At 68.7% G+C, this 42,355-nt stretch carries 38 protein-coding genes (1 of these 38 running past the window's edge); 16 read left to right on the top strand and 22 right to left on the bottom strand.

The genetic code is table 11. The annotated features are described in order from the left end of the window. Positions 1-231 precede the first annotated feature (231 nt). Positions 232-840, top strand: a complete 609-nt coding sequence (locus G7A98_RS10350; protein WP_163649584.1) for a hypothetical protein — start codon at positions 232-234, stop codon at positions 838-840. A gap of 6 nt (positions 841-846) precedes the next feature. On the opposite strand, the gene G7A98_RS10345 is transcribed toward G7A98_RS10350, so the two are convergent. The 5 genes from G7A98_RS10345 to csiR form a co-directional block, all read right to left on the bottom strand. Next, positions 847-1,227 carry a RidA family protein gene (locus G7A98_RS10345; RefSeq protein ID WP_163649583.1) on the bottom strand — a complete coding sequence of 127 codons (381 nt, stop codon included), beginning with the start codon at positions 1,225-1,227 and terminating at the stop codon, positions 847-849. 25 nt (positions 1,228-1,252) lie between these two features. Beyond that, a complete protein-coding gene (locus G7A98_RS10340) occupies positions 1,253-2,107 on the bottom strand; it encodes a universal stress protein (RefSeq protein ID WP_163649582.1) in 855 nt (284 codons plus the stop codon). Between the two features lie 61 nt (positions 2,108-2,168). Then, complete coding sequence (locus G7A98_RS10335) at positions 2,169-3,659, bottom strand: SulP family inorganic anion transporter (protein WP_163649581.1); 1,491 nt, start codon at positions 3,657-3,659, stop codon at positions 2,169-2,171. A gap of 300 nt (positions 3,660-3,959) precedes the next feature. Beyond that, on the bottom strand, positions 3,960-4,889 hold the full coding sequence (locus G7A98_RS10330; protein ID WP_240464730.1) for a DMT family transporter: 930 nt from the start codon (positions 4,887-4,889) through the stop codon (positions 3,960-3,962). 74 nt (positions 4,890-4,963) lie between these two features. After that, positions 4,964-5,653 (bottom strand): DNA-binding transcriptional regulator CsiR, encoded by a 690-nt coding sequence (csiR, locus tag G7A98_RS10325; protein WP_163649580.1) that lies wholly within the window; start codon positions 5,651-5,653, stop codon positions 4,964-4,966. Positions 5,654-5,819: 166 nt separating this feature from the next. On the opposite strand from csiR, the gene glaH reads away from it, so the two are divergent. Then, on the top strand, positions 5,820-6,782 hold the full coding sequence (gene glaH / locus G7A98_RS10320; protein ID WP_163649579.1) for a glutarate dioxygenase GlaH: 963 nt from the start codon (positions 5,820-5,822) through the stop codon (positions 6,780-6,782). A gap of 273 nt (positions 6,783-7,055) precedes the next feature. Further along, positions 7,056-8,252, top strand: coding sequence for an L-2-hydroxyglutarate oxidase (gene lhgO, locus G7A98_RS10315; protein WP_163649578.1), 1,197 nt, complete (start codon positions 7,056-7,058; stop codon positions 8,250-8,252). 22 nt (positions 8,253-8,274) lie between these two features. On the opposite strand, the gene G7A98_RS10310 is transcribed toward lhgO, so the two are convergent. Next, positions 8,275-9,759: a PLP-dependent aminotransferase family protein gene (locus G7A98_RS10310; RefSeq protein ID WP_163649577.1), complete on the bottom strand. Its 1,485-nt coding sequence runs from the start codon at positions 9,757-9,759 to the stop codon at positions 8,275-8,277. A 184-nt stretch (positions 9,760-9,943) separates the two neighbouring features. Here G7A98_RS10310 and G7A98_RS10305 point away from each other — a divergent pair, with 184 nt between their 5' ends. From G7A98_RS10305 to gabT, 3 genes are all read left to right on the top strand, one after another. Continuing rightward, positions 9,944-11,368 carry an APC family permease gene (locus G7A98_RS10305; protein ID WP_163649596.1) on the top strand — a complete coding sequence of 475 codons (1,425 nt, stop codon included), beginning with the start codon at positions 9,944-9,946 and terminating at the stop codon, positions 11,366-11,368. Between the two features lie 13 nt (positions 11,369-11,381). Further along, entirely contained in the window at positions 11,382-12,830 is a 1,449-nt protein-coding gene (locus G7A98_RS10300; RefSeq protein ID WP_163649576.1) for an NAD-dependent succinate-semialdehyde dehydrogenase, read from the top strand. Positions 12,831-13,162: 332 nt separating this feature from the next. After that, positions 13,163-14,440, top strand: coding sequence for a 4-aminobutyrate--2-oxoglutarate transaminase (gene gabT, locus G7A98_RS10295; RefSeq protein ID WP_163649575.1), 1,278 nt, complete (start codon positions 13,163-13,165; stop codon positions 14,438-14,440). Positions 14,441-14,473: 33 nt separating this feature from the next. On the opposite strand, the gene G7A98_RS10290 is transcribed toward gabT, so the two are convergent. The 3 genes from G7A98_RS10290 to G7A98_RS10280 all read right to left on the bottom strand — a co-directional run bounded on the left by G7A98_RS10290 (position 14,474) and on the right by G7A98_RS10280 (position 18,687). Next, positions 14,474-15,292, bottom strand: coding sequence for a slipin family protein (locus G7A98_RS10290; protein WP_163649574.1), 819 nt, complete (start codon positions 15,290-15,292; stop codon positions 14,474-14,476). Continuing rightward, positions 15,289-16,773, bottom strand: a complete 1,485-nt coding sequence (locus tag G7A98_RS10285) for a nodulation protein NfeD (protein WP_240464729.1) — start codon at positions 16,771-16,773, stop codon at positions 15,289-15,291. The genes G7A98_RS10290 and G7A98_RS10285 overlap by 4 nt, the downstream gene beginning before the upstream one ends. Positions 16,774-16,860: 87 nt before the next feature. Continuing rightward, a complete protein-coding gene (locus G7A98_RS10280; RefSeq protein ID WP_163649573.1) occupies positions 16,861-18,687 on the bottom strand; it encodes a DUF748 domain-containing protein in 1,827 nt (608 codons plus the stop codon). A gap of 191 nt (positions 18,688-18,878) precedes the next feature. On the opposite strand from G7A98_RS10280, the gene G7A98_RS10275 reads away from it, so the two are divergent. The 3 genes from G7A98_RS10275 to G7A98_RS10265 are packed head-to-tail and all read left to right on the top strand — an operon-like array spanning position 18,879 to position 22,443. Beyond that, entirely contained in the window at positions 18,879-20,099 is a 1,221-nt protein-coding gene (locus G7A98_RS10275; protein ID WP_163649572.1) for an ABC transporter substrate-binding protein, read from the top strand. Beyond that, positions 20,096-21,781, top strand: coding sequence for an ABC transporter permease subunit (locus G7A98_RS10270; RefSeq protein WP_163649571.1), 1,686 nt, complete (start codon positions 20,096-20,098; stop codon positions 21,779-21,781). Before G7A98_RS10275 ends, G7A98_RS10270 begins: the two co-directional genes overlap by 4 nt. Next, a complete protein-coding gene (locus G7A98_RS10265; RefSeq protein ID WP_163649570.1) occupies positions 21,778-22,443 on the top strand; it encodes an ATP-binding cassette domain-containing protein in 666 nt (221 codons plus the stop codon). The genes G7A98_RS10270 and G7A98_RS10265 overlap by 4 nt, the downstream gene beginning before the upstream one ends. Here G7A98_RS10265 and G7A98_RS10260 read toward each other — a convergent pair whose 3' ends face one another. Beyond that, entirely contained in the window at positions 22,444-23,112 is a 669-nt protein-coding gene (locus G7A98_RS10260) for a haloacid dehalogenase type II (protein ID WP_163649569.1), read from the bottom strand. It abuts the gene before it with no gap. A gap of 144 nt (positions 23,113-23,256) precedes the next feature. Here G7A98_RS10260 and argC point away from each other — a divergent pair, with 144 nt between their 5' ends. Then, positions 23,257-24,207 carry an N-acetyl-gamma-glutamyl-phosphate reductase gene (gene argC, locus G7A98_RS10255; protein WP_163649568.1) on the top strand — a complete coding sequence of 317 codons (951 nt, stop codon included), beginning with the start codon at positions 23,257-23,259 and terminating at the stop codon, positions 24,205-24,207. 84 nt (positions 24,208-24,291) lie between these two features. Here the strand turns inward: argC and G7A98_RS10250 are convergent, their stop codons facing one another. From G7A98_RS10250 to doeA, 8 genes are all read right to left on the bottom strand, one after another. Next, positions 24,292-25,251, bottom strand: a complete 960-nt coding sequence (locus tag G7A98_RS10250; protein WP_163649567.1) for a cyclodeaminase — start codon at positions 25,249-25,251, stop codon at positions 24,292-24,294. Between the two features lie 66 nt (positions 25,252-25,317). Beyond that, positions 25,318-26,319 (bottom strand): hydroxyectoine utilization dehydratase EutB, encoded by a 1,002-nt coding sequence (eutB, locus tag G7A98_RS10245; protein ID WP_163649566.1) that lies wholly within the window; start codon positions 26,317-26,319, stop codon positions 25,318-25,320. 100 nt (positions 26,320-26,419) lie between these two features. Beyond that, entirely contained in the window at positions 26,420-27,832 is a 1,413-nt protein-coding gene (locus tag G7A98_RS10240; protein ID WP_163649565.1) for an aminotransferase, read from the bottom strand. Between the two features lie 223 nt (positions 27,833-28,055). Continuing rightward, complete coding sequence (locus G7A98_RS10235) at positions 28,056-29,525, bottom strand: NAD-dependent succinate-semialdehyde dehydrogenase (protein ID WP_163649564.1); 1,470 nt, start codon at positions 29,523-29,525, stop codon at positions 28,056-28,058. Positions 29,526-29,685: 160 nt separating this feature from the next. Further along, the gene (locus G7A98_RS10230) at positions 29,686-30,459 is read right to left on the bottom strand and encodes a formate dehydrogenase accessory sulfurtransferase FdhD (protein WP_240464728.1); all 774 of its coding nucleotides are present in this window, start codon (positions 30,457-30,459) and stop codon (positions 29,686-29,688) included. 66 nt (positions 30,460-30,525) lie between these two features. Beyond that, positions 30,526-30,996: an Lrp/AsnC family transcriptional regulator gene (locus G7A98_RS10225; RefSeq protein WP_163649562.1), complete on the bottom strand. Its 471-nt coding sequence runs from the start codon at positions 30,994-30,996 to the stop codon at positions 30,526-30,528. 61 nt (positions 30,997-31,057) lie between these two features. Further along, a complete protein-coding gene (gene doeB, locus G7A98_RS10220; RefSeq protein ID WP_163649561.1) occupies positions 31,058-32,089 on the bottom strand; it encodes a N(2)-acetyl-L-2,4-diaminobutanoate deacetylase DoeB in 1,032 nt (343 codons plus the stop codon). A 31-nt stretch (positions 32,090-32,120) separates the two neighbouring features. Continuing rightward, a complete protein-coding gene (gene doeA, locus G7A98_RS10215; protein ID WP_163649560.1) occupies positions 32,121-33,320 on the bottom strand; it encodes an ectoine hydrolase DoeA in 1,200 nt (399 codons plus the stop codon). A 209-nt stretch (positions 33,321-33,529) separates the two neighbouring features. On the opposite strand from doeA, the gene G7A98_RS10210 reads away from it, so the two are divergent. Together G7A98_RS10210 and G7A98_RS10205 are read left to right on the top strand one after the other, a co-directional pair. After that, on the top strand, positions 33,530-34,936 hold the full coding sequence (locus tag G7A98_RS10210) for a PLP-dependent aminotransferase family protein (protein WP_163649559.1): 1,407 nt from the start codon (positions 33,530-33,532) through the stop codon (positions 34,934-34,936). Positions 34,937-34,977: 41 nt separating this feature from the next. Then, entirely contained in the window at positions 34,978-35,907 is a 930-nt protein-coding gene (locus tag G7A98_RS10205; protein WP_163649558.1) for a glyoxylate/hydroxypyruvate reductase A, read from the top strand. A 7-nt stretch (positions 35,908-35,914) separates the two neighbouring features. On the opposite strand, the gene G7A98_RS10200 is transcribed toward G7A98_RS10205, so the two are convergent. From G7A98_RS10200 to G7A98_RS10190, 3 genes are all read right to left on the bottom strand, one after another. Continuing rightward, positions 35,915-36,196 (bottom strand): DUF503 domain-containing protein, encoded by a 282-nt coding sequence (locus G7A98_RS10200; protein WP_163649557.1) that lies wholly within the window; start codon positions 36,194-36,196, stop codon positions 35,915-35,917. Positions 36,197-36,236: 40 nt separating this feature from the next. Continuing rightward, entirely contained in the window at positions 36,237-37,277 is a 1,041-nt protein-coding gene (locus tag G7A98_RS10195; RefSeq protein WP_224421521.1) for a DUF2955 domain-containing protein, read from the bottom strand. A gap of 68 nt (positions 37,278-37,345) precedes the next feature. Continuing rightward, the gene (locus tag G7A98_RS10190; protein WP_163649555.1) at positions 37,346-38,407 is read right to left on the bottom strand and encodes an HlyD family secretion protein; all 1,062 of its coding nucleotides are present in this window, start codon (positions 38,405-38,407) and stop codon (positions 37,346-37,348) included. A gap of 317 nt (positions 38,408-38,724) precedes the next feature. Here G7A98_RS10190 and G7A98_RS10185 point away from each other — a divergent pair, with 317 nt between their 5' ends. Further along, positions 38,725-39,708, top strand: a complete 984-nt coding sequence (locus tag G7A98_RS10185) for an ABC transporter ATP-binding protein (protein WP_163649554.1) — start codon at positions 38,725-38,727, stop codon at positions 39,706-39,708. Then, entirely contained in the window at positions 39,708-40,469 is a 762-nt protein-coding gene (locus tag G7A98_RS10180; RefSeq protein ID WP_163649553.1) for an ABC transporter permease, read from the top strand. The genes G7A98_RS10185 and G7A98_RS10180 overlap by 1 nt, the downstream gene beginning before the upstream one ends. A 72-nt stretch (positions 40,470-40,541) precedes the next feature. Here the strand turns inward: G7A98_RS10180 and G7A98_RS10175 are convergent, their stop codons facing one another. Beyond that, the gene (locus G7A98_RS10175) at positions 40,542-41,102 is read right to left on the bottom strand and encodes a DJ-1/PfpI family protein (RefSeq protein WP_163649552.1); all 561 of its coding nucleotides are present in this window, start codon (positions 41,100-41,102) and stop codon (positions 40,542-40,544) included. 150 nt (positions 41,103-41,252) lie between these two features. On the opposite strand from G7A98_RS10175, the gene G7A98_RS10170 reads away from it, so the two are divergent. Then, entirely contained in the window at positions 41,253-41,951 is a 699-nt protein-coding gene (locus tag G7A98_RS10170; protein WP_163649551.1) for a hypothetical protein, read from the top strand. Between the two features lie 107 nt (positions 41,952-42,058). Beyond that, a protein-coding gene (locus G7A98_RS10165; protein WP_163649550.1) for a lysine exporter LysO family protein crosses the window boundary here: on the top strand, positions 42,059-42,355 show its 5' end (the start). The gene runs 630 nt beyond the window's last position; 297 of the gene's 927 nt are visible here — the first part of the coding sequence; the start codon lies at positions 42,059-42,061; the stop codon falls past the right edge of the window.

The raw sequence follows: 42,355 nt of genomic DNA, 5'->3' as shown, positions 1-42,355 counted from the left end.
ACTGATGAAGCATGAGACGGGATATCGCCCTCCAAGCCCCATCAAGGCTTGACGGGCAACATAGAATCTCCCACGGCCAGGCTCCGGATGAACCATCTGCCGAGAGCTCCCCGGCCCGCCAGGCACCGGGTGCGGCGGTAGCCCCGCGCCCTAAGTTTTTGCGCCCGTCGGCCGATAACACCGGGGAATACCGGATTTCTGCTCCGGCTCACGGATCGAGGGAGAGGTGGTGTGATCGCAGTCGTTGTCATCATCGTGCTGGCCACGCTGGCGCTCGCCGGCCTGGGCGTCATGGCCAGCGCTCCGCGCTGGCCCCTGCCGGCCGAGGCGCTGGCCGCCTATGGCGGCTATGCCCTGGCCCTGGTCGCGGCCATGGGGGTGCTGATCCTGCTGGTGATGCTGGCCCATCAGCAGCGCCTTCAACAGCGCGCCCTGACCCGGAGCCTGGAACTCCAGCAGGCCCAGCAGCGCGGCCTGGAAACCACGCAGCTCATGGAGCGCTTCGTGCATCAGGCGGAACTGCTGCTGGAGCGGGAAAGCCTCGACCCCAACAAGCGCAGCGTGCTGCGCTGCCTGTCCATCGATGCACTGCGCGGCAATACCGGCCGCGGCGATCCCAACTACCATCGCCTGGCGCGGCTGTTCGAGTGGCTGGCGCAGGAGGCCGAGGCGGCCGGTCAGGACCCGGTCCGGCAACGCCTGATGGAGCCCGTGCTGCGCCAGTATGCGGAAATCGCCGATCAGCTTTGCCACGTGGGCGAGGCCGACCCGACGCGGCTGGAGCCCTTCCTGCGCTTCCAGCCGCAGGCCCGGCCCGAGGCCGAGCGCATCGAGGCCTGATCGCCTTCAGTAGAGGCGGTTGCCGGTATCTCCCTGCCTGACCGCCGCCGTCACCGTGATCTCGACACGCAGCTCGTCGGCGGGCATCGGTGCGGTGATGCAGGTACGCGCCGGGGCGTGCCCGTCCGGGACCCAGGCATCCCAGACGGCGTTCATCGCCGCGGCGTCGGCGCCGTCCTTCAGGTAGATCGTCGCCGCGAGCAGGTGCTCGCGATCCGAGCCGATCTCGGAGAGCAGCGCATCGAGACGTGCCAGCATGCTTTCGGTCTGTTCGGTGACGTCGCCGTGGCGCGCCTCCGGGCCGGCCACCTGGCCGCACAGGTACGCCACGCCGTTGTGAATCACTGCCCGGCTCATGCGGGCCTTGGTGTCATGACGCTGGATCATCGCTCTTTCCTCGTGGGGGTTGGGGTCAACGCAGCAGGAGCAACGGCACCTCGGCGCTGCGCAGCATGGCCGTGGTGGTGCTGCCGACCAGCAGGTGTCGGATGCGCGAATGGCCGTAGGCGCCCATGACCAGCAGGTCGATGGCCTGTTCGCGCTGGTAGTCGCGCAGGGTGGCTTCCACGTCGCCGGCGCGGACCGCCTTGTGGGCCTTGATCCCGGCATCGTTGAGGGTGTCGATCGCCCAGTCGAGCTGGGCCTGGATGTCGGCGATATCCGCGCCGATCGTCACCACATGGCAGGTCAGGCCGGCGAACAGCGGGCTGGCGGCGATCATCTCGATGCCCTTGCGCGTGGTGCGGCTGCCGTCGAAGGCGATCATGACCCGCTGGGGCGCGCGGAAGCTCTCGGGCACCATCAGGATCGGCCGGTGCACGGCGCGCACCACCCGCTCCAGGTTGGAGCCCAGGTGCTCGGACGCCCGATGGGCGGACTCGCCGCGCTTGCCCATCACCAGCAGCCGCGTCTCGCCTTCCAGGTCATGCAGGGTCTCGACCAGCTCGCCGTTGCGCTGGCGGCTGTGGGGGTCTTCCACGCCATCCTCGACGGCCCGCTGGCAGGCCGCCTCCAGCATCACCCGACCCTGCTCCCGGGAGAGCTTGGCGCGGCGTTCGTCCAGCGAGGCCAGCTCCTCGAGCAGGTGCTCGCGGCTACCCAGGCCGATGTTGCCCGACAGGTTGCCGGCCTCGGGCGGCGCATGGTTGTCGATCACGTGCAGGAAGGTCAGCGGCGCCTCGAGGCGCAGGCTCGCCCAGGCGGCACAGTCGCATACCGCCGTGGCATAGCCGGAGCCGTCGATGCAGGCCATGACGTGTTCTTTCATCGGGCACTCACTCCCAGGTTGTCCATTGTTCGCTTCATCGTCGGCGCAGCGCGGCGTCGACTCAATGGCCGCTCATCAGTTTCTCGACCGCCTCGGGCTTGTCGTGCACCGCGAAGCGATCCACGAGCGTGGCGCTCGCCTCATTGAGACCCTCCACCTCGACTTCGGTGCCCTCGCGCCGGAAGCGAATCACCACCTTGTCGAGGGCATCCACCGCCGTGATGTCCCAGAAGTGTGCCCGCGACAGGTCGATGCGCACCCGCTCCAGCGACTCCTTGAAGTCGAAGGCGTCGGTGAAGCGATCCGCCGAGGTGAAGAATACCTGACCGATCACCCGATACTCGCGGGCCTGGCCATCGTCGCTGGCCTGGCTGTCGATGTAGAGCACCCGGCCGACCTTGTTGGCGAAGAACAGCGAGGCCAGCAGCACGCCGACGAACACGCCGATCGCCAGATTGTGGGTCGCCACCACCACCACTACCGTGGCCAGCATGACGATGTTGGTGCTCATGGGATGCTTGCGCAGGTCGCGCAGCGACTCCCAGCTGAAGGTACCGATCGAGACCATGATCATCACCGCCACCAGCGCGGCCATGGGAATCTGCGACACCCAGGGGCCGAGGAACACCACCAGGATCAGCAGGAACACCCCGGCGACCAGCGTCGACAGCCGCCCGCGCCCGCCGGACTTCACGTTGATCACCGACTGGCCGATCATCGCGCAGCCCGCCATGCCGCCGAGCAGCCCGGTGGCGATGTTGGCGATGCCCTGGCCACGACACTCGCGGTTCTTGTCGCTGCCGGTATCGGTGAGCTCGTCGACGATGGTCGATGTCATCAGCGACTCGAGCAGCCCCACCACGGCCAGGCCCAGCGAATAGGGCAGGACGATCAGCAGCGTCTCCAGGTTGAGCGGCACATCCGGCCACAGGAATACCGGCAGGCTGTCGGGCAGCTCGCCCATGTCGCCCACGGTACGGATATCCATGCCGGTGAGCATGTAGACGATCGTCAGGGTGACGATGCACACCAGCGGCGAAGGCACCGACTTGCCGATCTTCGGCAGCAGCGGAAACAGATAGATGATCGCCAGCCCCGCCGCCGTCATGGCATAGACGTGCCAGGTGACGTTGGTCAGCTCGGGCAGCTGGGCCATGAAGATCAGGATCGCCAGCGCATTGACGAAGCCGGTGACCACCGAGCGCGAGACGAAACGCATCAGCTCGCCGAGCCGCAGGTAGCCGGCGATGATCTGGAACACCCCGGTGAGCAGGGTCGCGACCAGCAGGTACTGCAGGCCGTGCTCCTTGACCAGGCTGACCATCAGCAGGGCCATGGCCCCGGTGGCGGCCGAGATCATGCCCGGGCGGCCGCCGGCGAAGGCGATCACCACGGCCATCGAGAAGGAGGCATAGAGCCCCACCTTGGGATCGACGCCGGCGATGATCGAGAAGGCGATGGCCTCGGGGATCAGCGCCATGGCGACCACCAGGCCGGCGAGAATGTCGTTCTTGGGGTTGAAGAACCAGGTCTGTCTCAGGGATCGGATCATGCGGGTGTCCAGGTATCGTCAGGGGCGACGTACCCTCGCCGCGCTCTCCGGGAACCTTCCGGGGCGACGGTACGTGCGGTGTTCGGTCTTCGAAAACGGGAGCCGTTCGGGCGAACGGACATGCGACGCTCACCGGCGGTCGACTCGCCGGGCGTCGCCGGGGCGCGTGTCGGGCACGCAAGGCGGGGCCGGTACTAGGGCGGACTGGCGATGATCGCGCGCGACCTCATGGCGAGTTCATCCTTTCGTCGAAGCGGTGCATGGCGAAGCGGCGCATTCTAGCAGGCCGGGAGCGTGATATCACCCCGAACCGGCCTGCACCGACCGCGCCCGGCAGCGTTCCAGATGCCGCTCCAGCAGCGCCTTGCCGAGCAGCGTGCCCAGCACCAGCGCCCCGCCGGCAAAGGCCAGCCTGGACGGGCGCTCGCCGAGTATCCACCACACCCACAGGGTGCCGACGACGGTTTCCAGCAGCATCAGCAGGCTGACCTCGGCGGCCGGCAGGTAGAGCGGGCCACGCTGGATCAGCGTGAAGCCCAGCGGCAGCAGCACCAGGCAGAGCAGCGCCAGATAGCCCGCCCGGGCCGGCGCGGGCAGCATCGGCGCCACCCCCTGCACCACCCCGGCCATGCCGGCGGCCACCGCCACCAGCACGCCCGACAGCACCAGTATGGGGCTCATGTCGATCCCGGGCCGCGTCCGGCACAGGGTGAAGTTGGCGGCCATGCACAGTGCCGACATCAAGGCGCAGGCATTGCCCTGCCATGCCCCCGGCCCGGCATCGTCCAGGACGATCAGCGAGGTACCGGTCAGGCACAGCCCGATCGCCAGCCAGGTGCGCCGCGGCTGCCGCTCATGGAGAAAAAGCCGTGACAGCAGCGCGGCGATCAGCGGCGTCCCGGCGAGAATCATCAGCACGTTGCCGCCGCGGGTGTAGTGATTGCCGAGCACGAAACCGATGTTCGACGCGCCGAACAGCAGCGCCACCCCGAGCCCCGTCAGGCCGCAACGCCGAAAGGCCGGGACGATCGCCCCGCGCAGACGCAGCGCCAGCACCGCCAGAAAGCCCAGCGCGGTCAGCAGCCCGCGCCACAACAGTGCCTGGCTGTCGGGCATGCCGATCAGCTTTACCAGCAGGGCATCGGGGGAAATGATCAACGGCCCCGCGGCGGTCATCAGCAGGCCTTGCTGGCGCAGGGACAATGACGCGAGTGGCGAGGTGTTCGGCAAGACATCGCTCCGAGATGTTGTCCGGTCGGACCGACAGGCTGGCCGACTGGCCGAGCGCCGGCAAGCCGGTACGCCTACACGAGGCCGCGTGCGACAAGGGCCTCGCGAATGATGGGCACCGGCGTCATCAGGTGCTCGCGCATGCGTTCGCAGGCCCGCTCGCTGTCGCGGGCCAGGATGGCGTCGACCAGGGCGGCGTGTTCGCGGCGCTTGGCTTCCAGCGCCGCCTCGGAAAAGACCGTCTCGCACAGCCACAGGTGCCGATAGCGCTCCGCCTGGTCGAACAGCGACTCGCGCACACGCAGCAGGAGCGGCGACTGGCAGCCGGCGACGATGGCGTAGTGAAACGCCTTGTGGCGGGCGTCCCAGACATCCAGCATCTCGTCGGCATTATGCACTTCCACCACCTTCGCCAGGGTATGCAGCTTGGCGAGGATGTCGGCCTCCCACTCGTCCCCGCCCCTGGCGATCGCCAGCTCGAGCATCAGCCCCTCGAGATGGGCCCGCGCATCGTAGATGTCGTTGAGTTCCTGCTCGGACATGCCGGCGACCCGATAGCCGCGCTGGCTGACCGCCGTCACCAGATGCTCGCCGACCAGTTGCGACAGCGCTTCGCGCACCGGCCCCACGCCCAGGTCATAGCGCGCCTTGAGCCGGCTCATCAGCAGCTTTTCACCGGGGGCGTAGACGCCGCGGATGATGTCGCGCTTGAGCTGGCGGTAGGCACTGATGGCCAGGTTGGGACGCGGGGCGGGCTGGGTCATGAAGCATTCCTTGCGGCAGAGGGACCCATCATACCCAACTCCGGCGGGACCGGAAAAACGATGAAATTTCTCCAAAAACTTATAATTTTGACATATGAATAAAATGTAGATATTTTTCCTCTCGTTGACCCACGATGCACGCCCTTGAACACCCAGGAGGTTCGCCATGACAGCCCTGCCATCACTCGCCGAGATCGATACCCATGGATTCCGGCTCGCCCCGCTGCCCCAGTCCCCCCGCCTGCTTCGGCTGACCCTCGAGGCACAGACGGTGACGGCCTTTCTCGATGCGGTCGACGACCTGCCCGTCCAGGCACTCGAGTACAAGTCCATGCTGCGCTTTCGCGTCGCCAGGGTGCTCGATGACCTGTGCCGCAACACGCTGCAGCCGCTGCTGGTGGATACGCTGGTGGACCGCGCTCACGGGGCACTGCTGATCGATGCCGAGGGGGTGAATCAGGTCGAGCAGGTCGACGCGATGATCAAGCTGTCGACCGCCGTGGCGCACTGCTTCGGGCGCTCCAACTTCGACGCCATGAGCGGCCAGTACTATGCGCGTTTCGTGGTGAGGAATGTCGACGAGTCGGACAGCTACCTGCGCCAGCCGCACCGCGTGATGGAACTGCACAACGACGGCACCTTCGTCGAGCAGGACACCGACTACGTGCTGATGATGAAGATCGACGAGCGGAACATGGAGGGCGGCAACTCGCTGCTGCTGCACCTGGATGACTGGGAGGATCTGGAGCGCTTCTACCACCATCCGCTGGCGCGCCGCGAGATGCGCTGGTCGGCGCCGCCCAGCAAGAAGGTCGCCCGCGACATCCATCACAGCGTGTTCGACGTCGATGCCGAGGGACGACCGGTGATGGCCTACATCGACCAGTTCGTGCAGCCCCGGGACTTCGAGGAGGGCAACTGGCTCACCGACCTCTCGGAATCCCTGGAGAGCAGCGACGCGCGCCTGTCACTGCCCGTCCCGGTCGGCAGCTTCCTGCTGATCAACAACCATTTCTGGCTGCACGGCCGCGACCGTTTCACTGCACATCCGGAGCTGCGCCGGGAACTGATGCGCCAGCGGGGCTACTTCACCCACAAGAAGACGCTGGCCACCTCACGGACCGAGTGAGCCATCCGCCAGGCCACCCCACCCCCCACAATAGAGCAATCGTCGTTGGCTCCGGCAAGGGGCGCCGGGGACAGGTCATAGAGGGGGTCCGACGCCATGGCCGGAAAGTGTTCCCTTCCCTTCCGGCATTTCCGCCATCCATGGCGGTCAGATGGCGTCGGTAGCGCCCAGGGACGGGTTCACAGCACCCCCTTGAAGACCTGTCGACGGATCCGCCCCTGGCGACAACACCTAACGGCGATACCCCTGACTCCCTCAACCTGCGAGATTCCGGTGTACGATTTCATCATCATCGGCGGCGGCATTCTGGGCATGTCGACCGCCATGCAGCTCATCGAAGCCTACCCCGACCGGCGCATGCTGGTCCTCGAGAAGGAAGGCGGGCCGGCGCATCACCAGACCGGCCACAACAGCGGCGTCATCCATGCCGGCGTCTACTACGCGCCGGGCAGCCTCAAGGCGCGCTTCTGCCTGGCCGGCAACCGCGCCACCAAGGCCTTCTGCGATACCCACGACGTCGCCTACGAAACCTGCGGCAAGCTGCTGGTCGCCACCAACGACGTGGAAATGACCCGCATGCAGTCGATCTGGGAGCGTACCGGCGCCAACGGACTGGAGCGCGAGTGGCTGAGCGCCGAGGCACTGCGCGAGAGAGAACCCGATATCACCGGTGTCGGCGGCATCTTCGTGCCCTCGAGCGGCATCGTCGACTACGCCGAGGTTACCGCCCGGATGGCCGACGTCTTTCGCCGCGCCGGCGGCGAGATCCGCTACGACGCGGAAGTGACCGCCCTGGAGGAACGCCGCGACGAGGTGGTGGTGACCAGCTCGCAGGGCACCTTCACCACCCGCCATCTGGTCTCCTGCTCCGGCCTGATGGCCGACCGCACGGTGCGCATGCTGGGCCTGACGCCCGCCTTCACCATCTGCCCCTTCCGCGGCGAGTACTACCTTCTGCCCCCGCAGCACAACACCATCGTCAATCACCTCATCTACCCCATCCCCGATCCCGGGATGCCGTTTCTCGGCGTGCACCTGACCCGCATGATCGACGGCACGGTGACCGTGGGCCCCAACGCCGTGCTGGCCTTCAAGCGCGAGGGCTATCGCAAGCGCGACATCTCGCTGCGCGACCTGCTCGCCATGGGCACCAACCCCGGCATTCGCCGGGTGCTGCGCAGCCACTGGCGCGCCGGGCTCCACGAGATGAAGAACTCGCTGTTCAAGGGCGGCTATCTTGAGGAGGTACGCAAGTACTGCCCGAGCCTGACGGCCGACGACCTGACACCCTACCCGGCCGGCGTCCGTGCCCAGGCGGTGTCCCGCGACGGGGAGCTGATCGACGACTTCCTGTTCGTCAACACGGCCCGCACCGTCAACGTCTGCAACGCCCCCTCTCCCGCCGCGACCTCGGCCATCCCGATCGGCGCGCACATCGTCGAGAAGGTCAGGGCCCAGGTGGACGCCTGAGCGTCGCCAGCCGTGCAGGCGATCATCGCGGTGCCGCGTGCCGGGCACCGCGACGGCGCGACGCCTTCAGATGACGCTTCAGGGCACGGCGCAGCCGATCGGCCTCGTGGCGCAACCCGTCGCCGGAGACCATGCCGATGCCCATCACCAGCCCGCGGCGAGGGTCGTCCCGCCCGCAGGCCAGGCTCAACGGGCGCACCACCAGCTGCGCCTCGAGCAGCCGCTGGGTCAGCGCCACATCATCGATCTCGGGATCGAGCTCGAGACACAGGCTGATGGTGCCGCTGGGCGCGGATAGCCGCCTGACGCCGGGCAGGTCGTAGAGCCGGTCGTGGAGGACCTGCTGACGGGCGAGGTAGTCCCGACGAATGCGCCGGTTCCAGGCATCCAGGTCCCCGTCGTCGATGAACTGCGCCAGCACCGCCTGGTCCATCATCCGCCCCTCGCGGAAGACCTCGCTGCGCAGCCGGTTGAGCGGGTCCGCCAGCCCGCGCGGCACCACCAGGTAGCCCAGCCGCAGCCCGGGAAACAGCAGCTTGGAAAACGTGCCCACCAGCACGCCGGCGCTGCCCTGCGGATCGAAGAGCAGGTCACTGCCGCCGTCGTCGGCGAACTCGTAATCGTCCTCGATGACGAACGACGCCCCCACCTCGCGACACAGCGCCCGCTTGTCCGCGGTCCGCGTCGGCACGCCCAGCGGGTAGTGATGGCTGCCGGTGAAATAGGCCAGGTGCACCGGCTGCGAGGCGGTGCGCGGCACATACCCCGACTCGGGATGCCAGGCCAGGGTCTCGACCTCGAGCCCCGCCGCCATGAAGACGTTGCGCGCCCCCCAGTAGCAGGGGGAGTCGAGCAGTACCCGCTGGCCGGCATCGGCCAGCGCCAGCGTGCACAGCTCGATGCCGTGATGCGCGCCTTCGGTGATGATGATCTGGTCGGTGTCGCAGCGGATGCCGCGCCAGCGCTGCAGGAAGTCGCGAATCGCGCGCTTGAGCGGGCCGTACCCGCCGGTGGAATAGGACAGCAGCAGGGTGTTCTGCGGCACGGTGACGCTGGCGTAGAGCGAGCGCCACTTGCGCATCGGAAAGTGCGCGATATCGGGAATGCCGGGCATGAAGGCACCGCTCTGGATCGAGCTGGCTCCGGGGCTGGCCAGCACCGCCCTCGCCCGCGCCGACAGTGCCGCCTCGCCGGAACGCGACAGCGCGGCCTCGGCGAGCGGGGCCACCGGCGCCTGACAGGGCCGGCACACCCAGGTCCCGCTGCCCTGCCCGGTCACCAGCAGGCCCTCGTCGATGAGCCGCTGCAGGGCCTTGACCAGAGTGCCGCGCGCCAGCCCCAGTCGGGCGCAGATGCGCCGCTGGGAGGGCAGGCGCACCCCGCCGGGCCAGTGCGAATGAATCACGCCGCGCAGGGCCTGCTCGACACGCACCTGCTTGCCGAGACTCTCGGGCTGTCGCTGATAGGCGGCCCACAACGCGCTCAGCCGGGCATCTTGCGTTGCCATCGTGTCTTTTTCCTCCCTGCCAGGCGCCCATTCTCGGCGCGGACCGGCAATTGGTCCAGTCGAACGCCGAATTGGTCTATTCAATGCCGACCGGCACGCTGCTAGCGTGCCTTCAGGACCGGGCCTGCAAGGTAAGTCGGTCCTCACCATGACAACATCAAGAAACCTGGATTGGACAACAATGATGCAAGACACTTCCCATCAGACGGACAAGCTCGTCCGCGTGCTGGCCCGAGGCGACGTGCTCGCCCTGGCCTTCGGCGCCATGATCGGCTGGGGCTGGATCGTGCTCACCGGTACCGCCATCCTGGACGCCGGCAGTCTCGGTGCGATTCTCGCCTTCATCGTCGGCGGCATCGCCGTGCTGCTGGTCGGCCTGACCTACGCCGAGCTGGCCGCCGCCATGCCCAAGGTCGGCGGTGAGCACGTCTACAGCTATCGCGCACTCGGCCATTTCGCCTCCTTCATCTGCACCTGGAGCATCGTGCTCGGCTACGTCGGCGTCGTCTCCTTCGAGGCGGTGGCCCTGCCGACGGTGGTCGAGCAGCTGCTGCCCGGCTATGCCGTCGGTCACCTGTGGACCGTCGCCGGCTGGGACGTCAAGGCCAGCTGGGTGGCGGTCGGCGTGATCGGCTCGCTGGTCATGATGGTCATCAACTACCTCGGCATCTCGACGGCGGCGCTGATCCAGAAGCTGGTCACCGGCCTGATCCTGGTGGTCGGCGTGCTGTTCATCACCGGCGCGCTGTTCACCGGCGACGGCATCAACATGACCCCGCTGTTCAACCACGGCGCCGACGGCGGCCTGGCCGGCGGCATCATGGCGGTGATGGTGATGGTGCCCTTCCTGTTCGTCGGCTTCGACGTGATCCCCCAGGCCGCCGAGGAGATCAACCTGCCGTTCCGCGACATCGGCAAGGTACTGATCGTCTCGGTGATGATGGCGGTGGCCTGGTACGCGCTGATCATCCTCGGCACCAGCCTGATGCTCGGCCACGACACCCTGGTCGAGAGCACGCTGAGCGTGCCCGACGCCATGGCCGTCGTCATGGGCAGTCCGTGGGGCAGCAAGCTCATGGTGCTGGCGGGGATCGCGGGCATCATCACCAGCTGGAACGCCTTCTACATCGGCGGCTCCCGCGCCATCTACGCGCTGGCCCACTCGGGCATGCTGCCGGCCTTCCTGGCCAAGCTGCACCCCACCCACAAGACGCCCACCAACGCCATCCTGATGATCGGCCTGCTGTCGATGCTCGCCCCCTTGCTGGGCCGTCCGGCGATGGTCTGGCTGGTCGATGCCGGCGGCCTGGGCATCGTGATCGCCTACCTGTTCGTGGCGCTGTCCTTCATGGTTCTGCGGGTCCGCGAGCCGGACATGGAGCGTCCCTTCCGGGTCGGCAACGCCAAGCTGGTAGGCAGCCTGGCGGTGGCCTTCTCCTTCATCATGGCCTGCCTCTACCTGCCGGGCAGCCCCTCCGCCCTGACCGGCACCGAATGGCTGATCTTCGGTATCTGGATGGCGACCGGGCTGGCGATGTACGGCTACGCGCTGAACCGCTACGGGCGGGACTACAGCAACCAAGTCATGCAAGACGTCTACGTACGCTGAGGAAACACGCTCCATGATCGACCTGTTCACCCAAGGTCAGCCCGTCGATGCCTGCATCGGCGGCGAGTGGCGCCCCGGGCGGCGCCGCTTCCCGGTCACCGACCCTGCCAGCGGCGAGACGCTGGCGCAGGTCGCCGATCTCGACGCCGCCGATGCCCGCGATGCCGTGGCCGCCGCCCACCGGGCGCTGCCGGCCTGGCGCGCCACCCCGGTGAAGGAACGCAGCCGACTGCTGCGGACCTGGTTCGATGCCATCGTCGAGGCCGGCGAGACGCTCGCCGAGCTGATGACGCGCGAGCAGGGCAAGCCGCTCGCCGAATCCCGGGGCGAGGTGAGCTACGGCGCCTCGTTCGTCGAATTCTTCGCCGAACAGGCCAAGACGCTGAGCGGCGAGACGCTGCCCATGCAGAGCGCGGACAAGCGGATGCTGGTCACCCGCGAGCCGGTCGGCGTGGTCGCGGCCATCACGCCGTGGAACTTTCCGCTGGCGATGATCACCCGCAAGTGCGCGCCGGCGATCGCCGCCGGCTGCACGGTGGTGATCAAGCCCGCCGAGGCGACCCCGCTGACCGCGCTGGCGCTGGCCCGCCTGGCCGAGCAGGCCGGCCTCCCGGCCGGCGTGCTCAATGTGGTCACCAGCGAGCAGCCCGCGGCGATCGGCGAGGTGCTGACCACCGACCCGCGCGTGCGCAAGGTCTCGTTCACCGGCTCCACCCCAGTCGGCAAGACCCTGCTGGCCCAGTGCGCGAGCACGGTCAAGAAGACCGCCATGGAGCTGGGCGGCAACGCGCCGTTCATCGTCTTCGACGATGCCGACCTGGACGCCGCCGTGGAGGGCGCGATCGCCGCCAAGTTCCGCAACGCCGGCCAGACCTGCGTGTGCACCAATCGCTTCCTGGTGCAGTCGGGGGTCTACGACGCCTTCGTCGACAAGCTGACCGCCCGGGTGAAGACCCTCAAGGTCGGCGACGGCCGCGAGCCGGGCGTGCAGATCGGCCCGCTCATCAACGCCGCCGCGGTGGACAAGGTCCGGCGTCACGTCGGCGACGCGCTGGAAAAGGGCGCCCGCCTGCTGTGCGGAGGCGAGCCCCACCCCGCGGGCGCGCAGTTCTTCACGCCCACGGTGATCGCCGACGCCACCCGCGACATGGCCGTGGCCGAGGAAGAGACCTTCGGCCCGCTGGCCCCGGTGTTCCGCTTCGACAACGACGCGGAAGCCATCGCCCTGGCCAACGACACCCCCTTCGGCCTGGCCGCCTACTTCTACAGCCGCGACTACCGGCGCATCTTCCACACCCTGGAAGCCCTGGAGTACGGCATGGTGGGCGTCAACGAAGGGCTCATCTCCACCGAGCTGGCCCCCTTCGGTGGCATCAAGGAATCGGGGCTGGGCCGCGAGGGCTCGCATCACGGCCTCGAGGAGTTTACCGAGATGAAGTACGCCTGCCTCGGCGGCCTCTAGGCTTTGTCTGAAAACTGGCTGCGCTCGATCATGCTGCGTTAAAAATCAGCTCAAAATGCTCATTTACACTCCGTAAACTCCGCTTTTTCGCTGATTTTTGCCTTGCCTGATCGTCGCTCGCCGACTTTTCAGACAAACCCCGGGACAAAAGCGGGCTGCGCTTTTGTTTCCACCAACGATTCGCGATAGGCCTCGTGGGAGGGAATTCATTCCCGACGGCGCGCCACGGCAATCGACAGGGTGCGACGCTCTCGACCCCATTCGCTCTCGCTCAGGATCATCAACCACCCCTGGCCGCCGTTCACGGCGGCCAACCACTGGAGTCTGCCTGCATGACCAATGCCGAACTCAACGCCCTGAAGGACCAGTACGTCGCCAGCGGCGCCGCCTCGCCCACCACCGTCTTCGCCGATCGCGCCGAGAACGCCGAGATCTGGGACGCCGACGGCCGCCGCTGGATCGACTTCGCCGGCGGCATCGGCGTGCTCAACCTGGGCCATCGCCATCCCCGGGTGGTCGAGGCCGTCAAGGCCCAGCTCGACCGCGTGATGCACACCTGCGCCACGGTGATGCCCTATGCCCCCTACGTGCAGCTGGCCCAGCGGCTGTGCGAGCTGACCCCGACCCGCGACGCGGCGCGCAAGGCGCTGCTGGTCAACACCGGTGCCGAGGCGCTGGAGAACGCCGTCAAGATCGCCCGCGCCGCCACCGGCCGCAGCGGCGTGATCTGCTTCGACGGCAGCTTCCACGGGCGCACCTTCATGACACTGGCCATGACCGGCAAGGTCATGCCCTACAAGAACGACTTCGGCCCCATGCCGGGCGACGTCTATCGCGCGCCCTACCCCAACCCGCTGCACGGCATCAGCGACGACGAGGCCCTGGCCGGCCTGAAGAAGGTCTTCAAGACCGACATCGCCCCGCATCGCACCGCCGCGATCGTCATCGAACCGGTGCAGGGCGAGGGCGGCTTCTACATCGCCTCGACCTACTTCCTCGAGCAGCTGCGCGCCCTGTGCGACGAGCACGGCATCCTGCTGATCGTCGACGAGGTCCAGTCCGGCTTCGCGCGTACCGGCAAGCTGTTCGCCATCGAGCACAGCGGCGTCGCGCCGGACATCGTCACCATGGCCAAGAGCCTGGCCGACGGCATGCCGCTGTCGGCGGTGGTCGGCAACGCCGCGGTCATGGACGCCTCCGGCCCCAACTCGCTGGGCGGCACCTACAGCGGCAACCCGCTGGCCTGCGCCGCGGCGCTGGCGGTCATCGAGGCCATCGAGGAGGAGGACATCCTCGCCAGGAGCGAGCGCCTGGGCCGCGCCCTGGCCGAGCGCTTCGCGACCTGGGAGTCGCGCTTCGGCGCCGTCGCCCACGCCCGCCACCTGGGTGCCATGGCGGCCTTCGAGTTCGTCGACCCGGCAAGCGGCAAGCCGGACCCCGCACTCACCCAGGCGGTGTGCGCCAAGGCCCGCGAGAAGGGACTGATCCTGCTCTCCTGCGGCTTCTATGCCAACACCATTCGCATCCTGGTGCCGCTGACCGCCGAGGGCAGCCTGGTCGAGGAAGGCCTGGACATCGTCGAGTCGGCGATCGCCGAACTGGCCGGCTGACCGCGCCGTCGCCGCCGTCGTTCGACGCCACCCTCAACGGGTGGCGTCGTCGTTTCGGGGCGACCCCTCGCCCTCGGGACGCGACGGCGCGCCGGCCTGAGGAACCTGTCCCGCCATGGCGGAGAAGCCCTTGAGCAGGTCCATGGGCATGGGGAAGACCACGGTCGAGGTATTCTTGCCGCTCATGTCGCTCATCGTCTGCAGGTAGCGCAGCTGCAGCGCCATGGGGTTGGCCGCCATCACGTCGGCAGCCTCGAGCAGCTTGTGCGAGGCCTGGAGTTCGCCCTCGGCGTGGATCACCTTGGCACGCCGCTCGCGCTCGGCCTCGGCCTGGCGGGCGATGGCGCGGATCATGCTCTCGTCGAGGTCGACGTGCTTGATCTCGACATTGGCGACCTTGATGCCCCAGCCCTCGGTCTGGGTGTCGAGGATCTCCTGAATGTCGTCGTTGAGCCGATCGCGCTCGGAGAGCATCTCGTCGAGATCGTGCTTGCCGAGCACCGAACGCAGGGTGGTCTGCGCCAGCTGGCTGGTCGCCACCCCGTAGTGCTCCACCTGGATGATCGCCTTCTCCGGGTCGACCACGCGGAAATAGAGCACCGCGTTGACGCGCACGGTGACGTTGTCCTGCGAGATCACGTCCTGCTCGGGCACGTCGAGGGTCACCAGGCGCAGGTCGACCACCTGCATCTTCTGGATCACCGGGATGATGATGAACAGCCCCGGCCCCTTGACCGCCTGGAAACGCCCGAGGAAGAACACCACCCCGCGCTTGTACTCGGGCAGGATGCGGATCGAGGCGCCGATCAGCAGCACCAGCAGCACCAGCGGAACCAGATAGGACAGCATCATGTCGATTCTCCCGATACGGAGGGGGGCGGATCGGGCGTCGCCGCATCATCCGGCACGACCTCGACGGTGAGACCGTCGACCGCCACCACCCGCAGTGTCTGGCCGGCCCGGACCGGCGAGCGGCAACGCGCCCGCCAGCGCTCGCCGAACAGGCGAACATGGCCCGCCCCCGTGAAGTCGTGCAGCGCCACGGCCCGCGCGCCGACCAACTCGTCCTGGCCGGTTCTCGGGCGCCGCCGCCGCAGGCCCAGAAAGCGCAGCGCCACCCACAGCATGAATCCCGAGGCAACCAGCGCCACGCCGCCGATCAACGGCAGCGACACCGCCAGGTTGCGATCATCCATGAGAATCACCGAGCCGGCCACGAAGGCGACGATGCCGCCGATGCCCAGCACCCCGAAGCTGGGCATCAGCGCCTCGCCGACGATCAGCGCCAGCCCCAGCAGCACCAGACCCAGCCCGGCATAGTTGATCGGCAGCACATGGAAGGCGAACAGCGCCAGCAGCAGGCAGATCCCGCCGACCACCCCGGGCACCAGTGCGCCCGGGCTGAGCAGCTCGAAGACCAGCCCGTAGAAGCCGAGAATCATCAGGAAATAGGCGACGTTGGGGTCCGAGATCACGCTCAGCAGCTCGGTGCGCCAATCGGGATCGAAGGCGACCGTGGCAAGCCCGGCGGTGTCGAGCGTGCGCGTGCCGTCGGCCATCACCACCTGGCGGCCGTCGATCTTGTCGAGCAGCTCGGGCACGTCGCGGGCGACGACATCAATGACATCCTTGTCGAGCGCCTCACCGGCGGTGAGGTTGACCGCCTCGCGCACCGCCCGCTCGGCCCAGTCGGCGTTGCGCCCGTGGCGCTGGGCCAGGCTGCGGATGGTCGCCACCGCATCCTCGAGCACCTTGCGCTCCATGGCAGTGTCGCCGCGGCGTTTGGATCCGCTGTCGTCGGTGGGCGGAGTCTTTTCGCTACTCTTTCCATTCTGGCCCGACTCGCCGCCGTCCTTTTCCGGCGCCGTCTCCGGCGAGCCGCCCGGCAGCAGCCCGCCGCCGATCTGCACCGGCGTCGCCGACCCGAGATGGGTGGTCGGCGCCATCGCCGCGACGTGGCTGGCGTAGAGCAGATAGGTACCGGCGCTGGCGGCGCGCGCGCCGGCGGGCGCGACATACACCACCACCGGTACCGGGCTGGCGAGCATCGCCTGGATCATGTCGCGCATCGAGGCATCCAGGCCGCCGGGCGTATTCAGGCGCAGCACCACCAGCGCCATGTCCTGCGTCTGCGCACGCTCCAGGCCACGCCGGAAATAATCGCTGGTCGCCGGCCCGATACTGCCGTGCAAAGTCATCACCAGCGCCTGGCGTGAGGCCGGCTGCGCCGTGGGCGTGAGCATGGCCCAGCCCAGCAGCGTGCACGCCAGGAATACAAGCCAGACCAGGCGGTGGTGACGAGCGACATGGAAATGGTTCGGCATCGACGGCATGAGTGCCTCGCTCTGGATCGAACGGTGCTGTCTTCAAGCTAGTGTCATCGCGCGAAAGTTGCTAAGCCAATCACATTGGCAGCCGCGTCACTCCCGCGTCCGCGCCCGCTGATAGAGCGAGCCCGTCGGCGAGCCCGTCGATTCCGTCTCGTCGGCCGACGGTGCGGGCGACTCAGGCCGGTCGCTCTCGGCAGCGCTCGACCCGGAATCTGCACCGGCCGAGCTTTCCTTTCCGGCGTCGCCGGCCTCGTCGCCCTCACCACCGGCCACCGAGGACAGCGTCTCCAGCGGGGAGGTCACCAGGTTCTCGAGGGCTTCGCGGATCGCCTGCCCCACGACACTGCCGACATCCAGCTCGGGGTCATCGAGCCGGATGGTGACCGGCACCTCGAAGCGGATCACGCCGTCATCGCCCTGCAGCAGGCCCACCAGCAGCCGGGCAGGCAGATCGGGCGCCTGGCCGGGCACCGGCTCGCCCAGATCCAGCCGGTGCAGGGCCACGTGCGTCTCGGCGCGCAGCCGGCCGTCGCGGATCCGGTAGGCGGCATCCAGCGTGAGCCGGCCCTGCTCGATCCGATAGCCGCCGAAGCGGCGAATGTAGGGGGCCAGGGTGGTCAGCGCCAGCTGCTCGACATGCAGGGTCATGTCGCCCTGCAGGGGGCGTTTCAGGGGCTGGAAGGTGCCCTCGATACGCAGGGGCGATTCACCGTCGACACGCCCGTCGAGCGCCAGGGCGCCATCGCCTTCACCGGCGCCCAGCCCCGTCCAGTCGCCATGCAGCGCCGCCAGCTTCAGTGACACCGGACGGGACAGATGACGATCCTCCAGCGCCACCCGGCCGTCGCTGATGGCCAGCCGTGCCAGCGACCAGCGCAGTCCGCGCCTCTTTCCTTGCCCCTGGCCCGACCCGCCGCCGGGCGGCAGCCAGGCACCCAGATTGGTGGTCAGCGCCTCGTCGATGGTGACTTGCCACCAGGGGTGCGCCAGCCGGATGGCATCGATCGTCAGGCGCGAGGCCTCGCTGTCGAAGTGCACTCCCTCGACCGCGACGTGCGCGAAGCGCCCCAGCGGCGCCCCGTCGGGCGTGGTCGCCTGGATATCGGCCAGCGAGCCCTGCGCCGTCAGCGTGGTGCCGGACGACGACGCCGACCCGGCGCGCAGCCGGACGCGGCCACTCAGGGTGCCGTGCGGCACCTCGGCCCGGGTGAGATAGGCGACATACCGGCTCACCACCGCCACCGGCAGGGCCTCGACCCGAAACGCCAGATCGGCCTGCCAGGGCGCGAAGCCCAGTGTGCCCTCGGCGGTGAACGGCCGGCCCGCCCAGTCCGCCTTGACGTCGAGCTTCATCGGCTCGGCGTCGCGCGAGTCATAGCCGGTGGCGGTCAGCGACGCCGAGGCGAGCGACAGGGTCACCGGACGCGACGGCCGCCGGTTGACCCAGTCGAAGCGCCCCTGCTCGGCGGTGAGGCGATCGATGCGCAGCGGCGCCTTTTCACCGTCGCCCCCGGCGAACAGCTGCGCCAGGTTCCACTCGCCGCTCTCCCGCCAGATCAGGCGCAGCCGCGGGGCGATGAAATGCAGCCGCTCGACATGCCAGCCCGGGTGCCACAGCGACGACCAGGCGATCCGGGCATCGACCTCACGGCTGGCCAGCACCGGCGGCTGCCCGGCCTCGCCGGCGATGCGCAGCCCCTCGAGCTGCACCGTCGCCTGCCAGGGCGTGACCTCCACGTGCTTGACCGTCACCTCGCGGCCGGTCATGGCGGAGAGCGTGCCGGTCAGGCGCGACGCCACGTAACGCGGCAGGGCCCATTGCCAGCCGATCACCAGCACGCCCGCCACCAGCAACAGCCCTGCCAGCCACCCCCCCTTGCGGTGGCCGCTTCTTGCCGCCTTGCTCCGTATCGCCATCACGCCTCTGCCCTTCCGTGGCCCGTCCTGTCTTCAGGGTGGCAGCCGGGGCGACCCCCGACCACTGTCGCGCCGTCCCGACAACCCGGGCCCGCGGCTGGCCAGACTGCATCTTTCCGGGCAGGCTGAGCGTAAGAAAGGACAGACACCCAACCTTCCGCTCAGCCCTCGACGCTCAGGAGCCCCTCGCGATGCCCCGCTTGCTCCCGGCCGGCCTCCGGCCCCTTCTCTCGCTCGTCCTGCTGCTCGTCGCCGGCGTCGCCCAGGCCTTCGCCCTCGACGACTGGTCGTCGGTGGAAGCCGAGGCACGCGGCCAGACCGTGTACTTCAATGCCTGGGGCGGTGATCCGGACGTCAACGCCTATCTCGACTGGGTCGCCGGGACGATGGCCGCACGTCACGGGGTCGACGTCGTCCACGTCAAGCTGGCCGATACCGCCGAGGCGGTGTCGCGGGTACTCGCCGAGAAGGCCGCCGGCAACACGGAGGCCGGCGCCATCGACCTGATCTGGCTCAACGGCGAGAACTTCGCCGCCATGAAGACGAACGGGTTGCTCTACGGCCCCTTCGCCCCGCGGCTGCCGCACTACGCGCTGACCGACCCCGCCGACCATCCGGCGGTCCGCGAGGACTTCACCCTGCCCACCGAGGGCTACGAGTCGCCGTGGGGCAAGGCGCAGCTGACCTTCTATCATGACAGCGCCCGCGTCGCCTCGCCGCCGCGCAGCATTCCGGCCCTGCTCGACTGGGCTCGGGCGCATCCGGGGCGCTTCACCTACCCGCTGCCGCCCGACTTCCTGGGCTCGAGCTTTCTCAAGCAGGCGCTGCTGGCGCTGGTCGACGACCGCACGCCCCTCTACCACCCGGTCGCGGAGGCCGACTTCGACGCGGTCACCGCACCGCTGTGGGACTATCTCGATCGCCTGCATCCCTATCTCTGGCGCCGGGGGCGCACCTTTCCGGCCAGCGACGCCACCCTGCGCCGGCTGATGGGCGACGGCGAGCTGAGCCTGGCCGTCACCTTCACGCCCTCCGCCCCCGCGGTGGCCGTGGCCGCCCATCGCCTGCCGCCCACCACGCGCAGCTACGTGCTCGACGGCGGCACCCTGGGCAACGTCCACTTCGTCGCCATCCCCTTCAACGCCGCCCACAAGGCCGGCGCGCTGGTGCTGGCCAACTTCCTGCTCTCGCCGCAGGCCCAGGCCCGCAAGCAGTCGCTCGATGGCTGGGGTGACGCCACGGTGCTGTCCCCGGAAGCGCTGAGCCCGGCCCAGCGCGCGGCCCTGGCCGACGACACCGACAACCCCGCCCGTCTGCCGGCCGACGCCCTGGCCCGCACGCTCGCCGAGCCGCATCCCAGCTGGACGCCGCGGCTCGAGGCCGCCTGGCAGGCCCGCTACGGCGCCCGATGACCGGCCACGCCGCCTGGACCCGGCTGGCCCGCTGGCTGACCGTCGGCCTGATCGGCCTGCCGGTCGTCGCCGGGCTTATCGGCGTGATCGCGCCGGCCTTCGGCTGGCTGCCGGCCCTCGGCGGCACCTCGCTGTCCCTGGCCCCCTGGCAGGCGCTCGCCCGGGAGCCCGGGCTGGCCGGGATGATCCGCCTGAGCGCGGTCACCGGGCTGGCCAGCACCCTGCTGTCGCTGGCCGCCGTGGTGCTGTTGCTCGGCGCCTGCCTGCAGACCCGGGTCATGGGGATGGTTCGCCGGCTGCTCTCGCCGCTGCTCGCGATACCGCATGCCGCCGCCGCCATCGGCCTGGCCTTCCTGCTCGCCCCGTCGGGGCTGGCCAGCCGGATGATGTCTCCCTGGCTCAGCGGCTGGCAGTACCCGCCGGACTACCTGTTTCCCCACGACCCCGGCGGGCTGGCGCTGATCCTCGGCCTGACGATCAAGGAGGTGCCCTTCCTGCTGCTGATGAGCCTGGCCGCCCTGCCGCAATGCCAGGCCGATGCGCGCCTGCGCGTCGCCCGCGGGCTCGGCTACCGCCCCGCGGCGGCGTTCTTCAAGGCCGTGCTGCCGGGGCTCTACCCGCTGCTGCGCCTGCCGGTCTACGCGGTGATCGCCTTCGCCACCGCCACGGTGGATGTGGCGCTGATCCTCGGGCCCTCGACGCCGCCGCCGCTGTCGGTGATGGTGCTGCGCTGGTTCCACGACCCGGACCTGAGCCTGCGCTTCATGGCCTCCGCCGCGGCGCTGACCCAGCTCGGCGTGACCCTGGCGGCGCTGGCCCTCTGGCGACTGCTGGAAATGGCGGTGATCCGGCTGTGTCGTGGCTGGCCGGCCAACGGGCAACGTTCCGCCGCCGAAGGGCTCACGCGGGTGCTGGGTGCGGGGCTGCCGGGCCTGATGCTGGTACTGCTGGCGGGCAGCCTGATCGGCCTGGTGCTGTGGTCGCTGGCGGGGTACTGGCGCTTCCCGGCCGTCGTTCCACCCCTGACCCTGGACAACTGGCGCGATGCCGCCGGCGCCTGGGCACCGCTGACCCGGGCCATCCTCATCGGCGCGGCGGCCACGGCCGTGGCGCTGGTGCTGGTGCTGGGCACGCTGGAGGCCGAGGCGCAACGCGGCGGACGCTGGCAGACCGCGCTGATCTACCTGCCGCTGCTGGTGCCCCAGAGCGCCTTCCTGTTCGGACTGGTACAGCTGCAGGCCGCCCATGGCCCGCCTCCCGGCCTCGGCGCGGTAATTGCCGGGCACACGCTCTTCGTGCTGCCCTATGTCTATCTGGTGCTCGCGGAAAGCTACCGGCGGCTCGACCCGCGCTGGTCACAACTGGCACGGAGCCTGGGCGCCTCGCCGGGACGGGTATTCCGGCGGGTACGCCTGCCGCTGCTCGCCGTGCCGCTGATGAGCGCCGCCGCCGTGGGCTTCGCGGTCAGCATCGGCCAGTACCTGCCTACCCTGCTGCTCGGCGCCGGGCGGGTGGCGACCATCACCACCGAGGCGGTGAGCCTGGCCAGCGGCGGCGATCGCCGCCTGACCGCCGTGCATGCCCTGCTGCAACTGCTGCTGCCGGCCGTCGGCTTCGCCCTGGCGCTGGGCCTGCCGCGCCTGCTGTTCCGCCATCGCACCGGCCTGGTGAGCCACTCATGACCGATCTGCCCGATACCGTCCTCGCGCCCGCGCCGCTGCTTCTCGAACGGCTGACCATTGACCTGGCGGGGCGCACGCTGGTGGCGCTCGACACCACCATCGCCCCCGGCGAGATCCTGACCGTGATGGGGCCTTCCGGCAGCGGCAAGTCGACCCTGCTGGCGGCCATCGCCGGCTTCCTCCCGGCGGCCTTCCGGCTGAGCGGCCATGTGCGACTCGGCGAGACCCTGCTCGACGACCTGCCTGCCGAACAGCGCCGGGTCGGGCTGCTGTTTCAGGACCCGCTGCTGTTTCCGCATCTCTCGGTCGGCGGCAATCTCGCCTTCGGCATGGCCCCCGGCGGGCGCCGCCGCGAGCGCCGCGACCGGGTCGATGCGGCCCTTGCACAGGCCGGACTGGAAGGCTATGCCGACCGCGACCCGGCCACCCTCTCGGGCGGCCAGAAGGCGCGGGTCGCGCTGCTGCGGGTGCTGCTCTCCAAGCCCCGGGCGATGCTGCTCGACGAGCCCTTCTCGAGCCTCGATGTCGCGTTGCGCGACGATTTGCGTCGGCGGCTCGTCGCCGAGATCGCCCGGCGCGGCCTGCCGGCCCTGCTGGTGACCCATGACCCCGCCGACGCCGAGGCCGCCGGCGGACGCGTCGTCACCCTGGGCGAAACCTGATCAGCCCAGGCGCTCGGCGAGTTCGTCGAGGGACGACACCGTCAGATCCGGCTCGCCGCCCCAGGTGTCGAACGGTGCCTCGGCGCTGCGCCGCACCCAGGCCGCATGCAGGCCGGCGTGCTTGGCGCCGATCACGTCGAAGGGGTTGCACGACACCAGCCAGGTCTCGTGGGCCGGCACCTCGAGCCGGTTGTGCAGGAAGGCGTAGACCGCCGGGTCGGGCTTGAAGCGCTTGACCTCCTCGACGCTGACGATGTCGTCGAACTGCCCGAGCACCCCGGCCTGGTCGAGCAGCCCCTCGACCGCCCGGCGGCTGCCGTTGGAGAACGCCACCCGCTTGAGGTTGAGCTCGGCCATGCGCGACAGGGCCGGCGCCACGTCGTCGAAGGCCGGCAGCCGCCCGTAGACGCCCATCAGCCGCTCCTTGTCGGTCTCGCCGAGGCGCGTGCCCATCGCCCGATCGACGAATTCCAGGGCGTCCCGGGTGCATTGCGAGAAGTCGGCGAAGGCGCCCATCAGGCCCCGCCGGAAGGCATATTCGAGCTGCTTGTCGCGCCAGCGCCGCGAGAATTCCACGGCCCTGTCGCCCAGGTGCTGGTGCAGGGACTCCACCACGCCGTGGGTGTCGATCAGGGTACCGTATACATCGAATGCCAGAACTCGTTTCATGCCGTGCTTCCTGTCACTGCGTTCGTGTCGCTTCAGACTGGTCGCTTTGGCGACCACCGACAAGTGCCCGTTGGCATATGACAAGCATGGGTAAACGCCGCACAATGGACCTTCCTGATCGACGACTGGAATGAGAGACCCACGATGGCGTTCAACGTGTATGTGGATGGGCAGGAAGGGACCACCGGCCTGCGCCTGCTCGACTATCTCGAGGCGCGCGACGATATCGAGCTGCTGCGCATCGACAGTGATCGGCGCAAGGACACCGCCGAACGGGCCCGACTGCTCAACGCCGCCGACGTGGCCTTCCTGTGCCTGCCGGACGAGGCCTCGCGCCAGGCGGTCGAACTGCTCGACAATCCCGATACCTGCCTGATCGATGCCAGCACCGCCTTTCGTACCGCCGAAGGCTGGACCTACGGCCTGCCCGAGCTGGTTCCCGGCCAGCGCGAGGCCATCCGGCGCAGCAAGCGCATCGCCAACCCCGGCTGTCATGCCAGTGCCCTCATCCTGCTGGTGCGCCCGCTGATCGAGGCCGGCCTGCTGCCCGCCGACTACCCGCTGTCGGCCTTCTCGCTGACCGGCTACAGCGGCGGCGGCAAGAAGCTGATCGCCGAGTACGAGGCCGCCGAACCCGGCCGCCTGGCGGCGCCGCGCCCCTATGCCATGACCCTGGCCCACAAGCACCTGCCGGAGATGCACCTGCACGGCGGCCTCGCCCAGGCGCCGGTCTTCACGCCCGTGGTGGGCCCCTTCCTCAAGGGACTCTCGGTCACCGTGCCACTGCACGTCGACCGCCTGGCCGCGGGCGCCGACGGTGCTGCGATCCACGACGCCTATGCCCGCCACTACGCGGGCGAGCCCTTCGTCAACGTCATGCCGCTGGCCGATGAGGCCAGCCTCGACCACGGCTTCTTCGAGGTGCAGGGCGCCAACGACACCAACCGCGTCGACCTGTTCGTCTACGGCGGCGAGGAACGCCTGGCGCTGGTCGCGCGGCTGGACAACCTGGGCAAGGGCGCGGCGGGCGCCGCGGTGCAGTGCATGAACATCCACCTCGGCCTGGACGAGGATACCGGCCTGAGCGTCGGCTGACCGAACACCGCCACCGGACACGACGACGCCCACCTCGGCCCGGGGTGGGCGTCGTCGCAATCAACCGGCGCCGGTGACGCCGAGTCAGTCGGCCAGACGCTGCAGGGCGAAGGCGGCAATCGCGGTATCCTGCACCCCGGTGCCGGTCAGGTCGCAGACGGTGATGCTGGCGTCCGAGACCCGCAGGCGTTGGTTCTCGGCAATCACCTGACCCAGCTCGTAGACCTTGAACGGCGCGCTGGCGTCGGACTCCCCGGGCTTGACGAAGGCCTTGAGCTCGCCGTTGGTCCGGCTCTGCGCGCGGGTATCGCAGACGAAGGCGTCGGCGCGAATCATCACCTCCTCGTCGAGCTCGCGCTTTTCCGGGCTGTCGGAGCCCATCGCGGTGACATGCACCCCCTCGGGCAGGTCCTGGGCGGTGAGAATCGGCTCGCGGGCCGGCGTGGTGGTGACGATGATGTCGGCCTGCGCGCAGGCCTCCCTGACCGAGTCGTGGACGTTGACGCTCAGCCCCTGCGCGCGCATGCGCTCGGCATAGGCCTCGGCGGACTCGCGATGCCGCGCCCAGACATCGACGGTATCGATGTCGCGGACCAGCTGCAGCGCGCGTACCTGCAGCTCGGCCTGCTCGCCGGCACCGAGCACGGCAACCCGACGGCTGGCCTCGCGCGACAGGTGCTTGGCGGCAATCGCGCCGGCCAGCGCGGTGCGCACGGCGGTCAGATAGCCTTCATCGAAGAGCACCGCGTCCACCAGCCCGGTCTTGGCGGAAAACACCATCATCAGCCCGTTGAGGCTCGGCAGGCCGATCTTGGGATTGTCGAAGAAGCCGGGGCTGACCTTGATGGCGAAGCGCTCGGCACCACGGATGTGCGCCGTCTTGACGTCCACCTCGCCGTTGGCCTCCTCGATCGCCATCGACAGGATCGGCGGCTGCACCACCTCGCCGCGCCCCAGGGCGGCGAAGCCGGCCTCCACGGCCGCCAGGGCCTCCCGGTCGAGCCTGACCGCGGCCTCGATGTCATCGCGCTGATAGAGCTCCATGGCACTCCTCCTCCATTGATGGTTGGCACGCTGGCTTGAAGCCTGCCCCGTAAAAGGCCAGCATCGTCAGCGAGGTTTGGCAAGCGCACGGGCCCGGTCGAAGGTTTCCAGCGCCACGCCGTTGCCCGAGACGATCAGCGCCACGGTCTGGCCGCGCACGTCCAGGCCATGCTCGTCGAGGGCCGCCAGCCCCACCGCCGCGGCACCTTCCACCAGCATCTTCTCGTCGGCCAGCAGGTCCACCATGGCCCGGGCGATGGCGGCCTCGGCAACCTGGTAGTGATCGTCCATGACCTCACGAACCAGCGCGAAGGTGCAGCGATTGTCCAGGCCGATACCGCCGCCCAGCGAATCGCCGAGGCTCTCGACTTCCTCGACATCGACCGGATGCCCGGCCTTGAGGCTCTCCCACATCGCCGCCCCCTGACTGAGGCTGACACCGGTGACCCGGGTGGCCGGACGAATGCCCTTGATCGCGGCGCCGATACCGCCCAGCAGCCCGCCGCCGGACAGGCCGACGATCACCCGATCCAGGTCGGGCTGATCCTCGAGCAGCTCCAGGCCGATGGTGCCCTGGCCGCTGGCGATCAGCGGGTCGTCGAAGGGCGGGATCAGCGTCATGCCTTCCTCGTCGACCAGCCGTGCCACCTCGCCGAAGGCTTCATCCTGGCTCCGGCCGACACGCCTGACCTCGGCGCCCAGCGCCTCGATGGCCCGCACCTTGTTGTCGGGTACCAGGTTCGACAGGCAGATGATCGCCGGCACGCCCAGCTTTGATGCCGCCAGCGCCACGGCACGCCCGTGGTTGCCGGTGGAGGCGGTGGTCACACCGCGCGACAGCGCCTCGGCGCCGTCCCGCTCGAGCAGGGCGCGGATCATGTTGGTCGCCCCACGCAGCTTGAAGGCCCCGCTGGGCTGGCAGTTTTCCAGCTTGAGAAAGACCTCGGCATCGAAACGCCGCGACAGGGCCTGAGAGCGGATCAGCGGGGTGCGCGTCACCTGCCCGGCAATGCGTGCCCGGGCCTGATAGAGCGAGGCCAGGGTGACGCCATGCGTCGGCTGCGTCATCGTTGACTCCTTGTTGAACGGCATGTGCCAGACAGGACGACGCCGCAAGGGGCTTGCGGCGTCGTCATCAACATCAGCGTATCAGTCGTCGGGGGATCGATCAGGCCCCGTCGCCCAGATCGCCGGACTTGGTCAGCTCGTCGGCGACCTTGTCCACGGCACGCCTGGCGCGGGCGACGATCTCGTCGACATCGTCACGGGTGGCGACCAGCGGCGGCGCGAAGCCGAGGATGTCGCCCTGCGGCATGGCACGGGCGATCAGGTTCTCCTCCAGGGCGGCGGCGCTGATGCGCGCCCCGACCTTCAGGGCCGGATCGAAGTGGGCGCGCTTGGCGGCCGCGGGCGAAAACTCCAGTGCCGCGAGCATGCCGACGCCACGCACGTTGCCGACGATCGGGTGCTCGCCGAAGGCGTCCTGCATCTTCTGCTGCAGGTAGGCGCCGGTCTCGGCGGCATTCTGGGTCAGCCCTTCGCGCTCGATGATCTCCAGGTTGGCCAGGCCGGCGGCACAGCCCAGCGCATGGCCGGAGTAGGTCCAGCCGTGGCCGATCGGGCCGAACTCGCCGGTGCCGTGCTCGAGCACCTGCCAGACCTTGTCGCCGACGATCACGCCGGAGAGCGGCTGATAGGCACTGGTCAGGCCCTTGGCGATGGTGATCAGGTCCGGCTTGATGCCGTACTGATGGCTGCCGAAGTTGCTGCCGATGCGACCGAAGCCACAGACCACCTCGTCGGCGATCAGCAGCACGTCGTACTTGGACAGCACGGTCTGGATCTCGTCCCAGTAGCCTTCCGGCGGCGGAACGATGCCCCCGGTGCCCAGCACCGGCTCGCCGATGAAGGCGGCGACGGTATCCGGCCCCTCGGCCAGGATCAGCTCCTCAAGCTTGGCGGCGCAATGCTTGGAGAATTCGCGCTCGCTCATGCCTTCCAGTTCGGGGGCACGATGGTAGTAGTACGGCGCCTCGGTGTGCAGGATGCCGGTCATCGGCAGGTCGAACTGATCGTGGAATGCCTTGAGGCCGGTCAGCGAACCGGTGGCCAGGCCGGAGCCGTGGTAGCCGCGCATCCGCGAGATGACCTTCTTCTTCTGCGGGCGGCCCAGCACGTTGTTGTAGTAACGCACGATCTTCAGCTGGGTCTCGTTGGCATCGCTGCCGCCGAGGCCGTAGTAGACCTTGGACATGCCCGGGCCGGCCAGCTCGAGGATCTTCTCGGACAGCGCGATCTGAGGCTCGTTGGAGTGCCCCACGTAGGTGTGGTAGTAGGCCAGCTCCAGCGCCTGCTTGTAGATGGCCTCGGCCACTTCGGTGCGGCCGTAGCCGATGTTGACGCAGTAAAGGCCGGCAAAGCCGTCGATGAACTCGCGGCCGTCCTTGTCGACGATGTTGATGCCCTTGCCACCGGTGATCACGCGACCCGGCGCATTGCCGTGGGCGAAGTCACGCAGGTGCGTGGATGCGTGGAAGGTGACCTTGCGATCGCGGTCGATCAGATCCTGATGGGTGGTCATGGCACTCTCCTGTGAAAATCAAAGTAAACGTCTTGCGTCGTTAAAAACGCGAAATACTCAAGCGCTCGGTATGTCAGGCCGCCTTGTTTCTGCCAGCAAGGCAAAACCGAGCGAGCGACGGCCACGGCAGGCGAGCCGACGGCGCGACAGCGCAGTGGACATCTCGTCCATGAGCATGGCGCGTCGGCGGCTCAACACCGCCTGGCCGAGCGCAGCCGGTTTTTCAGCTCCCTGAGACGGAACCGAGCCCGCCGAGGCAGTAGTACTTCGTCTCGAGATACTCCTCGATCCCCGCGGTGCCGCCCTCGCGGCCCAGGCCCGACTGCTTGACCCCGCCGAAGGGGATGGGCGGCCCGGTCATCTTCACGGTGTTGATCGCCACCATGCCGTTCTTCAGCGCGCGCATGATCTTCCAGATGCGCCGGATGTCATGGGTGAAGATGTAGGCGGAAAGCCCGTACTTGGTGTCGTTGGCCATCTCGATGACCTCGTCATCGGTGCTGTAGCGGGTGATGCCCGCCACCGGCGCGAAGTTCTCCTCGCGCCAGACCTTCATGTCCGCCGTGACCTCGGTCAGCAGGACGGGCATGAAGAAGTTCTCGCCCGGCGCGGCCGACTGGTCGCCGTGGACCAGCGTGGCGCCCCGGGACAGCGCGTCGTCGACGATCGCCGCGGCCTTGTCCACCGCACGGCGATGAATCAGCGGCCCCAGGTCGACCTCGCCGTCCAGGCCGTTGCCGACGGTGAAGGCCTGCATGCGCTCGGCGAAGTGCGCCACGAATTCGTCGTGCACGGACTCGTGAACCAGGATGCGGTTGGCGGCCAGGCAGTCCTGTCCGGCGGTCTGGAACTTGGCCGCCACGGCGGCGTAGGCCGCTTCCTTGGGATCGACGTCCGGGCCGACGATGAACGGCGCATTGCCGCCCAGCTCCAGCGAGACGCGCTTGACGGTACCGGCGCTCTGTTCGAGCAGCAGGCGGCCGACCGGCGTGGAGCCGGTGAACGACAGCGCCTTGACCCGCTCCTCCTTGCAGAGGACCTCGGAGACCATCGGTGCATCGCCGAGCACCACGTTGAACACCCCGGCCGGGATGCCGGCGCGCTCGGCCAGCTCGGCCAGCGCCAGGGCGGAGAACGGCGTCTCGCCGGCCGGCTTGACGACCACCGTGCAGCCCGCCGCCATGGCCGCGGCGGCCTTGCGGGTGATCATCGCCAGCGGGAAGTTCCACGGCGTGATCAGCGCGGCCACGCCCACCGGCTCCTTGAGGGTACCCAGGGCAGCATTGGGGATATGGCTGGGGATGGTCTGGCCGAAGGTGCGCTTGCCCTCCTCGGCGAACCAGCGGATGAAGCTCGCTCCGTACTCCACCTCGCCGCGCGCATCGGGCAACGGCTTGCCCTGCTCGCGGGTCATGATGTAAGCGAGATCCTCGCGATGGGCCTGCAGCAGGTCGTACCAGGCCAGCAGCCGCTCGCAGCGCTCGTCGGCGCGCAGCGCCCGCCACTGCACGAAGGCGGCATCCGCGGCGTCCACGGCGGCGCGGATCTGCTCCGGCTCGAGCAGCGGAATGTGGCCCAGCGTCTCGTTGGTCGCCGGGTCGATCACGGCCTCTTCGCGACCCGCGTCGCCATGGGTCCACTTGCCATCGATATAGGCGTACTGACGAAACAGGCGGGGATCGTCGAGTTTCATCCTGCACCTCCGCAGAAACGGAAAAACGGGTTCCGGGTATTGCTACCCGCTTGCTGCCCAGAGTAAGGGAGGCGGCGCTCGACGTGTTTCTGTTAGCCAGGGGGGAAAGGCGGTATTTTTTTGGAGATGTGGGGAAGAGTTGAGGTTTTTTCTCGCCGGCTCAGGAAAGCCGGCCGCTGAACAGCTCCAGGCTCCGTCCCCGGTGGCAACACACCAGGTTGAGCTCACAGGCCCGCGCCACCTCGACCGCCAGGGCAGACGGCAGCGACAGCGTGGCCAGGGTGGGAATGTGCGCGCGCACGGTCTTCTGCACCAGCTCCAGGCTGCAGCGGCTGGACACCAGCACCGCCTCGGGCGGGGTGCCGTTCAGCAGGCTCTCGCCGATCACCCGATCGAGGGCGTTGTGGCGGCCGATATCCTGCCCCTGCGTCATGACCTCGCCCCGGGCATCCAGCCCCAGGGCGGTGTGCTGGCCCCGGCAATGCCGTGCCTCGAGCGCCGCCAGACCCTGGCGCAGGGCCTCGCCGGAGAGTACCGGGTGCGGCGGCAGACGGGTCAGCCCGGCCATCACCTCGGCCTCCTCGAGGGCACCGCAGGCACCGCAGCTGGAGACCGAGGCCTCGCGCGGGGCGCGCCGTGCCGCCTGTCGCGCCAGCCGCGCCGGGACCCCCAGGCGCACCCGCAGGCCATGGCGCAGCCGCGAGACCGTGATGTCCGCGACCTGATCGCGACGGGTGATCCAGCCGGCGGTAAAGGCGTGGCCGATCGCCAGCGGCTCGAGCGACTCGGGGGTGGCCAGCAGCGTGGCCACCGCCTCGTCGTTGAGCGCCAGGGTGATGGGCATTTCACGGGGGCCGTCGAGATCGCGCAACGGTCGATCGCGCCGGTCGGTGTACTCCTCGACCGGCGCCGGGGAGGCAGGCGGCATGTTCATGGGCATAGCGTAATCACCCCGGCGAGCGACGCCAAGTCGCCGCCGGTCGATCGCGGCGCCACGAACTCAGTCGGCATCGATGGTGAGGGGCGGCGCTTCATCCTTGACGGTCTTGGTGACGATATAGGTGAAGTAGCGCTCGATGCCCAGATCGGACATCAGCCAGTGGTCGATCAGGCGCTGGTAGGCGTCGACGGTGTCCGCCTCCACCTTGACCAGGTAGTCGACGCCGCCGCCCACCGCGACGCACTCGGTGACCAGCGGCTCCTCGCGCATGGCCTTCTCGAAGCGCTGGAAGCTCTCGGCATTGTGGGCCTTGAGCTCGATCTGCACCCACACCGGGGTGCGCCTGAGGAGCACGCGCGGGTTGATGCGTGCCGAGTAGCCCTCGATGACACCGGCCTTCTCGAGCCGGCGCACCCGCTCCCAGCAGGGGCTGACCGACAGATTGATCGCTTCGGCCAGGCGCGACTTGGTGATGCGGCCGTCCCTGGCCAGGATGTCGAGGATCTTGAGGTCGTATCGGTCGAGCTTCATGCCGGTCCACTGTCGGGCCGGCCGCCGCCATCGGCGGCCGGGACGCTTGCCTGGGCTGGGTTCAGCCGTCGAGAGAGTCCACCACCTCGGCGATCACCGCGATGGTGTCGCCCATGTTGACCTGCGCCGGGAAGCGCCGGGCCACCAGCAGGCCGTCGCGCTCGGCGCGATAGGTCACGGGCTCGGCGCCGGTACGGGTCATGTCGTAGACGCGGGCGATGACCTGTCCCGTCTCCACCCGGTCGCCCAGGCTCACGGTGAGCTCGAGCAGCCCGGTGTGCTCGCTCTGCACGTAGCAGGAGGCATCGGGCATGTCGACGTAGACCTGCGGCTCGGCAGGCGTTTCCAGCTCGCCGTCGACCAGGCCATAGTGGATCAGGAAGTTGCGCACGCCGCGCTCGGTGATCGCCATGCGCTCCGGCGTGGTGGTGCCGCCGCCGCCGAGCTCGGTGGCGACGAAGATCTTGCCCTGGCTTTCCACCGCCGTGTCGTACAGCTTGGCGGCATCCAGCTCGAACATCATCATCGCCGTGGGGGCACCGAAGGCCTTGGCACCGGCCAGCGCCTGGCGCTGCTGGTCCTTGTCCTCCAGATGGTGCGAGGCGGCGAACGGCACGATGTCCAGGGTTCGGCCGCCGGAGTGCAGATCCAGCGCCACATCGATCATCGGCACCAGATAGCGCGTGAAGTAGTCGGCGATCTGCTCGGTGACACTGCCGTCCGGGTTGCCGGGGAAGCTGCGGTTGAGGTTGCCGCCGTCCATCGGCGAGGTCCGGCGACCGGCCTGAGCCGCCGGCACGTTCATCATCGGCACGATGATCACCCGGCCGTGCACGTCCTCGGCCCTGAGCGTGCCGGCCAGCTTCATCAGCGCGGTGATGCCCTCGTACTCGTCGCCGTGATTGCCCCCGGTGAGCAGCGCCGTGGGGCCCTCGCCGTTGGCGACCACGGTGATCGGGATCATCACCGCGCCCCAGGCCGACTCGTCGTTGGAGATCGGCAGCTTGAGAAAACCATGCTGGACACCGTCGGCCTCGAAGTCGACGGTCGCGGAGATCGGACTCGGCCGCAGGTCGCGGGCTCGCTGGGTCATGATGCCACTCCTTGCTTGACGAACAGCGGACTTACTTGACGAACAGCTGGCGCGGGAAGTTGGCCAGCGGTTCGGCGCCGTTTTCGGTGATCAGGATGCTTTCGGTGATCTCGAGGCCCCAGTCGTCCATCCACATGCCGGGCATGAAGTGGAAGGTCATGCCCGGTTGGAGAATCGTCTCGTCGGAGGGACGCAGGCTCATGGTCCGCTCGCCCCAGTCCGGCGGATAGCTGATGCCGATCGGATAGCCGCAGCGCGCGCCGCCGCGGTCGAAGCCGTACTTGTCCATCGCGGCGCCCAGCGCCATGGCGATGTCGGCGCAGCGATTGCCCGGCTTCGCCACGGCCAGGCCGTTCTCGATGCCCTCGAGCAGGGCCGACTCGCCGCGCACGAACTCCTTGGGCGGCTTGCCGAGGAACACGGTACGCGACAACGGCGCATGATAGCGCTTGAAGCAGCCGGCGATCTCGAAGAAGGTCCCCTCGCCCTCGCGGAACGGCGTGTCGTCCCAGGTGAGGTGCGGTGCCGCGGCATCGGAGCCGGTCGGCAGCAGCGGCACGATCGCCGGATAGTCGCCGCCGTACACCTTGCCGTCGGCATCGGTCCAGCCCTCGATGCCCACGCGGTAGATCTCCGAGACCAGCTTGCTCTTGGCCAGCCCCGGCTCGATCATCTCGAGGATCCGCGAATGCATGCCCTCGACGATGCGCGCCGCGACGCGCATGTACTCGATTTCCTGGGACGACTTGATCGCCCGGCACCAGTTGACCAGCGAATTGGCGTCCTGGAAGCGGGCGTGCGGCAATTCACGGGTCAGGCTGGCGTAGGCCTTGGCGGAGAAGTAGTAGTTGTCCATCTCCACGCCGACGGCGCCTTCGTGCCAGCCGCGATCGGGCATGATCGACTGGGCCAGGTACTCCATCGGGTGCATGTCCGGATTCTGGACGTAGTAATCCGGATAGTAGGTGATGTTCTCGGGGTCCATCCAGCAGGTACGCAGCGCCCCGTTGCTGTCCTGCCGTCGCCCGTACCACACCGGCTCGCCCTCGAGTCCGAGCAGCACGCACTGATGCACGTAGAACGACCAGCCGTCGTAGCCGGTCAACCAGGCCATGTTGGAGGGGTCGCTGATGATCATCACGTCGATGCCGCGGCTGGCCATCGACTGACGCACCTTCCAGAGGCGCTGGGCATATTCCTCACGGGTGAAAGGCAGGGAAACCTGGATCATGTGCCTCGTTCCAAAACACGAAATCGCCAGAACCGACCCTCCGGCGGGAGTACGGGGGTGTCGGGCCGTCAAGGGGACGCTGAAACAGCTGTTTGGCAACCCACATTGTCATGACAACGGGACCTTGAAATCATGACAATTACCTGCCAATGTCCTGCCGCTGATACTAGCACCAACGTAGAGCCAGCCGTCAAAGGCTTTATTGAATCATGACAATTGATCTGACGCCCTACCTGTCATCACAGGGTCCGAAGTACCTGGCCATCGCCCGGGCGCTGTCCGAGGCGATCCGCCAGGGCGAGCTGACCCCCGGCACGCGGCTGCCCCCGCACCGGCAGCTGGCCGATGCCCTGGGCGTCAGCGTCCAGACCGTCTCGCGCGCCTATGCCCAGGCCGAGAAGATGGGGCTGGTCCAGGCCCGGGTGGGCAGCGGCACCTGGATCAACACCCTCGACGACAATCGCGAGGCGGAATACCTGCGCACCGGCGAGCCGCGCACCGAATCCGCGCTGATCGACCTGTCGATCGCCCACCCGGTCTGCCCGCCGACTCACCACCTGCGCTTTCGCGAGACGCTCGCCGCCCTCGCCGAACAGGCCTCGCCGGAGGTGATCTCCGCCAGCCGACCGATCGCCGGGCTGTCCTACCAGCGCGAGCGCGCCGGGTACTGGCTGCGCGACCGGCTGGGCGTGCCCGGCGACGTGGAGGAACGCATTCTCTGCAACGGCGCCTCCCACGGGCTGATGCTGGCCATCGCCACCGTGGTCCAGCATGGCGACCTGGTGCTGACCGAGGCCCTGACCGACCACGGCCTGATCGCCCTGTCGCGGACCCTGGGCTTTCAGCTGCGCGGGGTCGCCATCGACGACGAGGGCGTGATGCCCGACGCCCTCGATACCGCCTGCCGTCGCTTCCGCCCGCGGGCCGTGTGCCTGACGCCGACTCAGCTCAACCCCACCGGCGCGACCCTGAGCGAAGCGCGCCGCGACGCCATCGCCGAGGTGCTGAGCCGTCACGGCGTGTGGTTGATCGAGGATGACGTCCACGCCCTTCTCGAGTCGCCGGGCCTGACACCGCTGACGGCCCGGCTGCCGCGCCAGAGCTTTCATGTCACCAGCCTCACCAAGGCCACCGTGCCGGGGCTGCGCGCCGGCTATCTCACGGTGCCCCGGGGCCAGCTGCATCACGCCCTGCCCCGCCTGCGCGCCACCACCTGGATGGCCACCCCGCTGATTCTCGAGATCGCCGATGCCTGGCTGGCCGACGGCACCGTCGAGGCACTGGCCGGCGAGCAGCGCGAGCTGCTCGCCGAGCGCCAGCAGCTCGCGGCACGGCGGCTCGACGGTCACGTCTTCGCCTCGCGCGCATCAAGCCTGCACGTCTGGCTGACCCTGCCCGATGCCTGGCGGGCGGAGGAGCTGCGCCAGCAGGCCGAGCAGGAAGGCGTGGCGATCACCGCCTCGCAGCCGTTCATGGTCGAACAGACCCCCGCCCCGCGGCGTGTGCGCCTGAGCCTGGGCGCCGAGCCCGACCCGGAGCGCCTCGACCGCGGCCTGGAGCTGGTCGCCCGCTTGCTCAACGAGGCGCCGCCGCCCATGCTGGAGATCGTCTACTGAGTTGCCGGACACCGGCGGACACGGCAAGGAGAGAACAGAGAATGCGCGTACTGGTTCACATCGACGAGGCCGACACCTGGCGCGAGGCGCTGGCCCGCCGCCTGCCCGACGCCGAGATCGTCACCAGCGACGACCCCGGCGACGCCCCCGCCGACTACCTGGCGGTGTGGAAGCCGCCCGCCTCGCTGTTCGAGGGCCAGACGCGCCTCAAGGGCATCATCAACCTGGGCGCCGGTGTCGATGCGCTGCTCGCCAACCCGGGCCTGCCCCGCGACGTGCCCGTCGTCAAGCTGCGCGATGCCGGCATGGCACCGCTGATGGCCGACTATGTGCGCTTCGGGGTGGTCTATTTCCAGCGCGACTTCGACCGCTACTTCGCCCAGCAGGGCCACGCCACCTGGCATGAACAGCCGCTGACCGACAAGGCCGACTGGCCGGTGGGCGTGCTGGGCCTGGGCGCGATCGGCGCCCACGTTGCCCGGGTGCTGGCCGACGACGGCTTTCCGGTGCACGGCTGGAGCCGCTCGGCCAGGTCGCTCGACGGCGTGACCTGCCACCACGGCGAGGCCGGCCTGCCCGAGCTGCTGGGCCGCGTGCGCACCCTGGTCACCCTGCTGCCCGACACCGACAGCACCCGTGGCCTCATCGACGCGAAGACGCTGTCGCGGCTGCCCGAGGGCGCGACGCTGATCAATCCCGGGCGCGGCAGCCTGATCGACACGGCGGCGCTGCTCGATGCCCTCGGCCCCGGCGAGCAGGAGGGCCATCTGCGCGGTGCCCTGCTCGACGCCTTCACCGAGGAGCCCCTGCCCCGCGACAATCCGCTGTGGGCCCACCCGCGCGTGCGCATCACCCCGCACATGGCCGCGCCGACCCCGGTACGCGACGCCGCCGACCAGGTCGCCGAGCTGATCCGCGCGCTGGACAACGGCGAGGACGTCGAGACCATCGATCCCCGGGCCGGCTATTGAAGGCGCCCTACAATGGCTCCCGGGTCACCTCCAGCACACGGCCATCCACCGTGCGCTGGAGCTTGTCCTCGATCTCCTGACACAGTGCCTCCACCCGGCGGCCGTCGATACCGGCCACCACGAAGGTCCATTCGCTCGTCTCCAGGCGATCGAGGGCGCCGCTTTCACACACCGCCACCGCGGGGTTGCGCCCGAAACGCTCGTGCAGGCCGCCCATGCGCTGGCGCTTTTCCTTGAGTGAGCGACAGCCCGGCAACGACATCTCGACGGTCATCACGACGATGTGCATGACGCCTCCGTGTATCGGGCATCCCCGGGTCCGCCCGCGATCAGTGCACGACATCCTCGTAGATCAGCCGCGTCGCCGCGAAGCGATTGAGCAGCCGGTGGACCAGATAGGCCGCCAGCAGGGCCGCGAGCATGCCCACGCAGATCGAGCTGACGCGATAGAGGGCACTGTAGACCAGGTCCTGGCCGGGAGACAGGTACTGGCCGAACAGGATGCCCACCGTGGTCATGCCGCCGAAGCCCGCCCCCGAACCCACTCCCTCCTTGAGGTGCTCGCGGGCGAACAGCATCACGCCGATCCACAGCGGCAGCACGACCAGCCACAGGTTGCCGGAGTGGTTGTAGAGGACCAGCTGCACCAGCAGGCCGTAGCTGCAGCCCAGCAGCACCCCGGTCGCGCGATGCCGGGCCGCCACCACCGCGCCCCGGAAGGTCAGCGGGAACAGGATCAGGATGGTCGCCACCTGGGCGGACAGCGAGTCGCGCAGGTCGAAGACCTGGAAGACCACGAACGACAGCGTCGCCACGCTGGCGCCGAGCAGGGTCTCGTGACGCTGGCGCGCCAGGGACTTATCGCGCCGCGGCGGCCGCCCCCGCGGTTCGGCATCGGGGATCAGCACGTAGGCCACCGCGGCCAGGGCGAGCGTCAGGCTGCTGGCGATCAGGTTGCTGGCCAGCAGGTCGTGCAGGTTGGTGGCAGGATAACTGGCGAAGTGGAACATCACGCTCAGGCTGACCACGCCCTGGGCGCCGAACAGGAACAGCGGCCCGCCGCTCATCAGACGGAAACGCCCGGCGAACAGGATGAAGGCCAGCCCCGTCATGATCACCGGCAGGTGGCCGAACAGCCCGGCGATCAGCGCCACCTCCACGGTGTTGATCAGCGCACTGCCCAGGAACTGGCGAATCACGTGGCCGTTGAGCGTCGGCACCAGGGCCAGCAGCAGCATGGGATAGACGGTGAAGAAGACCCCGTAGTGCCAGTCGAACAGGCTGGAGACGACGAAGCCCAGGGTGCTGCCGAAGGCGACGCGCAGGCACTGGCGAACGTCATTGGTGTCGAGTTCCTTGAGGGGATGCACCGGCCCTGGCCGCCGCTTCCCGTTGCTCGGCCTCCCTCGACCGTTCACGAACCGGAGCATCGCGCGCCTCAATAGATGTAGTGCAGCAGGCTGATCAGATCGATCTGCAGGCGCCCCAGGGCATCCAGCAACGAATTGTCGCTCGGGTAGAGCTGCACCGTGGCCAGCGCGCCCGTCGGCGACACGCCCGGCGGCGCCTCGTCGAGGGCGACATGGAGGCGCATGCGCTGGGCATTGCGCACCCAGCGATCCGATTCGGTCGGGTCGGCCAGCTGACCATCCGCCCGCAGCTGGCCATTGCGGACCCCGCTGTCCAGGCTGGTCACGTGGCCCTTGAACACCTCGCCGGGCCAGCCATCGAAGACCACGGCGGCCGGCGTGCCGACATCGACATAACGCAGGCTCTTCTCGCGGAAGTCGGCCACCAGGTCCGGGGTGTCGGCCACCAGCGCCAGCACCGCGCTGCCGGCCGCCGCATAGCTGCCCGCCTCGAGCTGCAGGTTGCTGACGGTGCCGGCGATGTCGGCACGCACCCGGGTGTACTCCCGGTCGAGCTTCGCCCGGGCCAGGGCATTACGGGCCTGACGCAGGCGCAGGTTGTCGTCCCCCGACTGGCCACGTTCCACCTCGAGCCGATGCAGGGTCGAGCGGGCGGCCTCGACCCGGGCCCGGGCCGCCTGGTAGCGGGCCAGCGTCGTGTCGCGCCGCTGGCGGGCCACCTGGTTGCGCTTGACCAGATCCTCGTAACGCTTGACGTCACGCGCGAGATTCCCGGCATCGGCCCGCGCCGCGGCGAGGTTAGCCCGCGCCGCGGCGATGCGCGCATCGAGCTGGGCATTCTCGCGCCGGGCCTGCTCGAGGGCCAGCGTCGCCTTTTCCACCGCCAGGCGGTAGCGGGCCGGATCGATGCGAAACAGCACCTCGCCGGCCTCGACATGCCGATTGTTGGCCACCTCGACCGCCGCCACCTGCCCTGACACCCGGGGAGCGACGCTCACCACCTGACGGATCAGGCGCGCCTGGGGCGTCAGTGGCATGTGCAGATCGGCCAGCAGGAAATAGCCGAACAGCAGGACAAAGGCCGTCAGCGCGACCTGGACCCAGCGGGCAAAGCGTTGTTCCGGTGTCATGGCTCTCTCTTGTGGACGACGTCAGGCAGGGGCGTGATCGATTCGCCCGGCGCGAGGGTCGGGCAAGCCATGCCGGCAACGGGGCGACGCCGCGATCCTCGGGCCACGGGCCGGTGGGCGAACCGATCGATAATTAGCAGGCTGTCTATTTTGCCATTAAATTAGTATGCTAATCAATAGTCAGCAATGAAATCCACTCCCCGCCTGTCTTCCCCCGCCTCCCGGGCCGGCGAGCGCCTTGCCGACGCGGCCGCCACGTGATGTGCTAAGGTGCCGTCACACGCCCTTGCGGCGAGTCCATCCTGCGGATGCATGCCATGACCGATACGCCGACCGCCAGCCAGCCGACCGCCGCGGTGAAGAGCCCTGCCGCGCACGAGGCACCGATCATCCAGATCGACGGGCTCGACAAGACCTACGCCTCGGGCTACCAGGCCCTGAAGTCGATCGACCTCGAGATCCAGCGCGGCGAGATCTTCGCCCTGCTCGGTCCCAACGGCGCCGGCAAGACTACCCTGATCAGCATCATCTGCGGCCTGGTCAACCCCACCGGCGGCCGGGTGATAGCCGACGGCCACGACATCGTCCACGACTACCGCGCCGCCCGCGCGACCATCGGCCTGGTCCCCCAGGAGCTGACCTCGGAGGCCTTCGAGACGGTATGGAACACGGTCAGCTTCAGCCGCGGGCTGTTCGGCAAGCCCCCCGATCCCGCGCATATCGAACGGGTGCTCAGGGATCTGGCGCTGTGGGACAAGCGCAACAACAAGCTGATCACCCTCTCCGGCGGCATGAAGCGGCGCGTGCTCATCGCCAAGGCGCTGGCCCACGAGCCGCGTATCCTGTTTCTCGACGAGCCCACCGCCGGCGTGGACGTGGAGCTGCGGCGCGACATGTGGAACGTGGTGCGCCGGCTGCGCGAATCGGGAGTGACCATCATCCTCACCACCCACTACATCGAGGAAGCCGAGGAGATGGCCGACCGCATCGGCGTGATCAGCCACGGCGAGATCATCCTGGTCCGCGAGAAGCAGGCGCTGATGCGCCAGCTGGGTCGCAAGGAACTGATGCTCCAGCTCGCCACGCCCCTGGCCGCGCTGCCCGAGGCGCTCGCCGGACGGGGGCTGACCCTCGACGACGCGGGCCGGCAGCTGGTGTACACCTACGACGCCCAGCAGGACGCCACCGGCATTGCCGAGCTGCTGCGCGCCGTGGATGCCGCCGGGCTCGAGGTCACCGACCTGCAGACCCGGCAGAGTTCGCTGGAGGACATCTTCGTCGGCCTGGTCAAGGAGCACTGATGAACTGGTACGCCATTCGCACCATCTACCGTTTCGAGATGGCCCGGGCCCGGCGCACGCTGCTGCAGAGCATCGTCTCGCCGGTGCTCTCCACCTCGCTGTACTTCGTGGTCTTCGGCGGTGCGATCGGCTCGCGCATCACCCAGATCGACGGCGTCAGCTACGGGGCCTTCATCGTCCCCGGGCTGATCATGCTGATGCTGCTCACCCAGAGCGTCTCCAATGCCTCGTTCGCGATCTTCTTCCCCAAGTTCTCGGGGACCATCTACGAGCTGCTCTCGGCGCCGGTGTCGCACTTCGAGATCGTGCTCGGCTACGTCGGCGCGGCGGCCACCAAGTCGATCATCCTGGGGCTGCTGATCCTGGGCACGGCGAGCCTGTTCGTGCCGCTGACGATCGCCCATCCGCTGTGGATGGTCCTGTTCCTGGCACTGACGGCGGTCACCTTCAGCCTGCTCGGCTTCATCATCGGCATCTGGGCGGACAACTTCGAGAAGCTGCAGCTGGTACCGCTGCTGGTGATCACGCCGCTGACCTTCCTCGGCGGCACCTTCTACGCCATCGACATGCTGCCGCCGCTGTGGCAGACGGTGACCCTGGCCAACCCGGTGGTCTACCTGGTCAGCGGCTTCCGCTGGAGCTTCTTCGGCAGCGCCGACGTCAGCGTGGCCGCCAGCGTGGCGATGATCCTGCTGTTCCTGACGGCGTGCCTGGGGATCGTGGCGTGGATCTTCCGCACCGGCTACCGGATTCGCCCCTGAGCCTCCCCGATACGAAGAGAAACCGGGCTACCCATGTGGATAGCCCGGACCAACGGCTCCTGACGGGCGGCGTCAATCCAGCAGGACGTTGAACTGCCTGAGCCATTCCGGGTGGGCCGGCCAGGCGGGCGCCGTGACCAGCTTGCCGCAGGTGACCGCCTGGTCGACGGCGATGTCGGCGTAGTCGCCACCGGCCAGGCGCACCTCGGGGGCGCAGGCCGGATAGGCCGAGACCCGGCATCCCTCCAGCGAGACCGCCGCGGCCAGCAGCTGGGCGCCATGGCAGATCGCCGCCACCGGCTTGTCGGCCTCCCGGAAGTGACGCACCACCTCGAGCACGCGCTCGTCGAGGCGCAGGTACTCAGGCGCGCGGCCGCCGGGGATCACCAGGGCGTCATACTCGGCGGGATCGCTCTCGGCAAAGGTGGCGTTGAGGGTAAAGGCGTGCCCGGGCTTCTCGCTGTAGGTCTGGTCGCCCTCGAAGTCATGGATCGCGGTCCTGACGCTGTCACCCTCGCGCTTGTCGGGGCAGATGGCATGCACCGTGTGCCCCATCGCCTGCAGCGCCTGGAACGGCACCATAATCTCGTAATCCTCGACGAAGTCCCCTGCAACCAACAGAATCCTGGCCATGTCGGTATCTCTCCTGATCTGTTTCCGGCTCCGGATCGGGCACTCACGGCTTCCCTGAACAGGGTAGCAGGGAACGCGCCCCCGGCCATGCCGGTCTTATTCCGGCACGCTTTGTTCTTTCTCGGTACGCTCTGCAGATGGAGATGATGCATGACGCTCCGCGCTTTCACCCGCCCGGTCCGGCTGGCTCTCGGCCTGGTCCTGTGGCTGGTTGCCGTATCCGCACTGGCCGCGGCCGAGCCTCATCCCTTTTCGGCAACCTACCGGCTGCATCTGGACGGCTGGCCGGATGTCACCATCCACCACCGGCTGAGCCGTGACGATGGCCAGTGGGAAAGCGCCATGCACGCGCAGATCGCCATCGCCGAAGGCAACGAGCGCGGCCGCTTTCGCGTCACCGACGACGGCCTCGATGCGCTGTTCTACCGCAGCGGCTATCGGCTGTTCGGCCTGGGCAAGGACTACCGCCTCGACGATCGCGAACTGGCCCCGCTGCCCGACCGTCAGACCGCCCTGGTGGCACTGGCCCGCCAGGCGGCCACGGCAGCCTGCAACGGCGCCGACGCCGCCCCCTGTACCCTGCGCTATCGCGATTACGACGGTGCCGCGGTCACGCTGGCCTACCGGGTGCTCGACCGCAACGAGGTGACCGTCGAGGGCCATCGCTACCCCAGCCTGAATGTCCTCACCTGGCGTTCCGACAAGCCCGAGCGCCAGCTGCGCCTGCGCCTGACCCCTTCACTGCCGGGGCTGCTGCTGGGCGGCGACTACCGTCGCGACGGCAAGGTTCTGAGCACCCTGGAGCTGGCCCACCTGAGCCGTCAGGCGGCAGCCAATCAGTCCCGCTGATGGGGCATCAGCGATTGTCGTCACCGTCGCGCATCGCACTTTGCTAAGGTAGGGAGCCTTTCACGGCGGTGCTGCCCGTCCTGTCCCCACCCTGCCGAGGAGTGACGATGTTCTCCGGTCTGTTGCTGATCCTGCTGCCGCTGATTCTCGGGTATCTGGTGCCGGTGCGCCGCGAAACCGTGATGCAGGCCATCAACCGGGCGGTCAATGGCTCGATCTACGCCATCCTGGCCCTGATGGGGGTGAGCCTGACCGGCCTCGACGACCTCGGCGGCCAGCTGGCCCGCATGGGCGGTCAGGCGCTCGCGCTGTTCGCCGTCATCACCCCCGTCAACCTGCTGGCCCTCTATGCCCTGTCGCGGCGCAGCGTCCTGCACGCCGGCGACTCGCCGCGCCTCGCCGGG

This window comes from Modicisalibacter sp. 'Wilcox' (assembly GCF_010993675.1).
Lineage (GTDB): Bacteria > Pseudomonadota > Gammaproteobacteria > Pseudomonadales > Halomonadaceae > Modicisalibacter > Modicisalibacter tunisiensis.
The sequence above is the reverse complement of the archived record's forward strand: the minus strand, read 5'-3'. Positions and strand labels throughout refer to the sequence as shown.

Coding starts and splice junctions, on each gene's coding strand:
- G7A98_RS10345 (WP_163649583.1), bottom strand. CDS start 1,227: ATGATCCAGCGTCATGACACCAAGGCCCGCATGAGCCGGGCAGTGATT.
- G7A98_RS10340 (WP_163649582.1), bottom strand. CDS start 2,107: ATGAAAGAACACGTCATGGCCTGCATCGACGGCTCCGGCTATGCCACG.
- G7A98_RS10335 (WP_163649581.1), bottom strand. CDS start 3,659: ATGATCCGATCCCTGAGACAGACCTGGTTCTTCAACCCCAAGAACGAC.
- csiR (WP_163649580.1), bottom strand. CDS start 5,653: ATGACCCAGCCCGCCCCGCGTCCCAACCTGGCCATCAGTGCCTACCGC.
- glaH (WP_163649579.1), top strand. CDS start 5,820: ATGACAGCCCTGCCATCACTCGCCGAGATCGATACCCATGGATTCCGG.
- G7A98_RS10310 (WP_163649577.1), bottom strand. CDS start 9,759: ATGGCAACGCAAGATGCCCGGCTGAGCGCGTTGTGGGCCGCCTATCAG.
- G7A98_RS10305 (WP_163649596.1), top strand. CDS start 9,944: ATGCAAGACACTTCCCATCAGACGGACAAGCTCGTCCGCGTGCTGGCC.
- G7A98_RS10300 (WP_163649576.1), top strand. CDS start 11,382: ATGATCGACCTGTTCACCCAAGGTCAGCCCGTCGATGCCTGCATCGGC.
- gabT (WP_163649575.1), top strand. CDS start 13,163: ATGACCAATGCCGAACTCAACGCCCTGAAGGACCAGTACGTCGCCAGC.
- G7A98_RS10290 (WP_163649574.1), bottom strand. CDS start 15,292: ATGATGCTGTCCTATCTGGTTCCGCTGGTGCTGCTGGTGCTGCTGATC.
- G7A98_RS10285 (WP_240464729.1), bottom strand. CDS start 16,773: ATGCCGTCGATGCCGAACCATTTCCATGTCGCTCGTCACCACCGCCTG.
- G7A98_RS10280 (WP_163649573.1), bottom strand. CDS start 18,687: ATGGCGATACGGAGCAAGGCGGCAAGAAGCGGCCACCGCAAGGGGGGG.
- G7A98_RS10275 (WP_163649572.1), top strand. CDS start 18,879: ATGCCCCGCTTGCTCCCGGCCGGCCTCCGGCCCCTTCTCTCGCTCGTC.
- G7A98_RS10270 (WP_163649571.1), top strand. CDS start 20,096: ATGACCGGCCACGCCGCCTGGACCCGGCTGGCCCGCTGGCTGACCGTC.
- G7A98_RS10265 (WP_163649570.1), top strand. CDS start 21,778: ATGACCGATCTGCCCGATACCGTCCTCGCGCCCGCGCCGCTGCTTCTC.
- G7A98_RS10260 (WP_163649569.1), bottom strand. CDS start 23,112: ATGAAACGAGTTCTGGCATTCGATGTATACGGTACCCTGATCGACACC.
- argC (WP_163649568.1), top strand. CDS start 23,257: ATGGCGTTCAACGTGTATGTGGATGGGCAGGAAGGGACCACCGGCCTG.
- G7A98_RS10250 (WP_163649567.1), bottom strand. CDS start 25,251: ATGGAGCTCTATCAGCGCGATGACATCGAGGCCGCGGTCAGGCTCGAC.
- eutB (WP_163649566.1), bottom strand. CDS start 26,319: ATGACGCAGCCGACGCATGGCGTCACCCTGGCCTCGCTCTATCAGGCC.
- G7A98_RS10240 (WP_163649565.1), bottom strand. CDS start 27,832: ATGACCACCCATCAGGATCTGATCGACCGCGATCGCAAGGTCACCTTC.
- G7A98_RS10235 (WP_163649564.1), bottom strand. CDS start 29,525: ATGAAACTCGACGATCCCCGCCTGTTTCGTCAGTACGCCTATATCGAT.
- G7A98_RS10230 (WP_240464728.1), bottom strand. CDS start 30,459: ATGAACATGCCGCCTGCCTCCCCGGCGCCGGTCGAGGAGTACACCGAC.
- G7A98_RS10225 (WP_163649562.1), bottom strand. CDS start 30,996: ATGAAGCTCGACCGATACGACCTCAAGATCCTCGACATCCTGGCCAGG.
- doeB (WP_163649561.1), bottom strand. CDS start 32,089: ATGACCCAGCGAGCCCGCGACCTGCGGCCGAGTCCGATCTCCGCGACC.
- doeA (WP_163649560.1), bottom strand. CDS start 33,320: ATGATCCAGGTTTCCCTGCCTTTCACCCGTGAGGAATATGCCCAGCGC.
- G7A98_RS10210 (WP_163649559.1), top strand. CDS start 33,530: ATGACAATTGATCTGACGCCCTACCTGTCATCACAGGGTCCGAAGTAC.
- G7A98_RS10205 (WP_163649558.1), top strand. CDS start 34,978: ATGCGCGTACTGGTTCACATCGACGAGGCCGACACCTGGCGCGAGGCG.
- G7A98_RS10200 (WP_163649557.1), bottom strand. CDS start 36,196: ATGCACATCGTCGTGATGACCGTCGAGATGTCGTTGCCGGGCTGTCGC.
- G7A98_RS10190 (WP_163649555.1), bottom strand. CDS start 38,407: ATGACACCGGAACAACGCTTTGCCCGCTGGGTCCAGGTCGCGCTGACG.
- G7A98_RS10185 (WP_163649554.1), top strand. CDS start 38,725: ATGACCGATACGCCGACCGCCAGCCAGCCGACCGCCGCGGTGAAGAGC.
- G7A98_RS10180 (WP_163649553.1), top strand. CDS start 39,708: ATGAACTGGTACGCCATTCGCACCATCTACCGTTTCGAGATGGCCCGG.
- G7A98_RS10175 (WP_163649552.1), bottom strand. CDS start 41,102: ATGGCCAGGATTCTGTTGGTTGCAGGGGACTTCGTCGAGGATTACGAG.
- G7A98_RS10170 (WP_163649551.1), top strand. CDS start 41,253: ATGACGCTCCGCGCTTTCACCCGCCCGGTCCGGCTGGCTCTCGGCCTG.